The following is a 42,151-nucleotide window of genomic DNA, read 5'->3' as shown; positions in this document are numbered from 1 at the left end:
AGAGCCAGAGCCAGAGCCAGAGCCAGAGCCAGAGCCAGAGCCAGAGCCAGAGCCGAGCGTCTCGACAAAAAATCCATCGCCGGTCGTCGAGGGCTCAATGCCCGACCCGAAGCCCCGGTCCCCCGATGCTGACGTGGGTGACCAAGCAGTTCAGGACGCCAGCTCAGACGACCCCAAGCCCTCGCGCTAAGCTGACTTTATTAACCTTAGTGCGGGTGTTTGGTGCTAGAATGGTCGAATATTGCACAGAGTCACAGTAAAAGAAGAGATCATTTTGTTAAGAAAGTTATTTTCATCCTCGCCCGCACCCCAGACTGCAGAAACCGATAAGCAGGAAAAAGCGGGTTCAGAAAGCAAGCCCGGCAATAAAGCGACCGGGCGCTCGCAGCATAAACCACGGCAAAAACGCCCTAAAAAGCCCCAGCCAGAATGGCGTATTGAGCAGTTTGCTGTACCCGAAGCAGAGGGCAAAACGCGCTTTCATGACCTGGGGCTGGATGTTCGCCTCATGCACGGTATTGCCGATGCCGGATTTCAGTACTGCTCCCCAATCCAAGCCGCTTCTCTGCCACACACGTTGCGCGGCAACGATGTTATCGGTAAGGCGCAAACCGGAACCGGTAAAACCGCGGCGTTTCTGATCACCATTTTTAACGATCTGCTCAACAACCCCGTGGAAGAAGAGCGTTTTGCCGGTGAGCCCCGCGCGCTGGTTATTGCCCCTACCCGCGAATTGGTTGTGCAAATTGGTGAAGATGCCCGCCAGCTGGGTGCCCATTGCGGTTTGAATGTGGTGACGTTGATCGGCGGCATGGATTACCAAAAGCAGCTTGAGCGGCTCAATAGTGACCTCGTCGATATCGTGGTCGCAACGCCGGGCCGGCTATTGGATTTCTCGGGTCGTCGCGATTTGTATCTGGATCAGGTGGAAGTGCTGGTTATTGATGAAGCCGACCGCATGCTGGATATGGGCTTTATCCCCCAGGTGAAGCGCATTGTGCGTCTGACCCCGAAAAAGACCCACCGACAAACCCTGCTGTTCAGCGCCACATTTACTGAGGATATTATTCGCCTCACTGAGCAGTGGACGGAAGATCCGGTAAAAATTGAAATAGAGCCGGAGTCGGTGGCGACAGATACCGTCGACCAAAAAGTGTATCTCGTTGAGTCACACGACAAGTTCAAATTGCTGCTGAATATTGTTAGGCAAGATGACGTGAACAGCGTCATTATCTTTGCAAATAGGCGTGATGAAACACGTCGCTTACACGAGCGACTGCGCAAAGCGGGGATTCGCTGCGGTATTCTTTCCGGTGAAATCCCTCAGAACAAGCGCTCCAGAACACTGCAACAATTCAAAGACGGTGAGATTAACTGCCTGGTGGCCACCGATGTTGCGGGGCGGGGTATTCACGTGAAGGGTATTAGCCACGTGGTGAATTACACCCTGCCTGAAGAGCCCGACGATTATGTGCACCGTATCGGTCGCACTGGTCGCGCAGGCGCGACGGGAACGTCGATCAGCTTTGCCTGTGAAGACGACGCCTTCCTGCTGCCCGATATCGAAGCAGAGCTTGCCATGAAACTGCCCTGTGAGCAGCCGCCAGCAGAGCTGCTGAAATAAGCGCGCTAGGCGCGCTTATTTCCCCCTTCCTTCAGCCTTTCCACCCACATCAGCGTGCCCCCGCATACCGCGGCGGGCATAATGATTAAGTTTACGATGGGGATCATTGTGCCCAGCATAACCAACGCGCCGAAGCTAAAGCTGGTGCCGCGTTGGCTGGCTACCCGACGACGGGCTTCTGAAAAGCTGAGCCGGTGGTTGTCCATTGGATAGTCGCAATATTCAATGGCCATCATCCAGGCATTCATTGCGAACCAAAGCAGCGGGGCCAGGGGCGAAATAATAAAACTGGCTATTAGGGTGAGGATGGCGAAGCCCGCATAGTAGAGAAGTTTGCGGCATTCACGACCGATACTGCGCGGAAAGCTCGCTAGCGCTTGGGCAATGGTTTCACGGCCTGCCACCTCTTCCCCGCAGAGGTGTTCTTCGAGCTTTTCAGCCAATAGCCCGTTAAAAGGGGCGGCAATAAGATTGGCGATGGTGCTGAAAAAATACATCACAATGGCCAGCAGAAGAATCACGGCGAGGGGCCACAGCAACCACTCCAAAAAGCCCAGCCAGTCGGGTAGCCAGCCAATTAACTGGCCGATCCACTGAGAGAAGCGGGACATGGTTAAATAGCTAAGTGCAGCGAAAATCGCGACGTTGATGAGCAGCGGCAGTAATACAAACAGGCGAATGCCGGGCAGGCGCAACAGCTGAAAACCGCGATGGAGATACTGTGGGCCGCTGAGTAATGCAGGGGGCATAGTGCAAATCCTTGCAATGAAAAAGGCTATGGTAAGCCCGATATCCGAGCTTGCAAAGCATTGCGCCGAGTCGGCACAGTTGCTTATTGCGCTGGGCGCAGACTCCCCGTTAAATGGCAGGGAAGAATAATCAACGGCTGTCAGGAGGAAATTATGAAAGTTTGGGTAATGGTGCTGCTGATGGCACTGCTTGGCGTGGCGCATGCGGCGCAGCCGATCAAGGTAAAAATGCTGGCCAGTTTGTCACCGGGCGATGAAATTGTGGTGAGTAGCACCGCGAATACCTACCGAAAAGGTGATGCGCTGAGTTTAGTCGATGTGATTCCCGGGCCGGAGGTGGTCCACGCGCGCGTTGTTGAGCGTATTGGGACCAGTAAACTCAAAGTGCGTGTTGTGGCGGAGGAAAGCTAATGCGTAAAACAATAGCGATCCTGACCTTGGCGGTTGCGTGCGGCGCGAATGTCCACGCCGATGAACTCAGTGATGCGGCCATGGCAATGTGTGAAAAAGCCCGCCAGTGCGCGCGTCAGAGCATGGCCGGTGTGGAGCTTAGTGCAGATATGCGCGCGTTGGTCGATCAGCAGTTGATGCAGATGTGCGATAGCATGAAAGAGCCATTTACAGACGCGGCGGCGCGCAGTCACCCTCTGCACGGGCCTGCCGTCGCCTGCTTGCGCTCTATGGCCAAGCAGAGTTGTGAGGCCTTAGATGGCGGCGAAGAAACGGCGGCTTGTAAACGCTATGAGGCGTTGCAGGCAGACTATTAGCCAGCATCACCCTGGGCGTGTTTGATTGTCCCGCAGGCAGCGCATATGCAGCGGCGCTCACCGGGTAGTGCTGCCGCACGTTGCAGTGCGCCTGGGTCAAGTGTTGCCGACATGCACCAGCATTGCTGGGGCGCTTCCCCCTTTGCGATGGCGCATTGATTTTCTCCCTCGCACAGAGGGCATGCCCCGGCGTTTGCGGTATCGGTAGTCATCCCGGGATAATACCTCAGTTCGCTGCGAAGAGGCATGAGGGTGAGGTTGAATAATGAGCGACGACGACAAGCTATTTGCTGAAGAAATGGCGGGGGTAAAACCCCTGCAGAAGCCAGCGCGGGTGGCGCTCAAAAAAGCGGCCGTCGATGCCCCGTCGTTTGCTGCCCGCCGTGAGGCGGCGCAAGCCAAGCCGGGCGTGAAGAATTTTTTGGCCGACAACGATGTGCCGCTGCTAGACCCCTATTATATGGTGGACTTCCGGCGCGAGGGTGTGCAGCACGGTGTCTATCGCAAGCTCAAGCAGGCACGCTATGAGGCGGAAGCACGCCTGGATTTACATAAAATGTCGGTAGCGCGTGCGCGCCAGCAGGTCTTTGAGTTCATTCGCGATGCGATGTCGATGGATTTGCGCAGTTTAATTATCGTGCATGGCCGGGGGAATCACAGCGGTGTCGCTCTGTTGAAGTCACACGTTGCCCATTGGTTGCCGCAAATCGACGATGTACAGGCTTTTTGTAGTGCACAGCCACAGCATGGCGGAGCAGGGGCGGTTTATGTGTTGCTGCGTAAAAGCGAGAGGAAAAAACAGGAAAACCGCGACCGGCTAACGCGCGGTCGCAGTGTTTGATGGCGTTGCGCGGCCGTTACAGGCTGGCGCCGTGCTTCTCCAGCGCCGCAATGTAGTCATCGCTGTTGCGGTGTTCTTTGGCATAGCTTAGTACGCTGCGCTGCGCGCTATCTACCGCGTTGATATTGCCGCCGGCTTCCAAAAACATACCGATGAATAATTCAAAGTCGTCCGCGCGCATGCTCTGGTAGGCTTTGAGTAGGCGGTGAAAGTCTGCATCCACGCCAGCTTTGGCTTCAACGTTGAGAAACTCGCGCACGCGGTCCTCAGTCCACACTTCATCTAATACTTTTTCTTTGTCTTTCTTCATTGTTTATCCCGTTGTGCCTTGCGGCGGTGTTAATCGCTAAGTTTTTTGTTCAAAAGTTGATTGACCATTCCCGGGTTCGCTTGCCCCTTGGAGGCCTTCATTATTTGCCCGACAAAGAAGCCGATAAGCTTTTTGCGCTTGCCGTCGTCGGCGGCGCGGTATTGCTCGACTTGAGCGGGGTTAGCGGCAATAACCTCATCTACCATTGCCTCTAGTGCGCCGGTATCAGACACCTGCTTCAAGCCCTTGGCTTCTATCACCTCGTCGGCACTCTGGCCGTCGCCGTTCCACAGCGCCTCGAATACTTGCTTGGCGATTTTGCCAGAGATGCTGTTGTCGCGTATGCGCACTATCAGGCCGCCGAGCTGCTCTGCGCTGACCGGGCTGTCTTTTAGTGCTTTGCCTTCGCGATTCAGGGCAGCGGACAGTTCACCTTTGACCCAGTTGGCGGCGAGTTTGGCGTCGCCTGCGACCTTGCTGCATGCTTCGAAGAAGTCGGCAATGCTTCGCTCGGCGGTTAGCAGGCTGGCGTCGTAGGTCGACAGACCGTACTCCGTTTCAAAACGCTGGCGTTTGGCGTCTGGCAGCTCCGGCATTTGTTTTTGCAGGCTATCGATCAAGGATTGCTCGATATGAACCGGCAGCAGGTCGGGGCAGGGGAAGTAGCGGTAGTCGTTGGCTTCTTCCTTGCTGCGCATGGAGCGGGTTTCGTTTTTGTCGCTGTCGTAGAGGCGGGTTTCCTGCACGACTTTGCCACCGTCCTCAATCAAGTCGATTTGGCGCTGCGCTTCTACTTTGATGGCGCGCTCGACAAAGCGGAAGGAGTTGATGTTCTTGATCTCTGCGCGGGTGCCATATTCTTCCTCGCCTTTTAGGCGCACTGAAACATTGGCGTCGCAGCGCATTGAGCCCTGCGACATATCGCCGTCGGAGATACCCAGATAAGTAACGATGGAGTGAATCTTGCGCAGGTAAGCAACCGCTTCCTCGGCGCTGCGTAGGTCGGGCTCAGAGACGATTTCTATCAGCGGTGTGCCGGCGCGGTTGAGATCGATGCCAGACATGCCGTGGAAGTCTTCGTGCAGAGATTTTCCTGCATCCTCTTCGAGGTGGGCGTGGTGAACACGGATATTGCGTGTGCTGCCACCTTCCAGGCGAATTTCCACCACCCCGTGGCCGACAATCGGCTTGTCCATCTGGCTGGTTTGATAGCCTTTGGGCAGGTCGGGATAAAAGTAGTTTTTGCGCTCAAATACCGAATCGCGGCAAATATCGGCATCGATGGCTAAACCGAACAAAATCGCGTCGTTAACGGCCTGTTCATTGAGAACGGGCAGGGTGCCGGGCAGGGCCAGATCGACCGCGCAGGCTTGGCTGTTGGGTGTCGCGCCAAAGGCAGTGCTGGCACCGGAAAAAATCTTTGATTTGGTGGTGAGCTGGACGTGAACCTCCAGCCCGATAACAACTTCCCATTGCATCTGGGCTTCTCCTTACGCGCAGTCTGGGGCGGTACGCAGGTGCCAGTCACTGCGCTGTTGATACTGGTGAGCGGCGGCCAGCAGGCGGCCCTCGTCGAAGTCTCGGCCGATCAGCTGCATGCCGGCAGGCAACTCGCCGGCAAAGCCCACGGGCATGGAGAGGGCAGGTAGCCCCGCCAGATTGACGGCAATGGTGTAGATGTCTTCCAGGTACATCGTCACGGGGTCGCTTACTTTTTCACCGATGCCAAAGGCCGGATTCGGTGTTGTCGGGCCGGCGATAATGTCTACCTGCTTAAAGGCGTCGGTGAAATCCTGCTTAATCAGGCGGCGAATCTGCTGTGCCTTGCGATAGTAGGCATCGTAAAAGCCCGCCGACAGGGCGTAGGTGCCCACCAATATGCGCCGTTTTACTTCCTCGCCAAAGCCCTCTTCGCGGCTGCGGGTGTAGAGGTCGTCGAGGTCGGCGGGGTTTTCGCAGCGGTAGCCATAGCGCACACCGTCAAAGCGTGACAAGTTTGTTGACGCTTCGGCCGGTGCAATGACGTAGTAGCACGGTACCGCCAGCTCGGTGTGGGGCAGGCTGATTTCAACCGTCTCCGCCCCCATTTTGCGGTACTCTTCCAGTGCGGCATGCACCGCGTCGCCAATTGCGGGGTCTAGACCAGCGCTGAAATACTCTTTGGGCAGGCCGATCTTCAGGCCGCGCAAATCCTGATCCAAGGCGCCGGCGTAGTCGTCCACGCGAACATCCATGCTGGTGCTGTCGCGCTCGTCGAAGCCCGCCATACTTTGCAGTAGCAGGGCGCAATCCTCGGCGCTGCGCGCCATCGGGCCCGCTTGGTCAAGACTGGAGGCGAAGGCGATCATGCCGTAACGCGACACTCGTCCGTAGGTGGGTTTTAGGCCAGTAAGGCCGCACAGCGCCGCTGGCTGGCGGATGGAACCGCCGGTGTCGGTGCCCGTGGCCGCAGGAGCAAGGCCCGCCGCAATGGCCGCCGCACTGCCGCCCGAGGAGCCGCCGGGGACGCGATCGGTATTCCAGGGGTTGCGCACAGTGCCGTAATAGCTGGTTTCGTTTGACGAGCCCATGGCGAACTCATCCAGGTTTGTTTTGCCGAGCATAACGGCACCGGCGCTGGCCATGTTGTTTACCACGGTGGCGCTGTAGGGCGCGATGAAATTGTCGAGCATTTTCGACGCGCAGCTGGTGCGCACGCCCTCGGTGCAGAATATGTCTTTGTGGGCGATGGGCAATCCACACAAGGCTCCGGCGTTGCCGCGTTGCCTGGCGTTGTCGGCAGCGCGCGCCTGTTCGAGGGCCTGTTCGCGGGTGACGGTAATAAAGCTGTTGATTTGGCCGTCGCGGTCGGCAATGGCGTCGAGGTATTGTTGGGTGATTTCTTCGCTGGAAAAGTCGCCGGCGGCGAGGCCTCGAAGAAGATCGGCAACGGTATGACTGGGCATGGTGTCGAGTACTCTTAAATTAGGGGCTGCGGCTAGGGGCTAGTCAATAACCTTGGGAACAAGGTAGAGGCCGTCTTCGGTGGCGGGAGCGATGCGCTGAAAGTCATCCCGTTGGTCAACTTCGGTGACCACGTCTGCGCGCAGGCGCTGTGTTGCATCGTGGGGGTTGGCCATCGGATCTACGGCGTCAGTGTCGACGGCCTGCATGGTGTCGATCATGCCGAGAATGTCGCTGATTCGCTGGCGCAGCTCTTCGCTGCTTTCTTCGCTAATGCGAATTCGAGCCAGCCTTGCCAGTTTGGCGATATCGCCCTGTTCTAAACTCATGGTTCACCCTGTTGGCTTCGTGGCGCGTGTTGCGCTGATAACGCGCGCTTCGCAAGCCGAGAGCGGATGCGGAGCGCGGTTGGGAAAAGCCCGTAAACTTATCATACTTGCGCCTTGCCCTGAATCCCCGGCGTTGATAGAGTGGCAAAGTTTTTAATCTAGGGGTCAGTGCTGCCTTTTGCGCCGCGTTTTCGGCCCTGCCAGCCCGATTCTCGGTCTTCGCAGAATCGTATAAGGTGATAATCGCAAATGTTAAAACGTATCCGCGGGATGTTTTCCAATGATCTGTCGATCGATTTGGGAACGGCCAATACTCTCATCTATGTTCGCGGCCAGGGCATCGTGCTTGACGAGCCTTCAGTTGTGGCGATCCGTGTGCACAATGGCCAGAAAACGGTCGAGGCTGTCGGGATTGAAGCCAAGCGCATGCTGGGTAGAACACCGGGGAACATCACCGCTATTCGCCCTCTGAAAGACGGTGTTATCGCCGACTTTCAGGTGACGGAAAAGATGCTGCAGCACTTTATTAAACTGGTCCATCAAAACAGCTTTATTCGCCCCAGCCCCCGCGTATTGGTAAGTATTCCCTGTAAGAGTACGCAGGTAGAGCGCCGGGCGATTCGCGAATCGGTACTCAGTGCGGGTGCCCGCGAGGTGCGGTTGATTGAGGAGCCAATGGCCGCCGCGATTGGTGCCGGTTTGCGAGTTGAAGAAGCGTCAGGCTCGATGGTGGTTGATATTGGTGGTGGTACCACTGAAATTGCGATTATCTCTCTGAATGGCGTTGTGTATTCCGACTCGGTGCGTGTTGGTGGTGACCGCTTCGACGAAGCCATTGTCACGCATGTGCGACGCACCTACGGTAGCCTGATCGGCGAAGCGACCGCCGAGCGCATTAAGCAAGAAATTGGTTGTGCCTACCCCGGCAGCGAACTGCGGGAAATTGACGTGCGCGGCCGCAACCTGGCCGAGGGGATTCCCCGTCGCTTCACCCTGAATAGCGATGAAATTCTCGAAGCGTTGCAAGAGCCTCTTCAGGTAATTACCCAGGGCGTGAAGCGCGCTTTGGAGCAATCTCCGCCAGAACTGGCTGCCGATATCGCGGAAACCGGCATCGTACTGACGGGCGGTGGCGCCTTGCTGACGGGTATCGATCAGCTTATTGCCGATGAAAGTGCGTTGCCGGTAATTATCGCTGAGGACCCATTGTCGTGTGTTGCGCGTGGCGGTGGTAAGGCACTGGAAATGGTTGATCGTCACCACCTGGATATATTGTCTGCTGAATAAGCATGCTCTTGTGGCGTTGCGCCACAGGCGTGCTCGTGTAACCGTGCGTTCAGCAGAGGGAGGACGCGGCAATTAAACCGGTATTCTCCAAGCCGCCCTCATCGGGCGGTCGACTTGTCTTTTTGGGCGGCCTCGCGCTTGCCCTGATCCTTCTGGGTGCCCGCCTGGAGTCTATGGCCCCCCTTCGCACCCAGCTTTCTGTTGTTGCCGCGCCGTTTTACTGGCTGGCCGATGTGCCCTCTCGCTTGAGTGCTCAGTTTAGCGGCGTGTTTAGTAGCCGCAGCGACCTGCTTGAAGAAAACCGTGCCCTGCGTGCCGAATCGCTGATTCTTAACGCCAAACTGCAGAAATATATCGAGCTCAGTACGGAAAACGTGCGCTTGCGTGAGCTGATGAACTCGGCGGAGCGCGTCAAAGATACGGTGGTCGTTGCCGAAGTTGTCGGTGTGGCCTCTGACCCTAATCGGCATATGCTGGTGGTGGATAAGGGCAGCCGCGACAATGCCTTTGTCGGTCAGCCGGTGATCGATGCCAAGGGCCTGCTGGGGCAGATTGTCGACGTGGGCGTCTACCACAGTCGGGTGTTGCTGATTACCGACAGTGCCCACGCTATTCCCGTGCGAATCAGCCGCAATGGTCTGCGCGCGGTGGCCGAGGGTAGTGGTCGTATCGACGAGCTAAGTGTTGCCCATGTTGCCGCGACAACAGATATCCAGGTGGGGGACTTGCTGGTGAGCTCGGGCCTCGGTGACCGCTTCCCCTCAGGCTACCCTGTGGGCGAAGTCACCAGAGTTGCCATCGACCCGGGTAAACCCTTTGCTGAAATTAATGCACGCCCCTTGGCAGAGCTCGACCGCAGTCGCAATGTGTTGCTGGTATTTAGCGACAAAATTGCGGTGGAGTAAGCCATGGACTCTCACGCTCAGGGGCTGATTTTTGTCGCGGTGAGTTTGCTGGTGGCACTGGTACTTACCATTGCGCCGCTCTCGGCTGGCCTGGCTTGGCTGCGGCCGGACTGGTTGATGCTGGTGTTGATATACTGGCTGCTCGCAATGCCCGAAAACGTTGGAATTGCCCTGTGCTGGTTGGGCGGCATAATCCAGGATATTCTGCTTGGCACGGTGTTGGGGCAGAATGCGTTTTCGCTGGCCGTCGTCGCCTATATTATTCAAATATCCTACCAACAGCTGCGGATGTTCAGTTTGCGAAAGCAGGCGGCGCTGATTGCCCTGCTGGAGTTGTTCCGCATTCTTGTCGATCAGTGGGCGCAAAATTTAAACGGCGTTTCTCAGACGCATTGGTTGGTTTTTCTGCCGGTATTCTCCACCGCCTTACTTTGGTTTTTCCTGCGCCCGATGATGTCGTGGTTGCAGCGTGTGTTTGTGGCCTACTGATATGACCTTGATCCTTGCTTCTGCGTCACCGCGGCGCGCTGACCTGCTGGGGCAGTTGGGGTTGTCGGCAAAGATTTGCCCTGCCGACATCGATGAGAGCGTTCGCCTCGGAGAGCTCCCCGATGACTACGTGCTGCGAATGGCGCAAGAAAAGGCCGATGTGATTGCGCAGCGCTACCCCGCGGCAGTGGTATTGGCTGCCGATACTGCCATTGACCTCGACGGACGTATTCTCGGCAAACCTGGCAACCGCGCGGAGGCCGCAAAGATGTTGCGCGCCTTAAGTGATCGCGGTCACCGAGTGCTCAGCGCAATAGCGGTGTCGCAAGGTGGTGTGCAGCACGCTGAGTTAGTGGCAACAGAGGTATTTTTTGGCCCCTTGAGCAATCGCGATATCAATGATTATCTCGCCAGCGGAGAGGCCGATGACAAAGCGGGCAGCTATGCTATACAGGGGCGTGCCGCACAGTTTGTTCAGCGTATCAATGGCAGTTACAGTGGGGTGGTAGGGCTACCGCTATACGAGACCCGTAAAGCGCTGCGCGAGGTGGGTATAGAACCCCCGACAGCATTGGCAGAGTGAAACCATGAGCGAAGAAATACTGATTAACGTAACGCCGGTTGAAACGCGGGTTGCGGTCGTTGAAAACGGGGTGTTGCAGGAAGTCTATATCGAACGTACCCGCTCTAAAGGCATTGTTGGAAATATCTACCAAGGCAAGGTCGTAAGAGTGCTGCCCGGCATGCAGGCGGCGTTTGTTGAAGTGGGCCTGGAGCGAACCAGTTTTATTCACGCCTCAGATATTGTCGCCCTTGAGCAAGAGGGCGGTGAGCACGCGGATATTCGCAGCAAAATCCGCGAGGGTCAGCAGCTCACCGTTCAAGTCACCAAGGATCCTATGGGAACCAAAGGGGCGCGTTTGAGTACCCGCTTGTCGGTGTCGTCGCGGTACTTGGTTTATATGCCAGGGGCGTCCCACCTCGGTGTGTCTCACCGCATTGACGATGAAGACGAGCGGCAGCGCCTGCGAGATTTGATGGAGAGCATCCTGCGGGACGGCGATGACGATGAGCCTTTAGTACTGACGGATGGCTACATTCTGCGCACCGCTGCCGAAGGGGCGGGCGAGGATGAACTGCGCGCGGATGTCGCGTTTTTGCGGCGGCTATGGCTGGCGGTAGAGCGTCGTATGAAGCGTGATACGGCACCCTCAGTAATCTATGAAGACCTGCCGCTGTTTATGCGGACAATGCGTGATTTGGTGCATCCCGGGTTGGAAAAAATCCGCATCGATTCCCGGGAGAGTTTCCAGCGTGTCGATGAGTTTGCCAAAGACTATCTGCCAGAGATTCGCTCTAAGCTGGAGTACTACCCCGGTGAACGCCCGATTTTCGACCTGTACAGCGTTGAAGACGAGATTCAGCGCGCCCTTGGCCGCAAGGTTGAATTGAAGTCCGGGGGTTACCTGATTATCGACCAGACCGAGGCGATGACCACCATCGACATTAATACCGGGGCATTTGTCGGTCATCGCAACCTGGAAGAAACCATATTTAAAACGAACCTCGAAGCGGCGGCAGCGCTGGCTCGCCAGCTTCGCCTGCGCAATTTGGGCGGCATTATTATTATCGACTTTATCGATATGAAAGATGCTGAGCACCGTCGGCAGGTATTGCGCGCGCTAGAACGGGCGATGGAGAAGGATTACGCGAAGACCAGTATTACCGGGGTCTCTGAGCTGGGCCTGGTTGAGATGACGCGCAAGCGTACTCGCGAGAGCCTGGAACACGTGCTGTGTGAAACCTGCCACTACTGCCACGGCCGCGGCTCATTGAAGTCGCCGGAGACGGTGTGTTACGAGGTGTTCCGAGAAATACTGCGCGAAGCCCGAGCCTACGAAAGTAACAGCCTATTAGTACTGGCCTCGCAGGAGGTGGTCGACCGCCTGTTAGATGAGGAGTCGGCCAGCGTTGCCGATTTAGAAGAATTTATTGGTGCCAGTATTCGCTTTCAGGTTGAGGCGATGTACACCCAGGAACAGTTCGATGTCGTTCTGCTGTAAATTCGCTGTTTTAGCGCGAGTGGCTTGATCGCGATGCTACAGGGATTGTTGCGACGAGCCTACGCTCTGGTCTGGAGCTTAGCACTGCTGCTACTCGTGCTACTGGCGCTCTACGCCAGTTTGGGGCGTCAGTACATCGGCTTGGTGTCGCGTTACCAAGCGGAAATTTTTAACGAACTTGAGGCGGCGCTTGGCATTGAACTTCAGGCGGAGGCGCTGACGGGGAGTTGGTCGGGGCTGTCGCCGGTGTTGCGCGTGGAAAGCCTGGATATTGGCGGCGGTGCCATCAAGCTGGACCGCGCCAAGGTGGTGCTCGATCCAATTGGCAGTTTGCTCGGTGTTGGTCCACGCCTAAAGCAACTGCGTGTGGGTCATATTGAACTCGACTTACTTCAAGATGAGGCCGGGCGCTGGTCGATCCCCGGCATGTCCGGTGGCGGTGGCGGGACAAATTTAGACACGCTACTCGATGTTGTACTCGCGGTGCGCCGGGCGAGCATGCAAAGCCTGGATGTTAGCTTAATGTTTGCTGATGGCAGCAAAACCTCGGTGCGCAGTCGCGACTTCAGTTGGTCGAGCGATGGGCATTTTCGGCGTAGCTATGCCAGCCTGAGTGCGGATCAAACCGGCGAGATCCGCCTAATTGCCGAAGCCTATGGTGACCCGCGCGATCGCGATTTCCGGGCGTCGGCATTTGTATCGCTTGACGACAGTCGCTTCTCAGCCCTCGCCCCCCTGTTTCGCAATCAGCAGATTATTCACAACCCGGTGGACGGCCGTCTTTGGCTGACTTGGCAAGCGGGGCGCCGCATGGTGGCAAAGGGGGCGATTCGGGCAGATACCCTGGCGGCGGGTGCTCTGTGGGGGTCGACAGAACAATTTCACGATGTCTCAATGGAGTTTGTCGGCCATCACCGCGGTGACTTCTGGCAGATAGGCTTTAGCGATTTCTCGGCCAAGTGGCGCGACCAGCAGTTGGATTTGGCGGGCCTGTCGCTCACCCATCAGGGCGCCGTGTCGTGGACATTTTCTCTGCCCGCGCTGGATTTGGCTGCAAGTACGGCGCTGCTGAGCGACAGCGGTGTGCTGAAGCGTGACCTGCAGGACACCCTCGATACCTTGCAACCATCGGGGCGGCTTAACAACCTCCATTTGAATATTAAGCGCGGCGAAGCATCCAGCTTCTCGCTGCGAAGTGAGCTTTCCAATGTCGCGCTAGCGCCCTGGCAAGGGGCGCCGGGTGCAGAGGGGGTAAATGGCTACCTGGAGCTCGATGAAAATACCGGAACCGCGGTGATCGATACCGACACGCTTAGCCTGGCGTTTCCCAATTTATACCCCCAGGCCTTCACGCTCGACAATATGAGCGGCGAGGTACATTGGCAGTTGAACAATGATCGGCTGGTACTGCGAAGCTCGCCGCTGCAGGCGCGAGACGGAGACGCACCGCTAACAGCCCTGCTGCGTTTAGATCTGCCACTGTCAGAAGAGGCCCCAGAGCCACCGCTAATGACCCTGGCAATAGCGGCGCAGCAATTACCGCTGGCGTCGGCGAAGGCCTATGTTCCCGAGGTGCTGGATGCCGGCTTGCGGAGCTGGTTGGATCAAAGTATTCGCGCGGGCCGCGCAGCCACGGCTGAATTTATATACCGGGGGTCGCTACGCAGTGGCGACCACGATGGGCGCACGGTGCAGTTGAAGCTTGATACGCGGGCGTTGGCGTTGGTCTTTCACGATGAGTGGCCCGAGGTTGCCTCTGAGCAGGCGCAGGTCTACCTCGATGACGGGCAGGTGTGGGCCACGGCGTATGCGGGAAATTTCGTGGGCATGCAGCTGCCACGGGTTGATGTGCGCCTGGATGATCATGATGGCCCGGTACTAACAGTGAATACCGCAGCTAGTGTGCAAGCGACGGCTGTTCAGGACCTGTTTAAGCGCAGCCCCCTCGGGGCAATGACGGGGGGAGTGTTAAATGACTGGCGCATGGAAGGTGTGGTGGATAGCAGCTTCGCGCTGACAATGCCGTTAGTCGGTGAGCCGCATGCAGAGGTGGCGGTGCACGCGGATTTAGCACTGTCAGAGCTTACCTTGCCGGATGTTAATTTGTCCTTGAATAACGTCCGTGGCCCCCTTCAGTATCGCAGTGATAGCGGTTTGAATAGTTCCGGCTTGCGGGCGTCGGTGTTGGGGGAGTCGATTCAAGGACGCATAGAGCAGCGCGATGACGTCGTCCATGTGAAGGCGTCCGGGAAAATGGACATGGCTGCCGTTCGCGCATGGTTACAGCAGCCTGCGCTCGGTTTTTTGCAGGGGCGCACAGATGTGAATGTGCATGTGCAAGCGGGTGGCAAGCGCCCTGGGATTGAAATCGAGTCGGCGATGCGCGGAGTGGAAGTGCGATTGCCACAGCCGCTATACAAGGCCGCCGATGAGCCTCGGACATTGAAGATTTATCAGTCCTTTGCCGGTTCAGGGGCACCGCTCAGCGTCGAGCTTTCTGAGTTGTTTCGTTTGCAGTACCGCCAGCGTGATGGCGCTATTTCCGTGACACTGGGCGATGGCAACCGAGCGCCGTTGCGCGAGGGCGCGTTGAGTATTGGTGGGGGGCTGGCGTTTGCTGCCATGGATCAGTGGCAGCTGGCCCTCGACAATTATTTAGAATGGCAGTCTCTGCAACCTGTTGCCACGACGGGAGGGGGAATCCCGGTGTTTGTCGATCGCTTGAAGGTCGATGAACTGGAAGTCCTTGGGCGAATCCTCCATTCCGCAAATATCAGTGCCCGGTCTGAAGGCGGGGATTGGACGCTGCGTGTCGACAGTGACGAGGTAGCAGGGAATATTGCCCTGCCATCGCAGCTGGGTGACCCCTATGTGTTGATGCTGGAGCGTCTCGCACTGCCAAGCCTTGCCAGCAGTGGCTCCGCTGCCGAACATCTGGGCGATATTGATCCGAGGTCGTTTCCGGCCTTGGATGTCGATATTGAATCACTCAGTATTGGCGAGAAAAACTATGGCCGTGTCGGTTTTGACCTTCGCACAGACCTGTTTGGCGCGCATTTCTTAGCCCTGCGTGGGCAAGTGTTGGGCATCGACCTGGGCGACGCCAGCAGGCAAAACGCCTTGCATTGGTGGTATCAGGAAAATGGTCGCCGAGGCTCTCAGCTCAAGGGTAAATTTGCGGTTCGCGACATGGGGAAAGTGCTCAGCTCGCTCGGTTATGAGCGCTCACTAGAGACGCGCTCCGGCGGCTTTGATATCAATGTGAGCTGGCCAGGCTCACCAGACCAATGGGCGATGAGCGCGAGTCAGGGAAGAGTGAAATTCGCCTTAAAGAATGGTCGGTTTTTAAAGACCTCAGATGCGGCCAGTGGCGCATTGCGCGTGTTGGGTATTTTTAATATGACCAATATTGTGCGCCGCTTGAAATTTGATTTTCGAGATGTCTTCCGCAAAGGCGTACATTTTGACGACATGCGCGGTGAACTGGGCTTTGGTCAGCAGCGATTGGTGCTAACCCAGCCACTGGAAGTTAGCGGGCCGTCGAGCCGTTTTCAGATGAGCGGTAATATCGACCTCGTGTCGGAGGCCTTAGATATGCGACTGGTCGCCACCTTGCCTGTTGGCAGTAACCTGCCCTGGGTCGCGGCGCTGGTTGGCGGCTTGCCGGCGGCTGCGGGAGCGTATGTGGTAACCAAAGTGTTCGAAGAGCAAGTCGATAGCTTCTCCAGTGCGGTGTATGACATTCGGGGCACTGTTCAACAGCCTGAACTCTCCTTCAAAAAGATTTTTGACGTCTCACCCACTGAGTTGAAGGGGCAAGAAATGCCATCGCAGGTTGCGCCATGAGTCTTCGTGCCTCAGCGGTGCAAATGGTGTCCGGCGCAGCGGTGAGCGTCAACCTGAATGACGCGTTGGAGCATCTGGAGAAGGCCTCTCGTCAGGGAGTGCAGCTGGCGGTGCTGCCAGAAAATTTTGCCTGTTTTGACAGTGGTTCAGCGCTGGCCGAATTGGCTTGCCGGGAGCAGCACGCAGAGATACGGGGGCGGCTGGCCGAGCAGGCTAAACGTTTGGGGATGTGGATTGTCGCGGGAACGCTGCCACTGCCTGCGGCGGATGGTCGTTGTTATGCCAGCTCGCTGGTCTTCAATGACAGTGGTGAGTGTGTCGCCGATTATCGCAAGTTACATTTGTTTGATGCCGACGTTGGCGATGCACAGCAACGCTACCGGGAGTCGGAACGCTACGCTCCCGGTGAGCGACCCTGCGTTATTGATACCCCCTGGGGGCGGCTTGGCGTAGCGGTCTGTTACGACCTGCGCTTTCCCGAGTTGTTTCGCCTGATGCTCGATGACGGGATGGAATTGTTGGCGCTACCGGCGGCGTTTACGCGGCGCACGGGGCTGGCGCATTGGTTGCCACTGCTGCGGGCGCGTGCAATTGAAAATCAGGTAGCGGTTATTGCAGCAAATCAGGGCGGTATTCACAGCGCGCGCCGAGAGACATCCGGAGGTTCCTGCGTGATTGACAGCTGGGGGCGCGTACTCGCCGAACTCGGCTTTGGCGCCGGTATTGCGACAGCTGACATCGACATGGCGGCGCAGCGAGCGCTGCGTCAAGAAATGCCAGTGTCGCAACACCGGCGATTCTAGTTTTACGCCTGGCTTTCTTCTTCGTTGGCAATTTGCTGAAGTTCGCGCAGGTAGCGAAAGAGCTTGCGCGCTGCTGCGGGCGGCTTATTCGCCGTTTTTTCTTTGCCAGCTTGCATGAGTAATTGGCGAAGTCGCTGTCGATCAGCATTGGGGAAACGTTGTAGTGCGGCGTCGACGCCCTTGACGCCAGCGGCTAGCATATCGTCTCGCAAGTCCTCTAGCTCGTGAAAGCGTCGCGCCAATGCTTTTTGCCCTTGCTCCTGTTCAAGCAGGGCGGCTTCAATGCCGCTGGCATCAATGCGGCGCATCAGTTTGCCGATGTACTGCATTTGCCGGCGAAGCCCCTCGCGGCTCTTAATCCGCCGCGCCGTGGCGATGGCTTCCTCAAGGTCGGGATCGTTGATGGGAACCCGGGCCAAGTCGGCATTGCTTAAGCCCACGAGGCGACTGCCCAGTTTTTGCAGGGCTTCCATTTCGCGCTTCAGTGCGGTTTTACTCGGGCGTTCTTGATCGTCTATATCGGTCACAATAACGGTTGCTCTATCGGCTTGGCTTGAGTGGAACTCAAGCGTAAAAATACGTGGCTAATCCAAGGAAGGACATAAAGCCGACAACATCGGTAACCGTAGTTAACACTACGCCGCCAGCTAACGCGGGATCGATGTTCAGCGCCTTCATTACCAGCGGCAAAATGGCGCCGGCCAGTGATGCGGTGATCAGGTTAATTACCATGGCGGCGGCGATAATGGCGCCGATTAAGGGGTCGTTAAACCAGTAACTGGCGGCCAGCGCGACAATGAGTGCCCACAGCAGCCCGTTCATGAGTCCTACCAGAACCTCTCGATTGATCAGCCAGCGACTGTTATTGCGGCTGATATGGCCAAGGGCCATCCCGCGAATCACCACGGTTAAGGTTTGTGTGCCGGCGACACCGCCCATGCTCGCGACAATGGGCATAAGTACGGCCAGTGCGACGACTTTTTCAATGGTGCCTTCAAAAAGGTTGATAACACCGGAGGCAATAAAGGCCGTTAACAAATTGATGCCGAGCCAAATGGCGCGGCGCGGCGCGGTGGTCATTACCGATGCAAAGGTGTCTTCGTCTTCATCCAGACCGGCCATACTCATCAGTGAGTGGTCGGACTCTTCGCGGATAACATCGACGACGTCATCGATGGTGATTCGGCCAAGCAGCAATTGATTGTCGTCGACCACGGGGGCACTGACCCAGTCCCGCCGCTCGAAGAGGTTGGCAACATCGCGCGCAGGCATGGACGCCACAATGGGCTCAACTTCGGTGTCCATGATTTCACGAACGGTAACGCTGGGGTCCGAGACCAGCAGTTTCCGCAGCGACAGTGAGCCAATGAACTGGTCATTACGGTTAACGACCAGCAGGCTATCGGTCATTGCGGGAAGCTCTTCGTGCCGCCGCAGGTAACGCAGCGCGACATCCAGGGTGATGTTCGGCCTTACAGTGATGGTGTCGGTGTTCATCAGACCACCGGCACTGTCCTCGTCGTAGGACAGTATGTGCTCGACGCGCACCCGGTCTTGATGGTCCATCGACTCCAGCACTTCGCGAATCACGCGGTCCGGAAGTTGCTGGAGTATATCGGCGATATCGTCGGTTTCGAGGCCCTCGGTGATCGCGGCGACTTCCTCGGCATCCATGTGCCGCAGGAACTGACTCTGCACCTCGTCGCTCAGGTGCTGGAGAATGTCACCCTCATTTTCGGTATCGACAAGTTGCCACAGCACGCCCCGTACTTTTTGCGGTGTTGACTCAATAAGGTGGGCGGCATCGACGGGAGGCAGGCCGTTGAGCATACGCCGAATTTGCAGAAACGCGCCGGAGCCCAGAGCTTCATTCAGTAGCTCTAGGCGGCTTTCAGCTTGGGGCTTTTCTGCGGTTTGGGCCATATAGCTCTCTGCGTTGCGTTCGGCTTTCTGCTGGATAGCAGTCACACAGTGTGGCGAGAATTATCCTTTAATCTTCGCTGGGCAACAATTGCAGACGGGCGAAATCGCGCTGAAATGCGCAGTATTTGATTTATTCGCCTTCGTCAAAGCGGCGTTCGATCAAGTCGACGAGAGCGTCCAGGGCTGCTTGTTCGTCTTCCCCTTCGCAGCGAATGTGCAGTGTCATGCCTTTGCTGGCCGCGAGCATCATTACCGACATGATGCTTTTTCCGTCGACCCATTGCTGCCCCGCCGACACCTGAATGCGAGAGGCAAATGCGGTGCTGGTGGTTACGAATTTGGACGCAGCACGGGCGTGAAGGCCGAGTTTATTGATGATAGGAATTTGGATTTCTTGCATCGCCTTGTCCAGCCCAGGTTAGTGCTGAAGTTCGCGGTGGCGAACTTGCAGGCCAGGACAGGTGTCGCGAAGCGCCTTAGCCAGCTTTTCGGCCATGTATACTGAGCGATGTTGTCCACCCGTGCAACCGATCGCGATGGTGAAGTAGCTGCGACCGGCAGATTCTATCTCAGGCAGCCAGCGCAGCAGGTAAGTGAGTATGTCGCTATACATCTGTTGGACTTGCGGCTGGGCATCGAGGAAGTGCTGAACGGCCTCGTCGCGGCCGCTGAGGCTGCGCAGTGCCTCGTCCCAGTGAGGGTTGGGGAGCATGCGCAGATCGTAGACCTGGTCGGCATCAATGGGTAGGCCGCGCTTAAAGCCGAAGGACTTTAGTTGTAGTGCCATGCGGCTAGCGTCGACGCCGAGAACGCGGTCACGTATGGTGGCGCGCAATTGATGCACAGTCATGTCGCTGCTATCTATGGTCAGCGATGCCTCGGCGACAATGGGCTCCAACAGCGCAGACTCTTGCTTTATCGCGTCGCTAAGCGGCTGGGAGTCGGTGCTCAGTGGATGCCGTCGACGGGTCTCGCTAAAACGCTTAATGAGCTTGTCGTCGCTGGCATCCAAAAAAAGAATACGCAAGCTGGCCAGGCTTCGAACTTGTTTGCACAGTTCTTGGAAGCGGGCGAGCTCCGTTTGTGAGTTTCTCGCATCGATACAGACAGCAACCTGCTGATGAACTTTCAGTGTGCTTTGAGAGAGTTCGGTAACGAGTGCGGGTAGCAGTGACACCGGCAGGTTGTCGATGGCGTAGAAACCTTCGTCTTCGAGCTGGTGCAGCGCCGTGCTTTTGCCCGAACCTGAGCGGCCGCTGAGAATAATAAGCTTCACGCCTAGCTCGCTACCGCACGTTCATAAAGACTGCTGTCGCTGTCTGCGCTGCGAAGCTGCTGGCGGAAAGCGTCATCGTTGAAGGCGTTGGCCAAGCTTGCCAACACTTTAATGTGTTCGTCGTGTGCTTCGGCAGGAACGATCAACGCAAACACTAAGTCCACGGGTTGATCGTCTATCGCTTCGAAGTCGATAGGCTCGGCAAGTTTAAGCAGCATGCCGGTAATTTCGGTGCACTGCTGGCTGCGACAGTGGGGAATCGCAACCCCGTGCCCGATACCTGTGCTTCCGAGTCGCTCGCGGGCGAGCAGTTCGTTGAACAGTTCGTCGGCGTTGAATTGCGCATTATCCTCACTGACAAAAATAGAAATTTGTTCCAGTAGGCGTTTCTTGCTGCCCACAGACGTACCGCAGTGGGTACGTCCGGGGCTGAGTATTGAATCAAGGGTCATGTTTACGTTTCCGGAACATCCCCGGGCCTTTAGTGGCCCAGGTTTTTCTCCTTGTGTTTAATAAGCTGGCGATCGAGCTTGTCGGTGAGGCTGTCGATGGCCGCGTACATATCCTCTGATTCACAGGTGGCGAACAGATCGGCGCCAGCCACATGTACGGTGGCTTCAGCTTTTTGAACCAGCTTTTCTACTGACAAGGTAACGTCGGTATTGGTGATATTGTCGAAGTGCCGTTGCAGCTTGGCGAGTTTGTTGTTGACGTAATCGCGAAGTGCCGGGGTAACTTCAACATGGTGACCACTGACGGTTATTTGCATATCTTGCTCCTTCATCGCTGAGAACATCCGGCGCCTCCCGGCGCGTTGTTTGGGCCTTTTGGGGCCTTATTAGACCAGTCTTTTCCGTTCGTTAGAGGGCGGAATGACTAGTGATTCCCTGTACTTTGCAATGGTTCGCCGGGCAACTTTGATGCCTTGCTCGGCCAACAGTTGGGTGATTTTGCTGTCGCTTAGCGGTTTTTTGGGATTTTCTGCGGCAATTAATTTTTTGATTAGTGCACGAATCGCCGTGGAGGAGCATTCTCCTCCGGTATCGGTCGAGACGTGGCTGGAGAAAAAATATTTGAGTTCGTAGATGCCTCTCGGGGTATGCATATATTTTTGCGTGGTAACCCGTGAGATCGTCGATTCATGCATGCTCACTGCATCGGCGATATCGTGGAGCACTAGCGGTTTCATCGCTTCGTCGCCGTACTCCAGGAATCCGCGCTGGTACTCAACAATCTTGGTGGCGACTTTCATCAGTGTTTCGTTGCGGCTCTGCAGACTTTTAATGAACCAGCGCGCTTCCTGGAGGTTGTCGCGAATATAGTCTTTGTCGCTGCTGGTGCCGCTGTCTTTGGCTAGCGATGCGTAGTGGCTGTTAATTTGTATTTTCGGGGCGATGTCCGGGTTTAACTCAACCAGCCAGCGGCCTTCTTTTTTGCTGACGAATACGTCTGGTACCACATACTCCGTTTCGTCGTTACCCACGCAGTCACCAGGAGTGGGGTTCAGCGTTTGAATGAGTGCCAGGGTGTCGCGCAGTTGGTCTTCTTTTAGCCGGCAGCGGCGCATGATTTGGTTGTAATCACGGTTGCCGAGCTGCGGCATATGCTGCTCGACAATCTGCAGCGCTTCAGTCAGGTATGGGGTGTCTGGGGAGAGCTGTCGAAGTTGAATCAGCAAGCATTCTTGAAGGTCCTGGCCGCCAACACCTGGGGGGTCAAACTGCTGGATGAGGTGAAGGACGGCATTCACTTCTTCTATTTCGATATCGTCGTCGTCGAAGGCGTCCACCAGCTCTTCGGGGCTGACGGTGAGCCGCCCTTTTTCATCGATCGCGTCGATGATGGCATCAGCGACGATGCGATCAAGTTCTGAAAGCCGGCTGAGGTTGAGTTGCCAGCGCAGGTGGTCCTGGAGCGACTCTGAGCTGCCGTGGCGATAGTCATTGTTGTAGTCGTCGTCGGCGCTACCGGCCGTGGAGGAGCTAGGTGCGGAGCTTTGGTAGACGTCTTCCCACTGGCTGTCTACCGGCAAATCTTCGGGGATGTCGCTGCGCTCGGCCCATTCACTGTCAGCGTCGTTGCTGGGCGCCTCCTCAGCAGAGGTCGTTTTGCTGTCAGCCTCATTGGCGTTACTTTCGCTCTGGCTGTTGCTGCTCTGGGGTTCCGGGCTGTCGCTGTCTTCCTCTACTTCCAGCAGGGGGTTGGAGTCCAGTGCCGACTGAATTTCCTGTTGAAGGTCGAGGGTGGAGAGCTGTAATAAACGAATCGCCTGTTGCAGCTGGGGCGTCATGGTCAGCTGCTGACCGACTTTTAGCTGGAGCGATTGTTTCATAGGCAATGACTTCTACTACAACCATACCTGAGGGATTAAATGCCGTTATGTAGCCATAAACGACGATGCTTCAGGGTCAGTGTAGTCCCGCAGCCGCACCGCTGCAATAGGCGTTTAAAGCAATTGCTGTGCCGATTTTTTGATCAAAGGGTAAATGTGTCGCCGAGGTAGATGTCCCGCACGATTTGGTTGTTGAGCACGGCCTCGGCATTGCCCTCAGCAACGATGCGACCTTCGCCAACTATGTAGGCTTTTTCGCAGATATCGAGGGTTTCTCGCACGTTGTGGTCGGTAATTAGGACGCCGATGCCGCGCGCCTGCAGGTGGCGAATAATCTGCTGAATATCGTTCACCGATATGGGGTCTACCCCGGCAAAGGGCTCGTCGAGCAGAATAAAACTGGGCTCGGTGGCCAGTGCTCGTGCAATTTCTACTCTGCGCCGTTCCCCGCCCGAGAGCGCCATACCCGGCGATTGGCGAATATGGGCAATGTGAAATTCTTGTAGCAGTGCATCGAGCTTTTCTTTGCGTTGCTTGCGGTTCAGGTCGCTGCGGGTCTCCAATATCGCCATGATGTTGTCAGCGACGCTCAGCTTCCGAAATATGGATGCTTCCTGAGGGAGGTAGCCGACGCCGTGTTTGGCCCGACCTTGGATGGAAAGCGGTGTCAGGTCTTTGTCGTCGAGCTGAATGCGGCCGCGGTCGGCGTTGACGATGCCGACGATCATGTAAAAACAGGTTGTTTTTCCCGCCCCGTTGGGACCCAACAAGCCGACTATTTCACCGCTGTTAATACTCAGGGAGACGTCTTTGATTACCTCTCTGCCTTTGTAGGCTTTAGCGAGGTTGCTGGCTTTCAATACGGGCATGTTAGCGGGGAGTCTCCGGGGTGTCGGGGGTGGTGCTTGGAGCAGGGCTATCGGTATCACTCACGCCCTGCTGAGGCTGTAGGGTCATTTGTACCCTGCCATCGAGTTTGTGGCTGCCGCCATCGGCAATGACCATTTGCTTGCGCCCGCTGTATACAATGCGATCGCCACTGATCTTGGAGCCCTGATGTCGGATGGTGGCATCTTTTTGCAGCAGGATTTCCTCGGCATTTAGGCTGTATTCTATGAGTCGGGCACTGGCGACCACGACGCCTTCCCCGGCGCGGGGTTGTTGCTCAAAATGGGCGGGGCTGCCATGGGCAATAACCTTGGTTACTTTTCTGTCAGCCTCGACAATAATCAGCTTGTCTGCGCGAATAATCAGGCTGCCCTGCGACATATTGACGTTGCCCGTGTAAATGCCGCGATTGTTTTCATAGGTGGCTTTATCTGAGCTGAGGTTGATGGCCTGGCGGCGGTCATCGGGCAAGCCGTGCACGCTGCTGGCGAGGCAGAGCAGGGCGCTAATAGCGAAGGTGCGTAGATTATTGCGGTTCATAGTGTCCTTTTACCTTCGCGAGCAGCTCGACTTTCTCGTTAACGAGGTCGGCCGTCATGCCCTCCGACTGGGTTTCGCCATTGGGTAGTTGCAGTCGCAGTGGCTGATCCGTTGCTACCAGGCTTTGCTCCAGGTCAATGCTGAGTTGCTCTGTGTGGATTTGTGCTTCGCGAATTAAGTCTTCAACAACAACACTGCCACGCAACTGCAGTTGTTGGCCATTTTGTGACAGTGTGCCGGTAATGGCTTGCGCCGTCCACGGCCGCTGCTCGCCGATATTGCCGATGTAGAAGGGCTGATTGAGCTGGATGTTGCCCGAGGAAATCATGCGTTCGGCACTGTCGGCGCGCCAGCGGTATGCCACATTGCCGTCTTGGCGATATTTCAAGCCTTCGATGCCCTGTAGGTGGGAGTCAACATCGGGGATGGCTTCGAAGCTGTCAGTCAGGCTCAATTTCCCGCTCTCACTAAATTGCGTGAGGTAGATCACGGTGCCCGCGATAGCGGCCAGTACCGATAGGACCGATGCAGCGTTGATATTGAATGACGGCGCAGCCATTTACAGGAACTGCTCAAGTGCGTCGTTGAGCTTGCCTTGAGACATCAAAATAAGCTCGGCGATCTCTCTCACAGCGCCACTGCCCCCTGCGGCACGCGTTTGCCAGTCGGCATGGCGAGCGACGAAGTGGTGACCATTGGCGACGGTAATGCCCAGGCCCGCTGCTCGAATCGCGGCTAAGTCGGGTAAATCGTCACCCACGTAGGCGATTTGATCGTAGCTTAGCTTGAGGTCTTGGCGCAGTTCTTCGAGTGCCGTGCCTTTGTCTTCCCTGCCTTGGTAGATTAACTCGATGCTCAGTTCTCGCGCGCGTCGCAGCAGCAGTTCAGAGGTTCTGCCGGTGATTATGGCGGGGCGGATGCCGGCGTCGCGCAGCAGTTTAATACCCAGCCCGTCAAGGATGCTGAACGCTTTCATTTCCTCGCCGCTATTGCCAAAGTAGAGGCTGCCATTGGTCAGTACGCCGTCGACATCCATTGCCAGTAGGGTGACCGTTTTTGCTTTTTCGAGAATGGTTTGCATGGTGTTCCCTGTTTTAGGCGACGCCGGCTTTAAGCAGGTCGTGGGTGTGGATCACGCCTACTGGTTTTGCGTGATCGTCCAGAGCGACCAAGACGGTGATTTTATTATCTTCCATAATGCGCAGTGCTTCTGCGGCCAGTGTGCCGGGCTTGATGCTGCGGCAGTTGGCGGTCATCACGTCGTCTATTTTCGCTTGGTGAATGTCAATGCCGCGGTCGATCGCGCGCCGCAAGTCGCCGTCTGTGAAAATACCCGCCAGGCTGCCGTCTTCATTGAGTACCGTGGTCATACCCAGCGCTTTACTGCTCATTTCCAGCAGGGCATCGCTGAGCTTGGCGCCAGTATTGATGTGCGGTATGGCTTCCCCGGTGTGCATAATATTGTCGATCTTCAGCAGCAGGCGTCGACCCAGCGCGCCGCCGGGGTGAGAGAAGGCAAAATCATCGGCGGTGAAGCCGCGGGCCTCCAGTAACGCGATGGCGAGCGCATCGCCCATTACAAGTGTTACGGTCGTGCTGGATGTCGGGGCAAGATTCAGTGGGCAGGCCTCTTGTTCTACGCCGACGTCGAGATGGACATCCGCGCTGCTGGCGAGCTCCGAGTTGGGCTTTCCCGTCATGGCGATCACGGGTACGGCCAGCAGCTTAAGCAGCGGGATCAGGGTGACCAGTTCTGCAGTTGACCCCGAGTTTGACAGGGCTATCACCACGTCGCCGGCGGTAATCATCCCCATATCGCCGTGGCTGGCCTCCCCGGGGTGTACAAAAAATGCGGGGGTGCCTGTACTGGCCAGGGTCGCCGCCAGTTTGTTGCCGATGTGGCCCGATTTACCCATGCCGGTGACAACGACTCTGCCCTTGCAGTTTAGAAGAAGTTCGCAGGCGCGATTAAAGCTGTCATCGATACGCTCGCCGAGCGCGTCGACGGCGTCTCCTTCCATGCGAATAACGCGTTTAGCAGTGTCGAGATAAGAAGATGCCATCGTTGGGAGGAAACCTCGTTATTGCAATAATGCCGTTAAGCGGCGGCTAATTTTCGCTATGATAATTTCCAATGTGAAAAATTAACAGGTTTACCTCGTCGTCGTGCGGGGAGCCAATTCCGTAAACTGCTGTCTTAGCAAGGGTGTAGGGCAGGCTATTCGCGGTAATGCGGGTCGTGGCTTAACTATCGGAGATAAAAAATGTTCAAACAAATGCTTTTGGCGCTGGGTTTGGTGGTATTTGCGGGCGCCGTGTCGGCGGCTGACGCACAGCGCGGGCCTCATGAAGTGGTGGCGGGTACCACGCAGGAATTGATGAAAGTGATTGAAGAGGCGCGCGAGTACGTTGCCGAAGATCCGCAACGCTTTAACGACGAAGTGCGTCGAATTATGGATGAGGTTGTGGATTTCCAGAGCTTTGCTCGCGGGGTAATGGGCAAATACGGCAGTCGTGCGTATTACCAGAGCTTGCGCACCAAAGAGGAGCGGGAGCAATTTCGCGACAATGTGATTCGCTTTACCAAGAACTTCAAAGACGGTTTGATCAACACCTACGCAAAGGGTCTGCTTGGTTTCAATGGCAACAAAATAGAAGTACTTCCGCTGCCTGCTGATGCGGATTTGTCCGGTAGCGTCGGCGTGCGCCAGCACATCTACGGCGAGCGCGCTGAGCCCTATGAAGTTGTTTATACCCTTCGCCGTGGGCGCGACGGTAACTGGATGCTGCGCAACGTGATTATCGAGGGGCTGAATTTGGGGTTGATCTACCAAAACCAGTTCACTACCGCAGTGGCGACCTATGATGGCGACATTGATAAAGTGATCGACAACTGGACGGTTGCTCCGAGAGAGGTGATGGAGCAGGCCGCCAAGTGAAGACCTGCGGCGGTCTTCTCGCCAAGACCGCCGCAATTGCGTACAATTCGTCGCCTAATTTTTGTATTTACGGAATACCTTAGGCATGCAAGCAGAACAGATCCTGGCGCGACTCCGCGAACACTTCGCAGATGGTGTTTTTGAAGTGAGTGGGGAAGGTAATCATTACGATGTGCAAGTGATCAGCGATGCCTTTGCCGGTCTTCGCCCGGTGAAGCGTCAGCAGCTGGTATATGCCGCCGTGAACGACTGGATTAAAGACGGTTCTCTCCACGCTATTAATATTAAGGCGCTGACCCCTGCCGAAGCCTGATGGGCAAATAGGTAGTTGGCGGCGCAGGAGCTCTCATGGATAAATTGTTAATCCGCGGCGGTGGTCCGCTCAGCGGAGAGATACGCGTTTCAGGTTCAAAAAATGCGGCCCTGCCGATACTGGCGGCGACTCTGCTATCCAGTGAGCCGGTAAGAGTCAGTAACCTGCCCCATCTTCACGATATTACTACCATGATCGCCCTGCTGCGTAGCATGGGTACTGAGCTGTTGGTTGACGAGAAACTCTGCGTTGAAATCAACGGTGCCACAACGAAGCAGACCACCGCGCCCTACGAATTGGTGAAAACCATGCGGGCGTCGATCCTAGTGCTTGGTCCGCTTTTGGCCCATTTTGGGCGCGCCAGAGTGTCTTTCCCCGGCGGCTGTGCGATCGGCAGCCGTCCTGTTGATCAGCATTTGCGTGGCCTGGAGGCCATGGGCGCGCAGATCGACGTCGATGAAGGCTACATTACCGCAACCTGTCCCAACGGGCGGTTGAAGGGCGCCCATATTTTGTTTGATATGGTCACCGTCGGCGGCACCGAGAATGTTCTTATGGCGGCGTGTTTGGCCGAGGGGCGAACAGTTCTGGAAAATGCGGCGCGAGAGCCAGAGATTATTGACTTGGCGAATTGCTTAATCGCTATGGGAGCCAAGATTTCCGGCCATGGTAGTGCAACCATCACCATTGATGGTGTAGAAAAGTTAGGTGGCTGCAGTTATTCGGTGATGCCAGACCGCATAGAGGCGGGAACCTACTTAGTTGCCGCTGCAGCAACGCGCGGCAATATTAAACTGCGGGATATCGATCCCAACACGCTAGATGCTGTGTTGGTTAAGCTTGAAGAAGCCGGCGCGAAAATTGAGCATGGCGAAGACTGGATTAGCCTGGATATGGAAGGCCGACGTCCCAAGGCCGTGAGTTTCAAGACGGTGCCATACCCGGGATTCCCCACAGATATGCAAGCGCAGTTCACGGCGATGAATGCGGTAGCTGAGGGCGTTGCCAAAGTGAGCGAAACCATCTTTGAAAACCGCTTGATTCAAACCCACGAAATGAATCGTATGGGTGCGAACATTAGCGTCGATGGCAATACCGCGTTGATTACCGGAACTGAACGCCTGAAAGGTGCGCCGGTAATGGCCAGCGACTTGCGCGCGTCGGCGAGTCTGGTGATTGCTGGTTTAGTGGCTGACGGTGAGACACTCGTGGACCGCATCTACCATATTGACCGCGGCTACGAGTGTATTGAAGAAAAGTTCTTGTCGCTCGGCGCCGACATTCGCCGGGTCAGCAGTTAAAAAATATTAGTCTGGCCATTGCCGCAAGTATTGGCGGTAAAGCCTAATTCGGGAGTTGTAAGCGTGGATCAGCCAATTACCATAGCGCTAACGAAGGGGCGTATTCTCAAAGAGACGCTGCCTCTTTTGGCGGAGGCGGGTATTGAACCGCTGGAGGATATTTCCAGTAGCAGAAAGTTGATCTTCGCGACAAATCATCCCCATATTCAATTGATCGTGATTCGAGGTACGGACGTACCCACATACGTAAAGCTGGGCTCGGCTGATATCGGCATTGCCGGTAAAGATATGCTGCTCGAGTTAGGGGCTGAGGACATGTATGAGCCTCTGGATCTGAACATCGCGCGGTGCAAGCTAATGACCGCTGGGCGGGTGGGCGAGCCGCTGCCTCAAGGGCGCGTGCGCGTTGCGACAAAGTTTGTAAACGTTGCCCGCCGCCACTTTGCCGAGCGCGGTATTCAAGTGGAATTGATCAAGCTTTACGGTGCCATGGAGCTGGCGCCGCTGATGGATCTTGCCGATCTAATCGTCGATATCGTTGATACCGGTAATACCTTGCGAGCGAACGGTATGGAGCCCCTGGAACTGATCTCCCCAGTGAGTTCGCGGTTAGTGGTGAACCGGGCGGCAATGAAGCGCAAGCACGCGGTCATTCAGGGCATTATCAACGATTTGGAAAAGGCAGTTAGCGCACGAGCCGCGGAGGCCTGAAAATGAGCAAGGCAGTGATCAACAGAATGAGCCGCAGCGCGCCGGACTTTGATGCCCGGCTCGATGCTTTGCTCGCCTGGGACTCTGTGTCGGATGCGGGCGTGGTGAGTACGGTCGCCGGTGTGCTGGGCGATATACGTGAGCACGGCGACTCGGCGCTGCTGGACTACACGCGCCGTTTCGATAACGTGGAAGCGGCGTCAGTTGCCGAGCTGGAGTTCAGCCAGCAGCAGTTGCACGCGGCATTGCAGCGTATTGATGCGCAGCAGCGGCAGGCTCTGGAGCGGGCGGCGGAGCGAATTCGTTTGTACCATGAGCATCAGCGTCAGGAGTCGTGGCAATATCAAGAGGCTGATGGAACGGTGCTTGGCCAGCAAGTGCGGCCTATGGATCGCGTGGGTTTGTATGTGCCGGGTGGCAAGGCAACCTATCCTTCGTCAGTATTAATGAATGCAATTCCAGCCAAAGTGGCTGGGGTGGCTGAGTTGGTTGCCGTGTCCCCCACGCCGGGTGGTCAGGTGAATGATATGGTCTTGGCCGCTGCCGCCATTGCCGGGGTGGATCGGTTGTTTGCGATAGGTGGCGCGCAGGCGATTGCGGCACTTGCCTATGGTACCGAAACCATTCCCAAGGTGGATAAGATCGTCGGGCCTGGCAATATCTATGTCGCCACGGCAAAGCGGCAAGTTTTTGGTAGCGTGGGTTTGGACATGATCGCGGGCCCCTCCGAGATACTGGTCGTTTGTGATGGCAAAACCGATCCCAACTGGATCGCCATGGATTTGTTCTCGCAGGCCGAGCACGACGAAGACGCGCAATCATTATTGATATCGCCCAGCACGGAATATCTGGATCAAGTGGCGGCAAGCATCGACCGGCTTTTACCGACAATGGAGCGCGAGGATATGATCCGGCGTTCGCTGAGTGAGCGCGGCGCGCTGATCGCTGTGGCGGATATGTCGGAAGCTATCGAGCTGGTGAACCGCATTGCGCCGGAGCACTTAGAGCTATCCGTTGACGAGCCCGAGCAATATTTGCCGCAGATCCGTCATGCAGGAGCGATCTTTCTCGGCAGGCACACCCCGGAAGCCTTGGGGGATTACTGTGCAGGACCTAATCACGTGCTGCCGACGTCAGGCACCGCGCGTTTTTCATCGCCGCTTGGCGTGTATGACTTCCAAAAACGCTCCTCGGTGATTAACTGCTCTCCCGCCGGTGCTGCTGTGCTCGCTGAAACCGCGTCGGTGTTGGCGCGTGGTGAATCGCTGACGGCACACGCGCGAAGTGCCGAGTATCGACTCCGGGATGGGGGTGGCGATGAGTAGGTTTTGGAGCCCTCGCGTCAAAGAGCTCGAGCCATACGTGCCGGGCGAGCAGCCCAAGTTGAGCAAGTTGACGAAGCTCAATACCAACGAGAATCCCTTCCCACCGTCGCCTAAGGCTATCGAGGCAATGCAAGCGGCACTGGGCGATGATTTGCGGTTGTACCCGGACCCAAATGCGGACAGCTTGCGGGCAGCGATTGCTGATTATTATGGCGTTGAAGCCAATCAGGTGTTCGTGGGGAATGGCTCCGACGAGGTGCTGGCTCATATTTTTAATGGTCTATTCCAACACGGCCGCCCGCTGCTCTTTCCCGATATCAGCTATAGCTTTTACCCCGTGTATTGCCAGCTGTATAACATTCCTTTTGAGCGCATCCCGTTAACGGACGATTTTGCGATAGATGTCAGTGACTACACCGGCATCAATGGTGGCATTATTTTCCCTAACCCCAATGCCCCCACTGGACGCTTGCTGCCCTTGGATGAAATTCGTCGTTTGCTGGCGGTGAACAACGAAACCGTTGTGGTTGTTGATGAGGCGTATATCGACTTTGGTGGCGAGTCGGCGGTCGGCTTGGTGAATGAATATCCCAATTTGCTGGTAACGCAAACCTTCTCCAAGTCGCGCTCCTTGGCGGGCCTGCGAGTGGGTTTGGCGATTGGTTCAGCAGAGCTGATTGACGCTTTGGATAGGATAAAAAACAGCTTCAATTCCTATCCATTGGACCGTTTGGCATTAGCGGGGGCGGAAGCGGCGATTAACGATCGCGAGTACTTTGCGCAGTGCTGTGATGCGGTGATTGCCGAACGTGAGCGCTTGCGCGCTGAGCTCAGCCAGCGTGGGTTTGAGTCGCTGCCCTCTGCGGCGAATTTTTTGTTCACGCGCCACCGGACGCTGGCAGCCGCGGATATTGCCGCGGCCCTGCGAGAGGATGGGGTGATTGTGCGGCACTTCAAGCAGCCGCGTATCGATAATTATCTGCGTATTACCGTGGGCACTGCCGAGCAGCATGCTCAGTTGTTGGCGTCTTTCGACGCTCGCTTTCCCCGCTAGCCGCCCTGTTGCTCAGGGCGCATCGTAACTTTAGTGGTTACCGAGAATGGTTTGTTGCTGCGCAGCAGGCCTAGTCGAACGGTTTCGCCAGGGCGGGTGTCGGTGATGAGTCTCATCCCGGCGTGGCCGTCGCCAACTTTCTCGCCGTTGATCTCCGTTAAAATATCACCCAGTTGAAGACCCGCGGTGGCCGCTGGACCATTCCTGGCCAGGCCTGTGATAACCACGCCATTGGTGCCTGTGCCCAGAGGCTGAACTTCAATCCCCAGCCAGCCGCGTACCGGCCGTCCGTAGCGGATGAGGTCGTTCATCGTGCGCAGCGCAAGGTCGGTGGGTATCGCAAGGCCAATACCTGTGGAGCCGCCACTCTGGGTATAGATCGCCGTGTTAATGCCCAGGAGCTTGCCGTCGCGGTCGATCAATGCACCGCCGGAGTTGCCGGGGTTGATCGCGGCGTCGGTTTGAATAAAGTTTTCGAACTGGCTCAAACCCAGTCCATAGCGTCCCGTTGCGCTGATGATCCCCTGGGTTACGGTTTGGCCAAAGCCGTAGGGGTTGCCGATGGCCAGCACAATATTGCCAACCCGCGCCTGCTCTGGCTGTCCGGCTTGGATCGCGGTTAGGTTTTCCAGGTCGATCTTGAGTACCGCCAGATCGGTGTCGGAATCACTGCCGATCACGCTGGCCAGCGCTTGGCGGCCGTCTTGCAGCATCACCAAAATTTCGTCGGCATCTTTAATAACGTGAAAGTTAGTGAGCAGATAGCCGCGCTTGTCGACGATAACCGCCGAGCCAAGGCTGCGCTCCAAGTGTTGCCGTGCCCTGCCACTGCGATTAAAGAAGTGCTTGAACAAGGGGTCGTTGGCGAGAGGGTGGCGCTGCTGTACCACTTTGGTGGTGTAGATGTTAACGACCGCAGGTGCTGCCTTCTCCACGGCTGCTGAGAAATCGCCCGGTGCTGCGCCGCCTGGCTGGTAAGAGAGGATGAAGAGCCCGAGCAGCAATCCGCAGATACTCGGCCAGAAAAGCGTTTTCAGAAAGTGCAGTTTCACCGCAGCGCCTCAATTTTCAGCAGCATAATCGTTAGCCGGGAGCAGGCTGTGGTTCTGGCGTCCGGCGGGGCGTGATAGCCTATCACGAATGTGAACGATTCCGAATTAACAAGGGGGAAATGTGGCGACGAGTTTGCAGGAGACGAGTTTGCAAGAGTTGGTGGCGGAGGCGAACGCTATCATGGAGCCTGAGGCATTTACGGACTACTGCCCGAACGGCCTGCAAGTAGAAGGGCGGGCTGAGGTGCGGCGTATCGTTAGTGGCGTGACGGCCAGTCAGGCGATGATTGATGCTGCTGTGGACGCAGGCGCTGATGTCCTGCTGGTTCACCACGGTTTTTTTTGGCGCGGAGAGGACCCCTGCGTCAAAGGTATGAAGCGCCGGCGCCTCCAGCGTCTGTTAGAGAGCGGCGTTAGCCTTGTTGCCTACCACCTGCCTTTGGATGCCCACCCGGTGCTGGGTAATAACGCTCAGTTGGCAAAAGAGCTGGGGTTTGTGGTGGAGGCGGGGTTGGATGGTTCGGCCAGGCCGGTCGGCAATGTGGGGCGTTTGAGTGAGCCGATGGCCGCGCGCGACTTTGCTGCCAAAGTGGCCAGCGTTTTGGGGAGAGAGCCACTGCTGGAGGAGGTGGGGGAGCACCCCATTCACCGAATTGCCTGGTGTACCGGCGCGGCGCAATCGTATATCGATCGTGCGGCAGAGTTGGGGGTAGATGCCTACCTGAGTGGCGAGGTATCGGAGCCGACCATTCACAGCGCAAGGGAGCAGGGGCTGCACTACATTGCGGCGGGCCACCACGCCACCGAGCGCTACGGCGTGCGCGCGCTTGGCGCCAAGCTAGCGGAGACGCTGGGAATCGAGCATCAGTTTATCGATGTTGATAACCCAGCGTAAGCGGGGTTAGGCGTGGGGCGCCACCGGCGGTTTAGGTTCCTGTTCGGATTCTGAGTCCTTGTCCAGGCCAAACTCTTCATGGAGGGCGCCCTTGCTGCCCGGTTGGCGCGGCGCATAGTCCAGTGGCTGCTGAGAAGGTTTGCCGGCAGCGGGGTTGCCCTCGAGTACGGGGCGGCCCTCGGGAAGGGTTTGCAGGGGACTGATGCCCGTGCTGTGCAGGTCGCGTGCGCCACTGGCGATGTGGTTGTGAACATTGCGGTAGCTTTCAGCAAGGTCGTTGAGTAGCTCTGCGGTGCGGTCAAAGTGGCCGCTGACTTCTTGCTGGTAGTCCTGTTGCTGCTTTTGCATGTCATTAAACTGCTTTTCCAAGGCAGCGCGACTCTGCTGTTCTGGCCTGATGCGGCTGAGCATAAAGTAGCCTGCGGCACTGCCTATCAGCAGGCAGATAATGGCTACGGCGATCAGGGTGCTCAATTCGTACACAGTGTTTCCTCCTTGCTCACGACATGTTGCCGTGTTTCGCCACAGTATAACTGGCTCGGATGATTGGGGCAGCCAGCTGAAGCGAAAAATTGCCAATTGGCATTGCGCTGGGTAAAGTTGCCGCCGTCAAAACTAGGGAGAGCAGTATGTCTTCACCTCTACAGCGCTATCAGAGAGATATTGAGTCGGGCGGGTTTTCCCATGACCAAGCTCAGGCGCATGCTGTTGCATGTTTGCAGCGTTTGTACGAGGAGCTGATTGCTGCACCGCCGACAACTCAGGGGCGCGGTTTGGCGGGAGTATTTGCCAGGTTTCGCAAAGCGCCGCCGGTTGCCTCCATTAAAGGGCTCTATTTTTGGGGTGGAGTGGGGCGCGGCAAAACGTATTTAATGGACACGTTTTACGACACTCTGCCGTTTGACGATAAGCTGCGTGCGCACTTTCATCGATTTATGCAGCGCGTTCATCGCGAGCTAAAGGACCTTGCCGGGGAGAAAAACCCCCTTGTTATGGTGGCAGACCGCATAGCGGATGAGGCGAGGGTCATCTGCTTTGACGAGTTTTTTGTCTCCGATATCACCGATGCCATGATTCTCGCAGGCTTGTTCGAACGCTTGTTTGAGCGCGGCGTGGTGCTGGTTGCCACCTCAAATATTGTTCCCGACCAATTGTACAAAGATGGCTTGCAACGGGCGCGCTTTCTGCCGGCTATCGCCTTGATTCAAGAAAATGTTGAGGTCGTGAATGTCGATGGTGGGGTGGACTACCGTCTGCGGGCCCTCGAGCAGGCAGAGTTGTACCACAGCCCCCTGGACGACCAGGCGGAGGCCAGCTTGCAGCGTAGCTTCACCAGTTTGGCGCCCGAGGCACCCGAGGCGAATGTTGCGCTGGATATAGAGGGGCGAAATATTGTCGCCAAGCAAGTGGCTGACGACGTGGCGTGGTTTGAATTCGATGAGCTGTGTGATGGCCCCAGAAGTCAGTACGACTATATCGAGCTGGCGAGAATCTTCCACGCCGTGGTGATTGGCAATGTGCCAATACTGGGCGCCGGAAGAGATGACCAGGCGCGACGTTTTATAAATTTGGTCGATGAGTTTTACGACCGCAATGTAAAACTGGTATTGTCTGCAGCCGCACCGTTGGCGTCGCTGTATGCTGGCGGACGATTAGATTTTGAATTTGAGCGTACCCAGAGCCGTTTGCTCGAAATGCAGTCCAAGGAATATCTGGCGCGAGAGCACCGCCCATAGTGGCGGCTTGCTCTCGCGGTGTTTGTTTAAGAAAGCTGTGTTTTTAGCTTGAAAATCATTTGGCGCTTATGTAGTATTCGCGCTCTTTGTTCGGTACGGTCCCCATAGGCGAGATTCATGAAAACCTTTAGTGCAAAACCCAACGATGTCACTCGCGACTGGTTCGTGGTTGACGCCGCCGACAAAACATTGGGTCGTCTGGCCAGTGAGATTGCGCATCGCTTGCGCGGTAAGCATAAGCCTGAGTACACGCCTCATGTCGATACCGGCGACTACATTGTTGTTGTCAACGCGGAGAAAGTTCGCGTAACTGGCAAGAAAACGACAGACAAGATTTACCATCATCACACTGGCTACCCCGGTGGTTTGAAGTCAATCAGCTTCGAAAAGCTGATCGATAAAGCCCCCGAGCGAGTTATTCAGGGTGCGGTTAAAGGCATGCTGCCTAAAAACCCCCTGGGTCGAGCTATGTTCAAGAAACTGAAAGTTTATGCTGGCGCTGAGCATCCTCACACTGCCCAACAGCCCATCGAACTGAATATTTAACGGAAGCGTACTATGTCAGCCACTCAATATTACGGCACTGGTCGCCGTAAAACTTCTTCAGCTCGCGTCTTTCTGAAGGCGGGAAGCGGTAAAATTTCGATCAATGATCGTGAGCTAGATCAATACTTTGGTCGTGAAGTTGCTCGTATGATCGTTCGTCAGCCTCTGGAGCTGGTCGATATGGTTGAGAAGTTTGATATCAAAGTAAACGTCAGCGGTGGCGGCAGCTTTGGTCAGGCCGGTGCGATTCGTCACGGTATTACACGTGCGCTGATGCAGTATGACGAAGCCTTGCGTGGTGACCTGCGTAAAGCCGGTTACGTGACTCGTGATGCTCGTGAAGTTGAGCGTAAGAAGGTTGGTCTGCGTAAAGCGCGTAGAAAGCCACAGTTCTCCAAGCGTTAACCACTGCGGCCGAATGGCCGGAAGGCGCTTTGGCGGCTATCGGAAAACGCCCAACAGAAAAACTGTGGGCGTTTTTTTTTGCCCGTTTGAGAGGCGGGATAATGCTGGCGAGCAGGGAATTGATTGTCAGTCCGGGCCAAGTTCATTAGTATTTGGCTCACTTGAAATTAGCTGTCGCTCCCTTATTGGGGCGGTTTAGTCTGATTATTCGTATGTTATGGGGGAAACGTCATGAGTAATGACGGCGTAAACACGGGGCGTCGGCGCTTTCTGACCGCAGCTACCTCGGTGGTCGGTGCCGCAGGCGTAGTTGGGGTGGCAACGCCATTCGTGGGCTCTTGGAATCCCAGTGCCAAAGCTAAAGCGGCAGGTGCACCGGTAAAGGCAGATATCAGTAAATTAGAGCCGGGCCAAATGGTCGTAGTAGAGTGGCGCGGTAAGCCAGTTTATGTACTGCGCCGCACAGAAAAGCAGATCGAAGAGCTTTCTACTATCGAAACACATTTGAAAGACCCCGCATCTGAAGGCGCGCAGCAGCCGGAGTACATTGAAGGCATTGCTCGCTCTATTCGTTCTGAGTATCTCGTTTTGATCGGCTTGTGCACCCACTTGGGTTGTGCACCTAAGCACCGTCCAGAAGTCGGTGTTCCCGACTTGGGTGGCGATGCCTGGGTAGGCGGCTTCTTCTGCCCTTGCCACGGCTCACGCTTCGATCTGTCTGGTCGCGTCTACGCGGGCTCACCTGCGTCGCGTAACTTGGATATTCCGCCATATTCATACGAAGGTGACAATGTACTCGTCATCGGTGTCGATCAGGGGGCTGCGTAATGAAGATGTTAATTGGTCTGCGCGACTGGGTTGATGCCCGCCTACCAATTATGCGTGCATGGGATACCCATATGGGTAAGTACTATGCACCTAAGAACTTTAACTTCTGGTATTTCTTCGGTGTGTTGTCGTTGCTGGTGTTGGTAAACCAGCTGCTGACCGGTGTATGGCTGACAATGAGCTTCACGCCGAGTGCTGAGGAGGCGTTCCGCTCCGTTGAATACATCATGCGTGATGTCGAATACGGTTGGATCATACGCTATATGCACTCAACCGGAGCATCGGCGTTTTTCGTTGTTGTCTACTTGCACATGTTCCGTGCCCTGCTTTACGGCTCGTATAAGAAGCCCCGTGAGCTGATTTGGGTATTCGGTATGTTCATCTTCCTGGCGCTGATGGCAGAGGCCTTCGTTGGTTATGTATTGCCATGGGGTCAAATGTCATACTGGGGTGCGCAGGTAATTATCTCGCTGTTCGGCGCCATTCCGGTTGTCGGCGAAGATATTGTGCAGTGGATCCGCGGTGACTACCTGATTTCTGGTATTACCCTGAACCGCTTCTTTGCGCTGCACGTTGTTGCGCTGCCGATTATTCTTCTGGCCTTGGTTGTTCTGCACATCCTTGCGCTCCACGAAGTAGGCTCCAATAACCCTGACGGCGTTGAGATCAAGAAGAACAAGGACGAGAACGGCATCCCCCTGGATGGCGTGGCGTTCCACCCGTACTACACCGTGCACGATTTGACAGCGGTGGCGGTGTTCTTGTTTGTCTTCTGTAGCATCATCTTCTTCATGCCTGAAATGGGCGGTTATTTCATCGAGTTTGCGAACTTTGAAATCGCCAATGGCTTGAAGACGCCTGAGCACATTGCTCCAGTTTGGTACTTCACGCCGTTTTACTCGGTGCTGCGTGCCGTTCCCGATAAGCTGTGGGGCTTCGTTGCATTCGGCGCGTCTGTAGCGATTCTGTTCCTGTTGCCTTGGCTTGATCGCAGCCCAGTGAAGTCCATTCGCTATAAAGGGCGTATCAGTAAGGTTGCTATCGTACTGTTTGCGGCAGCCTTCCTGATTTTGGGTGTGCTGGGTGTTAAGGCGCCGACCGAAGGCCGTACTTTGCTGGCTCGAATTTGCTCAGTGATTTACTTTGCCTTCTTCCTGTTAATGCCTTTCTGGACCAAGTGGGAAGCGACTAAAGCTGAGCCGACCCGGGTGACCGATGGCGGCATGGGCTTCTGGAAGAGCATGGGCGTTCTGCTGGTCGTTGCGCTGTTGACCATCGTTCCGCTGAAGGCGGTCGGTGCGGAGTCAGCGCATAACTGCGGCACTATGGATTGCGATGAAATTCAGACGGACGTTACCAACCTGCCGTCCTTGCAGCGTGGCGCCCAAACCTACATGAACTATTGTATGGGGTGTCACTCTTTGCAGTACGGGCGTTATCAGCGTACTGCCAACGACCTGAATATCCCCGAAGACTTGTTTGAGCAGTACCTTAAGTTCGATCAGTCGGCCAAAATCGGTGCATTGATGACCAATGCCATGGACGAGGCCGAAGCAAAGAAATGGTTTGGCGCTGCGCCACCGGATCTGACGCTGGTTGCGCGTGCGCGTAACCCCGACTGGCTTTACACCTACCTGCGCACTTTTCACGCTGACCCTTCACGTCCATACGGCGTAAATAACCGCGTGTTTAAAGATGTTGGTATGCCTCACGTTCTCGCTGAGCTGCAAGGTATGCCTGAGTGTGCGCCGGGCCCGGTGCAGGCGGCCAATGGTGGTATACTGCGCGACCCGTTAACGGGTGAAGATGTGCTTTTCGATGAAAAAGGCAATGCCCTGAACCCATGTGGCAGTTTCACCTACGCTACCGAAGGGTCGTTGACTCCGGAAGAGTATGATGCCGTTATCTACGACCTGGTGAACTTCCTTGAGTACATGGGAGAGCCTGTACAAGCGAAGCGTAAGCGCATTGGCGTCTATGTGCTGGCGTTTATTGCGCTGTTCTTCGTTTTTGCTTACCTGCTTAACCGCGAGTACTGGAAAGACGTGCACTGATGTAAACCTGCGAACAGCTGGGTTTTATAGACGGGCGGCTTCATTTTGAGGTCTGCCCGTTTCTTGTCATATAGATTGATAGTTTGAGGTGAGTTCAATGGGCGTTGTTGCCAAGCGTTCTACAATGACATTTTTTTCTGATGCAGCCAGCCACTATAGCCATCGTGTGCGGATTGTATTGGCAGAAAAGGGTGTAACCGTCGATATTGTTGACGTTGATCCAAGCAACCTTCCCGAGGAAGTCGCTGAGCTCAACCCCTATGGTAGTTTGCCGACCCTGGTGGATCGCGATTTGGCTTTGTATGAGTCAAAAGTGATGATGGAATACCTCGATGAGCGCTTTCCTCATCCGCCATTGCTGCCGGTATATCCAGTAGCGCGTGGTGAGAGCCGTCAGTACATTTATCGCATCGAGCGCGACTGGTGTCGTCTGGTCGATGAAATTCAGAACGGCAGCCAAAAAGCACAGGATAAAGCGCGCAAAGAGCTGCGTGACAGCCTGCTGACGATCGCACCGATTTTCGCTGAAAAGCCATTCTTTATGAATGAAGAGTTCACATTGGTGGACTGCTGTTTAGCTCCGATTCTATGGCGATTGGAGCTGCTGGGCGTGGAAATTCCTCAGACTCGTCAGTCCAAGCCGCTGCTGGAATACATGGTTCGCCTGTTTGAGCGCCCCTCATTCCAGGAGAGCTTGACACAGAAAGAGCGGGAAATGCGCGGCGAAAACAGCGCGGCCTAATCACTATGGCAATGAACTCCAGCCGCCCTTACATGATCCGAGCGATCTATGAATGGGTCGTCGATAATGACTGCACTCCCTACATTCTGGTGAATGCCATGATGGAGGGAGTGGAAGTGCCCCAGCAGTTTGTGCAAGACGGTCAAATTGTTCTTAATATCTCTCCGTCTGCTGTTGTTGGTCTTGATGTCGGCAACGACGAGCTGGGTTTCCGAGGGCGGTTTGGCGGTGTTGCGCAAGATATCCGTGTGCCCGTTGCCGCTGTGCTCGGAATTTACGCCAGAGAAAATGGCCAGGGCATGCTGTTCGATGCCGACGAGCCGCCGACAACACCGCCGGATGGGGCGGGCTCCGACACGACGTCGAGTGCTAAGCCGCAGCCGGGGCGGCCAAGCCTGAAAGTAGTCAAGTAACAGTAGTAGCTCGAATCCTCGGGCTACTTACCTCCCTAGTAGTATTCAAATACCCTTACCACTTTTTGCACGCCTTTTGTTTCGCTGGTCACGCGCGCCGCGATATCTGATTCACTCTTTGATACTAAACCCATCAAATAGACGACACCCTTTTCTGTAACGACCTTGATGCGCGATGCATCCAGCTGTTCGTTAAGGGATAGGCGGCTTTTGACCTTGGTGCTCAGCCAGCTGTCATTGCTGCGTGTGAGCATGCTGCTGGCTTCGCCAATGCTGAGTTCGTTGTGCACCTTTCTCACTTTTTTGAGCTTGTCAGCAACGGCGGCGGCTTGCTGTTTTAGCTCGGCGTTAGCCACTTGTCCTGTGAGCAACACAATGCCGTTGTGACTGGTGACGTTAATGTGTGCGTCCTCGAGCTCCGGGCGGGTTTTGCGGATATTGACGGTGGCTTTGGTTTCAATAATTTGGTCGTCAATATAGCTGCCAAGGCTGCGGCTACCGGGGTCTTCCTGTATCGGTGCGTCGTTAGTAGCAGTGAGTATCTGCGTGCAGGAAGCAAGACTCAGGGACAAAGCTAGCGCCTGCAAGGTGCGAAGGTAAGTATTCATATCAATAACTTCCAAATAGTTGGCTGTCGATGAGCTCGCATATTGCGTGAACAGCAACAAGCTGCATTTCTGTTAGGCGGGCGGCATTGTCCACGGGAAAGACCAGCTCAATATCATCGGCTTGCAGCAGCGCGCTAGCGTCACCGGCATCTGGGCCCGAGAGGCCGATTACGCGCATTTCGCGTTCGTGTGCAGCCTGAATGCAGCGCAGCGTATTCGCACTGCCGCCCTGATAGCAGATGAAGAGGCAGTCACCGCGATGACCTAATGCCCGGATCTGATTGGCAAATATATCGTTGTAACCTGACTGGGATGCGATTGCCGTGGCAGTTGCTGAATCCGTCGTTAGCGCCATCGCCGGAAGCGCTGGGCGCTCATGCTGAAAATGGTTGAGCAGGTTGGTAACAAGATGTTGGGCGATTAAGCCCTGAGTGCCCTCGCCACAACAGATCACTTTGTTCTCGCTGAGCATGGACTCGACGATACCTTCACTGGCTTTCGCAATACCTTCACCAAGTGCTTCCATGGTGTACATGCAGCTCTCTATGTGGCGGTGAAACAGGTCTACCACGTGTTCTGATTGATCCACAGTGCGGAATCCTTATAGCTGAAAGGCATTAGGTAGCCAGTGTAGTTGGAATTTGCCTTGCTGCTCCGATGCTTCAATGACATCGAAACGGCAGGGAAGTTCGCACTGGCTGTGAGTTGCTAGGTAGAGTGAGGCCGTTTGGATAATGCGCTGTTGCTTGTGTCGGTCGACCGATTCCGCACCTCCGCCGAAGCGACGGTTATTGCGCAAGCGGACCTCCACAAACACCAGTGTTTCTCCGTCCTTAGCAATAATGTCGATCTCTCCAAAGCGGCTACGAAAATTTTGCTGGACGATGATAAGGCCTTGTTTGCGTAGAAAGTCGCAGGCTGAACGCTCGGCGTTATCGCCTTTTTGCTTGCGGTTAAACAAGTTTATTCCTGGCTTGATGCATCGATGACCGCGACACCCCCGCGAATTTCCGCCAGTGTGAGTTCGCGCTCTATTTGGCCCAAGGCATTCAAGGTGAGTGTGCCTGTTTCGCCGAACACTTGCCCACTGCCTGTGCGTAATTGATTAATACGCATATGCAAACGGAAGCTGTCTACGCCCAGGGCATACATCCGCTGAAAGGCATCGCTGCGAGCAAAGTGCGCATTAATGGCTTGGCGTATGGCGGAGTCACTGTTGAATACCCAGGGGATATCGACAAAGTGAATACCGTTGATGTCCTGGTCCCGGGAGCGGTCAGTGTTTCCGCGGTAGATATGTGATGTCGCGTAGAC

General features: G+C 55.9%; 48 protein-coding genes and 1 pseudogene. 26 read left to right on the top strand and 23 right to left on the bottom strand.

Annotated features, from left to right (window positions below):
* Both ABNS66_RS11485 and rhlB read left to right on the top strand, forming a co-directional pair.
* Positions 1-190 (top strand): annotated as a pseudogene (locus tag ABNS66_RS11485) (TonB system transport protein TonB); the annotation flags it as partial.
* Between the two features lie 246 nt (positions 191-436).
* The gene (gene rhlB, locus ABNS66_RS11480) at positions 437-1,624 is read left to right on the top strand and encodes an ATP-dependent RNA helicase RhlB (protein ID WP_286693908.1); all 1,188 of its coding nucleotides are present in this window, start codon (positions 437-439) and stop codon (positions 1,622-1,624) included.
* A 5-nt stretch (positions 1,625-1,629) separates the two neighbouring features.
* Here rhlB and cysZ read toward each other — a convergent pair whose 3' ends face one another.
* Entirely contained in the window at positions 1,630-2,373 is a 744-nt protein-coding gene (gene cysZ / locus ABNS66_RS11475; RefSeq protein ID WP_204997259.1) for a sulfate transporter CysZ, read from the bottom strand.
* A gap of 153 nt (positions 2,374-2,526) precedes the next feature.
* On the opposite strand from cysZ, the gene ABNS66_RS11470 reads away from it, so the two are divergent.
* The 3 genes from ABNS66_RS11470 (at position 2,527) to smrA (ending at position 3,981) form a co-directional block, all read left to right on the top strand.
* Positions 2,527-2,784, top strand: a complete 258-nt coding sequence (locus ABNS66_RS11470) for a hypothetical protein (RefSeq protein WP_204997260.1) — start codon at positions 2,527-2,529, stop codon at positions 2,782-2,784.
* Positions 2,784-3,140 carry a hypothetical protein gene (locus tag ABNS66_RS11465; RefSeq protein ID WP_286839111.1) on the top strand — a complete coding sequence of 119 codons (357 nt, stop codon included), beginning with the start codon at positions 2,784-2,786 and terminating at the stop codon, positions 3,138-3,140. The genes ABNS66_RS11470 and ABNS66_RS11465 overlap by 1 nt, the downstream gene beginning before the upstream one ends.
* Positions 3,141-3,405: 265 nt before the next feature.
* Entirely contained in the window at positions 3,406-3,981 is a 576-nt protein-coding gene (gene smrA / locus ABNS66_RS11460) for a DNA endonuclease SmrA (RefSeq protein WP_204997263.1), read from the top strand.
* Positions 3,982-3,997: 16 nt separating this feature from the next.
* On the opposite strand, the gene ABNS66_RS11455 is transcribed toward smrA, so the two are convergent.
* From ABNS66_RS11455 to gatC, 4 genes are read right to left on the bottom strand one after another with little or no spacing between them, the layout of a single operon-like run.
* Complete coding sequence (locus ABNS66_RS11455; protein ID WP_204997264.1) at positions 3,998-4,291, bottom strand: PA4642 family protein; 294 nt, start codon at positions 4,289-4,291, stop codon at positions 3,998-4,000.
* A 29-nt stretch (positions 4,292-4,320) separates the two neighbouring features.
* Complete coding sequence (gene gatB / locus ABNS66_RS11450) at positions 4,321-5,769, bottom strand: Asp-tRNA(Asn)/Glu-tRNA(Gln) amidotransferase subunit GatB (protein ID WP_286839106.1); 1,449 nt, start codon at positions 5,767-5,769, stop codon at positions 4,321-4,323.
* Between the two features lie 12 nt (positions 5,770-5,781).
* Positions 5,782-7,236, bottom strand: a complete 1,455-nt coding sequence (gene gatA, locus ABNS66_RS11445) for an Asp-tRNA(Asn)/Glu-tRNA(Gln) amidotransferase subunit GatA (RefSeq protein WP_204997266.1) — start codon at positions 7,234-7,236, stop codon at positions 5,782-5,784.
* 39 nt (positions 7,237-7,275) lie between these two features.
* Positions 7,276-7,563, bottom strand: coding sequence for an Asp-tRNA(Asn)/Glu-tRNA(Gln) amidotransferase subunit GatC (gatC, locus tag ABNS66_RS11440; protein WP_286693841.1), 288 nt, complete (start codon positions 7,561-7,563; stop codon positions 7,276-7,278).
* Between the two features lie 249 nt (positions 7,564-7,812).
* Here gatC and ABNS66_RS11435 point away from each other — a divergent pair, with 249 nt between their 5' ends.
* The 7 genes from ABNS66_RS11435 (at position 7,813) to ABNS66_RS11405 (ending at position 16,956) form a co-directional block, all read left to right on the top strand.
* Complete coding sequence (locus ABNS66_RS11435) at positions 7,813-8,850, top strand: rod shape-determining protein (RefSeq protein WP_027874581.1); 1,038 nt, start codon at positions 7,813-7,815, stop codon at positions 8,848-8,850.
* A gap of 71 nt (positions 8,851-8,921) precedes the next feature.
* Positions 8,922-9,755 carry a rod shape-determining protein MreC gene (gene mreC / locus ABNS66_RS11430; RefSeq protein ID WP_204997318.1) on the top strand — a complete coding sequence of 278 codons (834 nt, stop codon included), beginning with the start codon at positions 8,922-8,924 and terminating at the stop codon, positions 9,753-9,755.
* 3 nt (positions 9,756-9,758) lie between these two features.
* Positions 9,759-10,244, top strand: a complete 486-nt coding sequence (gene mreD, locus ABNS66_RS11425) for a rod shape-determining protein MreD (protein WP_204997268.1) — start codon at positions 9,759-9,761, stop codon at positions 10,242-10,244.
* 1 nt (position 10,245) lies between these two features.
* Entirely contained in the window at positions 10,246-10,827 is a 582-nt protein-coding gene (locus tag ABNS66_RS11420; protein ID WP_286839103.1) for a Maf family protein, read from the top strand.
* A gap of 4 nt (positions 10,828-10,831) precedes the next feature.
* On the top strand, positions 10,832-12,307 hold the full coding sequence (gene rng / locus ABNS66_RS11415; RefSeq protein ID WP_286839102.1) for a ribonuclease G: 1,476 nt from the start codon (positions 10,832-10,834) through the stop codon (positions 12,305-12,307).
* A gap of 33 nt (positions 12,308-12,340) precedes the next feature.
* On the top strand, positions 12,341-16,153 hold the full coding sequence (locus tag ABNS66_RS11410) for a YhdP family protein (RefSeq protein ID WP_286839100.1): 3,813 nt from the start codon (positions 12,341-12,343) through the stop codon (positions 16,151-16,153).
* On the top strand, positions 16,150-16,956 hold the full coding sequence (locus ABNS66_RS11405) for a carbon-nitrogen hydrolase family protein (RefSeq protein WP_286839097.1): 807 nt from the start codon (positions 16,150-16,152) through the stop codon (positions 16,954-16,956). The genes ABNS66_RS11410 and ABNS66_RS11405 overlap by 4 nt, the downstream gene beginning before the upstream one ends.
* 2 nt (positions 16,957-16,958) lie before the next feature.
* Here the strand turns inward: ABNS66_RS11405 and yjgA are convergent, their stop codons facing one another.
* The 12 genes from yjgA to ABNS66_RS11345 form a co-directional block, all read right to left on the bottom strand.
* Complete coding sequence (gene yjgA / locus ABNS66_RS11400) at positions 16,959-17,483, bottom strand: ribosome biogenesis factor YjgA (protein ID WP_286839096.1); 525 nt, start codon at positions 17,481-17,483, stop codon at positions 16,959-16,961.
* 37 nt (positions 17,484-17,520) lie between these two features.
* A complete protein-coding gene (gene mgtE, locus ABNS66_RS11395) occupies positions 17,521-18,879 on the bottom strand; it encodes a magnesium transporter (RefSeq protein WP_027874574.1) in 1,359 nt (452 codons plus the stop codon).
* 130 nt (positions 18,880-19,009) lie between these two features.
* Complete coding sequence (locus tag ABNS66_RS11390; protein ID WP_027874573.1) at positions 19,010-19,279, bottom strand: HPr family phosphocarrier protein; 270 nt, start codon at positions 19,277-19,279, stop codon at positions 19,010-19,012.
* A gap of 18 nt (positions 19,280-19,297) precedes the next feature.
* A complete protein-coding gene (gene rapZ, locus ABNS66_RS11385; RefSeq protein ID WP_286839092.1) occupies positions 19,298-20,155 on the bottom strand; it encodes an RNase adapter RapZ in 858 nt (285 codons plus the stop codon).
* 2 nt (positions 20,156-20,157) lie between these two features.
* Entirely contained in the window at positions 20,158-20,607 is a 450-nt protein-coding gene (gene ptsN / locus ABNS66_RS11380; protein WP_204997274.1) for a PTS IIA-like nitrogen regulatory protein PtsN, read from the bottom strand.
* 29 nt (positions 20,608-20,636) lie between these two features.
* Positions 20,637-20,924, bottom strand: a complete 288-nt coding sequence (gene raiA / locus ABNS66_RS11375) for a ribosome-associated translation inhibitor RaiA (protein ID WP_204997275.1) — start codon at positions 20,922-20,924, stop codon at positions 20,637-20,639.
* 69 nt (positions 20,925-20,993) lie between these two features.
* Positions 20,994-22,487, bottom strand: a complete 1,494-nt coding sequence (locus ABNS66_RS11370; RefSeq protein ID WP_286839090.1) for an RNA polymerase factor sigma-54 — start codon at positions 22,485-22,487, stop codon at positions 20,994-20,996.
* Positions 22,488-22,630: 143 nt separating this feature from the next.
* Positions 22,631-23,356, bottom strand: coding sequence for an LPS export ABC transporter ATP-binding protein (gene lptB / locus ABNS66_RS11365; protein WP_204997277.1), 726 nt, complete (start codon positions 23,354-23,356; stop codon positions 22,631-22,633).
* Between the two features lies 1 nt (position 23,357).
* Positions 23,358-23,915, bottom strand: a complete 558-nt coding sequence (lptA, locus tag ABNS66_RS11360; protein ID WP_204997278.1) for a lipopolysaccharide transport periplasmic protein LptA — start codon at positions 23,913-23,915, stop codon at positions 23,358-23,360.
* Positions 23,902-24,474 (bottom strand): LPS export ABC transporter periplasmic protein LptC, encoded by a 573-nt coding sequence (gene lptC, locus ABNS66_RS11355; RefSeq protein ID WP_286839088.1) that lies wholly within the window; start codon positions 24,472-24,474, stop codon positions 23,902-23,904. The genes lptA and lptC overlap by 14 nt, the downstream gene beginning before the upstream one ends.
* On the bottom strand, positions 24,475-24,996 hold the full coding sequence (locus ABNS66_RS11350; protein ID WP_204997280.1) for an HAD hydrolase family protein: 522 nt from the start codon (positions 24,994-24,996) through the stop codon (positions 24,475-24,477).
* Between the two features lie 13 nt (positions 24,997-25,009).
* Positions 25,010-25,978 carry a KpsF/GutQ family sugar-phosphate isomerase gene (locus ABNS66_RS11345; RefSeq protein ID WP_286839086.1) on the bottom strand — a complete coding sequence of 323 codons (969 nt, stop codon included), beginning with the start codon at positions 25,976-25,978 and terminating at the stop codon, positions 25,010-25,012.
* 201 nt (positions 25,979-26,179) lie between these two features.
* On the opposite strand from ABNS66_RS11345, the gene ABNS66_RS11340 reads away from it, so the two are divergent.
* From ABNS66_RS11340 to hisC, 6 genes are all read left to right on the top strand, one after another.
* Positions 26,180-26,854 carry an ABC transporter substrate-binding protein gene (locus ABNS66_RS11340; RefSeq protein ID WP_204997282.1) on the top strand — a complete coding sequence of 225 codons (675 nt, stop codon included), beginning with the start codon at positions 26,180-26,182 and terminating at the stop codon, positions 26,852-26,854.
* A gap of 85 nt (positions 26,855-26,939) precedes the next feature.
* Positions 26,940-27,167 (top strand): BolA/IbaG family iron-sulfur metabolism protein, encoded by a 228-nt coding sequence (locus ABNS66_RS11335; protein ID WP_027874562.1) that lies wholly within the window; start codon positions 26,940-26,942, stop codon positions 27,165-27,167.
* Between the two features lie 35 nt (positions 27,168-27,202).
* Positions 27,203-28,468 carry a UDP-N-acetylglucosamine 1-carboxyvinyltransferase gene (murA, locus tag ABNS66_RS11330; RefSeq protein ID WP_286693851.1) on the top strand — a complete coding sequence of 422 codons (1,266 nt, stop codon included), beginning with the start codon at positions 27,203-27,205 and terminating at the stop codon, positions 28,466-28,468.
* A 63-nt stretch (positions 28,469-28,531) separates the two neighbouring features.
* Positions 28,532-29,179: an ATP phosphoribosyltransferase gene (hisG, locus tag ABNS66_RS11325; protein ID WP_027874560.1), complete on the top strand. Its 648-nt coding sequence runs from the start codon at positions 28,532-28,534 to the stop codon at positions 29,177-29,179.
* Positions 29,180-29,181: 2 nt separating this feature from the next.
* Positions 29,182-30,504, top strand: coding sequence for a histidinol dehydrogenase (gene hisD / locus ABNS66_RS11320; protein WP_286839084.1), 1,323 nt, complete (start codon positions 29,182-29,184; stop codon positions 30,502-30,504).
* The gene (hisC, locus tag ABNS66_RS11315; protein WP_286839083.1) at positions 30,497-31,558 is read left to right on the top strand and encodes a histidinol-phosphate transaminase; all 1,062 of its coding nucleotides are present in this window, start codon (positions 30,497-30,499) and stop codon (positions 31,556-31,558) included. Before hisD ends, hisC begins: the two co-directional genes overlap by 8 nt.
* Here the strand turns inward: hisC and ABNS66_RS11310 are convergent.
* Positions 31,555-32,610 carry a trypsin-like peptidase domain-containing protein gene (locus tag ABNS66_RS11310; protein WP_286693855.1) on the bottom strand — a complete coding sequence of 352 codons (1,056 nt, stop codon included), beginning with the start codon at positions 32,608-32,610 and terminating at the stop codon, positions 31,555-31,557. The genes hisC and ABNS66_RS11310 overlap by 4 nt on opposite strands.
* 148 nt (positions 32,611-32,758) lie before the next feature.
* On the opposite strand from ABNS66_RS11310, the gene ABNS66_RS11305 reads away from it, so the two are divergent.
* Positions 32,759-33,505: a Nif3-like dinuclear metal center hexameric protein gene (locus ABNS66_RS11305; RefSeq protein ID WP_348655328.1), complete on the top strand. Its 747-nt coding sequence runs from the start codon at positions 32,759-32,761 to the stop codon at positions 33,503-33,505.
* A 6-nt stretch (positions 33,506-33,511) separates the two neighbouring features.
* Here ABNS66_RS11305 and ABNS66_RS11300 read toward each other — a convergent pair whose 3' ends face one another.
* Complete coding sequence (locus ABNS66_RS11300; RefSeq protein ID WP_204997286.1) at positions 33,512-33,988, bottom strand: DUF1043 family protein; 477 nt, start codon at positions 33,986-33,988, stop codon at positions 33,512-33,514.
* A 146-nt stretch (positions 33,989-34,134) separates the two neighbouring features.
* Between ABNS66_RS11300 and zapE the strand changes: the two genes are divergently transcribed.
* The 7 genes from zapE (at position 34,135) to ABNS66_RS11265 (ending at position 40,229) form a co-directional block, all read left to right on the top strand.
* Positions 34,135-35,241, top strand: coding sequence for a cell division protein ZapE (gene zapE, locus ABNS66_RS11295; protein WP_286839082.1), 1,107 nt, complete (start codon positions 34,135-34,137; stop codon positions 35,239-35,241).
* Positions 35,242-35,358: 117 nt separating this feature from the next.
* Entirely contained in the window at positions 35,359-35,787 is a 429-nt protein-coding gene (gene rplM, locus ABNS66_RS11290; RefSeq protein WP_204997288.1) for a 50S ribosomal protein L13, read from the top strand.
* A 12-nt stretch (positions 35,788-35,799) separates the two neighbouring features.
* A complete protein-coding gene (gene rpsI, locus ABNS66_RS11285) occupies positions 35,800-36,192 on the top strand; it encodes a 30S ribosomal protein S9 (RefSeq protein WP_204997289.1) in 393 nt (130 codons plus the stop codon).
* Between the two features lie 231 nt (positions 36,193-36,423).
* The gene (gene petA, locus ABNS66_RS11280) at positions 36,424-37,020 is read left to right on the top strand and encodes a ubiquinol-cytochrome c reductase iron-sulfur subunit (protein WP_204997290.1); all 597 of its coding nucleotides are present in this window, start codon (positions 36,424-36,426) and stop codon (positions 37,018-37,020) included.
* Positions 37,020-39,074 carry a ubiquinol-cytochrome c reductase gene (locus ABNS66_RS11275; RefSeq protein ID WP_286839081.1) on the top strand — a complete coding sequence of 685 codons (2,055 nt, stop codon included), beginning with the start codon at positions 37,020-37,022 and terminating at the stop codon, positions 39,072-39,074. Before petA ends, ABNS66_RS11275 begins: the two co-directional genes overlap by 1 nt.
* A 97-nt stretch (positions 39,075-39,171) precedes the next feature.
* On the top strand, positions 39,172-39,816 hold the full coding sequence (gene sspA / locus ABNS66_RS11270) for a stringent starvation protein SspA (RefSeq protein WP_204997292.1): 645 nt from the start codon (positions 39,172-39,174) through the stop codon (positions 39,814-39,816).
* Between the two features lie 5 nt (positions 39,817-39,821).
* Positions 39,822-40,229 carry a ClpXP protease specificity-enhancing factor gene (locus ABNS66_RS11265; protein ID WP_204997293.1) on the top strand — a complete coding sequence of 136 codons (408 nt, stop codon included), beginning with the start codon at positions 39,822-39,824 and terminating at the stop codon, positions 40,227-40,229.
* 35 nt (positions 40,230-40,264) lie between these two features.
* Here the strand turns inward: ABNS66_RS11265 and ABNS66_RS11260 are convergent, their stop codons facing one another.
* The 4 genes from ABNS66_RS11260 to ABNS66_RS11245 all read right to left on the bottom strand — a co-directional run.
* Entirely contained in the window at positions 40,265-40,837 is a 573-nt protein-coding gene (locus ABNS66_RS11260) for a BON domain-containing protein (protein WP_027874549.1), read from the bottom strand.
* Between the two features lies 1 nt (position 40,838).
* Positions 40,839-41,426, bottom strand: coding sequence for an SIS domain-containing protein (locus ABNS66_RS11255; protein ID WP_286839079.1), 588 nt, complete (start codon positions 41,424-41,426; stop codon positions 40,839-40,841).
* A 12-nt stretch (positions 41,427-41,438) separates the two neighbouring features.
* The gene (locus ABNS66_RS11250; RefSeq protein ID WP_286693861.1) at positions 41,439-41,798 is read right to left on the bottom strand and encodes a YraN family protein; all 360 of its coding nucleotides are present in this window, start codon (positions 41,796-41,798) and stop codon (positions 41,439-41,441) included.
* A gap of 2 nt (positions 41,799-41,800) precedes the next feature.
* On the bottom strand, positions 41,801-42,151 hold a 351-nt coding region (locus ABNS66_RS11245; RefSeq protein ID WP_348655327.1), incomplete at its 5' end, for a penicillin-binding protein activator.

Origin of the sequence: uncultured Spongiibacter sp. (genome assembly GCF_964011655.1) — a bacterium.
Classification (GTDB): Bacteria; Pseudomonadota; Gammaproteobacteria; order Pseudomonadales; family Spongiibacteraceae; genus Spongiibacter; species Spongiibacter marinus.
This window is presented reverse-complemented; position numbering and strand designations above follow the sequence as displayed.

Bases quoted from the DNA above. Each gene is read 5' to 3' on its own strand.
- cysZ (WP_204997259.1), bottom strand. From the start codon at position 2,373: ATGCCCCCTGCATTACTCAGCGGCCCACAGTATCTCCATCGCGGTTTT.
- ABNS66_RS11470 (WP_204997260.1), top strand. From the start codon at position 2,527: ATGAAAGTTTGGGTAATGGTGCTGCTGATGGCACTGCTTGGCGTGGCG.
- ABNS66_RS11465 (WP_286839111.1), top strand. From the start codon at position 2,784: ATGCGTAAAACAATAGCGATCCTGACCTTGGCGGTTGCGTGCGGCGCG.
- smrA (WP_204997263.1), top strand. From the start codon at position 3,406: ATGAGCGACGACGACAAGCTATTTGCTGAAGAAATGGCGGGGGTAAAA.
- ABNS66_RS11455 (WP_204997264.1), bottom strand. From the start codon at position 4,291: ATGAAGAAAGACAAAGAAAAAGTATTAGATGAAGTGTGGACTGAGGAC.
- gatB (WP_286839106.1), bottom strand. From the start codon at position 5,769: ATGCAATGGGAAGTTGTTATCGGGCTGGAGGTTCACGTCCAGCTCACC.
- gatA (WP_204997266.1), bottom strand. From the start codon at position 7,236: ATGCCCAGTCATACCGTTGCCGATCTTCTTCGAGGCCTCGCCGCCGGC.
- gatC (WP_286693841.1), bottom strand. From the start codon at position 7,563: ATGAGTTTAGAACAGGGCGATATCGCCAAACTGGCAAGGCTGGCTCGA.
- ABNS66_RS11435 (WP_027874581.1), top strand. From the start codon at position 7,813: ATGTTAAAACGTATCCGCGGGATGTTTTCCAATGATCTGTCGATCGAT.
- mreD (WP_204997268.1), top strand. From the start codon at position 9,759: ATGGACTCTCACGCTCAGGGGCTGATTTTTGTCGCGGTGAGTTTGCTG.
- ABNS66_RS11420 (WP_286839103.1), top strand. From the start codon at position 10,246: ATGACCTTGATCCTTGCTTCTGCGTCACCGCGGCGCGCTGACCTGCTG.
- rng (WP_286839102.1), top strand. From the start codon at position 10,832: ATGAGCGAAGAAATACTGATTAACGTAACGCCGGTTGAAACGCGGGTT.
- ABNS66_RS11410 (WP_286839100.1), top strand. From the start codon at position 12,341: ATGCTACAGGGATTGTTGCGACGAGCCTACGCTCTGGTCTGGAGCTTA.
- ABNS66_RS11405 (WP_286839097.1), top strand. From the start codon at position 16,150: ATGAGTCTTCGTGCCTCAGCGGTGCAAATGGTGTCCGGCGCAGCGGTG.
- mgtE (WP_027874574.1), bottom strand. From the start codon at position 18,879: ATGGCCCAAACCGCAGAAAAGCCCCAAGCTGAAAGCCGCCTAGAGCTA.
- ABNS66_RS11390 (WP_027874573.1), bottom strand. From the start codon at position 19,279: ATGCAAGAAATCCAAATTCCTATCATCAATAAACTCGGCCTTCACGCC.
- ptsN (WP_204997274.1), bottom strand. From the start codon at position 20,607: ATGACCCTTGATTCAATACTCAGCCCCGGACGTACCCACTGCGGTACG.
- raiA (WP_204997275.1), bottom strand. From the start codon at position 20,924: ATGCAAATAACCGTCAGTGGTCACCATGTTGAAGTTACCCCGGCACTT.
- ABNS66_RS11370 (WP_286839090.1), bottom strand. From the start codon at position 22,487: ATGAAACAATCGCTCCAGCTAAAAGTCGGTCAGCAGCTGACCATGACG.
- lptB (WP_204997277.1), bottom strand. From the start codon at position 23,356: ATGCCCGTATTGAAAGCCAGCAACCTCGCTAAAGCCTACAAAGGCAGA.
- lptA (WP_204997278.1), bottom strand. From the start codon at position 23,915: ATGAACCGCAATAATCTACGCACCTTCGCTATTAGCGCCCTGCTCTGC.
- lptC (WP_286839088.1), bottom strand. From the start codon at position 24,474: ATGGCTGCGCCGTCATTCAATATCAACGCTGCATCGGTCCTATCGGTA.
- ABNS66_RS11350 (WP_204997280.1), bottom strand. From the start codon at position 24,996: ATGCAAACCATTCTCGAAAAAGCAAAAACGGTCACCCTACTGGCAATG.
- ABNS66_RS11345 (WP_286839086.1), bottom strand. From the start codon at position 25,978: ATGGCATCTTCTTATCTCGACACTGCTAAACGCGTTATTCGCATGGAA.
- ABNS66_RS11340 (WP_204997282.1), top strand. From the start codon at position 26,180: ATGTTCAAACAAATGCTTTTGGCGCTGGGTTTGGTGGTATTTGCGGGC.
- ABNS66_RS11335 (WP_027874562.1), top strand. From the start codon at position 26,940: ATGCAAGCAGAACAGATCCTGGCGCGACTCCGCGAACACTTCGCAGAT.
- murA (WP_286693851.1), top strand. From the start codon at position 27,203: ATGGATAAATTGTTAATCCGCGGCGGTGGTCCGCTCAGCGGAGAGATA.
- hisD (WP_286839084.1), top strand. From the start codon at position 29,182: ATGAGCAAGGCAGTGATCAACAGAATGAGCCGCAGCGCGCCGGACTTT.
- hisC (WP_286839083.1), top strand. From the start codon at position 30,497: ATGAGTAGGTTTTGGAGCCCTCGCGTCAAAGAGCTCGAGCCATACGTG.
- zapE (WP_286839082.1), top strand. From the start codon at position 34,135: ATGTCTTCACCTCTACAGCGCTATCAGAGAGATATTGAGTCGGGCGGG.
- rplM (WP_204997288.1), top strand. From the start codon at position 35,359: ATGAAAACCTTTAGTGCAAAACCCAACGATGTCACTCGCGACTGGTTC.
- rpsI (WP_204997289.1), top strand. From the start codon at position 35,800: ATGTCAGCCACTCAATATTACGGCACTGGTCGCCGTAAAACTTCTTCA.
- petA (WP_204997290.1), top strand. From the start codon at position 36,424: ATGAGTAATGACGGCGTAAACACGGGGCGTCGGCGCTTTCTGACCGCA.
- ABNS66_RS11275 (WP_286839081.1), top strand. From the start codon at position 37,020: ATGAAGATGTTAATTGGTCTGCGCGACTGGGTTGATGCCCGCCTACCA.
- sspA (WP_204997292.1), top strand. From the start codon at position 39,172: ATGGGCGTTGTTGCCAAGCGTTCTACAATGACATTTTTTTCTGATGCA.
- ABNS66_RS11265 (WP_204997293.1), top strand. From the start codon at position 39,822: ATGGCAATGAACTCCAGCCGCCCTTACATGATCCGAGCGATCTATGAA.
- ABNS66_RS11260 (WP_027874549.1), bottom strand. From the start codon at position 40,837: ATGAATACTTACCTTCGCACCTTGCAGGCGCTAGCTTTGTCCCTGAGT.